Source organism: Cryobacterium sp. Y29 (assembly GCF_002929825.1).
GTDB lineage: Bacteria > Actinomycetota > Actinomycetes > Actinomycetales > Microbacteriaceae > Cryobacterium.
The window spans coordinates 1-57,316 of sequence record NZ_PJJN01000030.1; the positions used below are offsets into that span (position 1 = coordinate 1).

The window sequence follows — 57,316 nt, forward strand, 5'->3', positions numbered from 1 at the left end:
TCGGGCGGGTCGGGTGCTTCGGCATTCGACCCGCCCGTTTTTCGTTGTGGGCTGGGCCTAGCTGAGTCGAGCTACATGGCCACAATTATCGAACTGCTCGGCTTGTGGTGAGGCCGTCACCGCGTTGTCGATTGACTGAACTAATCTGCATCACTTGTTTTAGAGCGCATGCCCGAGCTGGCCCCGGAATGGAGGCGTCCTGTCACAACAGGATGAGGTCCAGGACCGTACGGCACTGTGCGTGCTCGTGCGGCGCCTGGACCTCGGCCTTGGTCGGACGCTTGCAGCTAGCGCAGAACTCCGCAGGCGGCTGGGTCGGTGGCCTCGGCGGGGAGGGTGGGGTCAAGCTCGCTTGCACCCTCGGGGTCGCTGAGGTTATACGTTCCGTTGCCGTCGTAGTCGATTCCGTGGATCACGACGACGCCTTCACCGTCGCGGATCGCCTCGGAGATCTGCGCGGCGGTGCCAAGTCCTTCGGCTCCCGGGTATCCGGTCCCCGCGACGTCCGTGAAGTTGATGTTGGTGCGAAGGTAGTTATAGGAGCCGTTTTTCGCGACGGGGAACCGGGTAACGTCGAGGAAACTGGCCGGCGTGGTGTCTCCGCTGGTGTTCAGGGACACCACAACGGGGCCGTAGGCCGGAACACCCTCCACGGTGTTCAGTCGTCCGTCGCCGTTGCTGTCCAACTTCAGCGTGGGGCACTCGTTCATGGCCTGTTCGCCGTAGTGGATGTGCTGGGCGTGGGGAGCGTCGGGCGTTAAACCCCTCGCGCGGATTCCGATCGCCTGGATTGTCTCGCCGCGAACGACGGCGATCGCCTTACCCGACGCTCCTGAGCCGTTCAGCTCCGTGAGGTGGGCGGTCAGTACCACGTTACCGCGCACCGATTTCGGGACCTCCGCTGACGCCGGCGCAGCGCTCAACGTCAGGGCGATGAGCGCAGCTGCACTCGCGCCGAGCACGAGTTTGATGTTCTTTTTCACGTTTCACTCCTATGTGATCTCGCCCGTCGGGACGATCCCGACGGGTAGATGCGACAGCATTAATTCGTAGCCCTGTGCCAAATGGATTGGCACTATTCGTATGCACGTACGAATGACTGCGGCGAGGGTGTCCGCGAAGCGAGCTCCCTGATAGTGGTGGTTGCCGACTTTGTCCGCTGCTCGCGCATGCCCTCTGCCGTTCATAGCCGCGCGCGGTCTTGCCCCACCCTGCCCCGTGTCGGCCGGGGTGTCTCATAACCCATGGCGAGCACCGGACAGATTCAAGTGGTGTGTGCAACACTGTCGGCGGACATGAGAAGCGGGGTGTTTTCTAGCCAACGTCGCAACACCTGAGTGTTAGGAGTAGCGATGACGGACAGTTCCCGAAGCCGCAAGAAGGTCACCGGCGCGCTGCCGATGGCCGAGACGCGCGTTGAATATGCTCGGCTGATGAGGCAAGGAATCAGCAACGCCGAGGCATGCCGAATGTTGAAGATCAACCGGCGAACGGGGATGCGCTGGCGTCACGGCCGCACGATAAAAAACGCCCACGGACGTGAGACGATTTACGCCCCGATTTCCAAGATCGCACCACCCGTCATTTCCCCGCGGTATCTGTCCGAGGACGAGCGTGTTCAGATCGCCGATGCACTCCAGTTCGGGACGTCTCTGCGGGGAATCGCCGTGGCGTTAGGTCGAAGTCCTTCCACGATCAGCCGCGAGGTGCGTCGCAATCGGTCCCCGCGATCAAAACGATACGCTCCTCGGGCTGCCCAAACCTTCGCTAACGCTGCCCGGAAACGTCCTCGCCCGGGCAAGATCGCCACGAGCACGCCTCTTCGTGAGGCGATCCAGAAGCTGCTGACGGAGCAGTGGAGCCCGCGTCAGATCAGCTACCAGCTGAGCAAAGATTTTCCGGGCCGGCCGGAGATGCAGGTCGTGCACGAGAGTATCTACCAGGCCCTGTATTCGCCGCAGAAACACGGTCTGACGCGGGAGATGACCCGGCACCTGCGCACGGGCCGACGCGGACGGCTCCCTCGGCGCAGTAGCACTGCGAGGCGCTCGAGGTTCTCCGGACCGCTTCTGGACCAGCGGCCCGCCGAGGTTGACAACCGGGTCGTCCCTGGTCATTGGGAAGGCGATTTGGTCTGCGGGGCGTTCAACCGATCGGCTATCGCCACACTCGTCGAACGCACCACCGGGTTTCTCCTGCTCGTGCACCTCGGCGGCAAGCACGATGCTGTCACCGTACGCGAACGCGTCGGTACGGCGCTGGCCGCTCTGCCGGCGCACCTCCGGAAATCGCTGACGTGGGACCAAGGATCGGAAATGGCCGAGTACCTTCAGTTCAAGGAAGACACGACGATCCCGGTCTACTTCTGCGACCCACATTCGCCATGGCAGCGAGGCTCGAACGAGAACACTAACGGGCTGATTCGCCAGTTCTTCCCCAAGGGCACCAACCTGAACCTCCACAGCCCGGAACAACTGGCTGAAGTCGCCGCCAAGATCAACGCTCGACCCCGCGAATCACGCAATTGGGAACCATCCCAAACGCACTTCGATAGGCGCAAGGAAATAGCCCACATTTGATCGAGTGTTGCTACGTTGGCGAGAAAACACCCCGTTCCTCATGGCCCTTGACACAGTAGCGCGAGACCGGCCCAGCGAACCTCAGGCAGGCGGCCTCCCGTGCGGAAGATCGATAGGGGTGTCGCGAGGACGCGACCTCCGGTGCGGATTGGCGTGTCTGACAGTGTATTCGTCATGCGCTGGCAGCCTCCGCGCTTGTCGATGCAAGGTCAGCGTGGTGGTGGTGGTGGCGAGGCGTGCCGCCCAGGCTGTGCTCGGCTTGGAAGATCGCGTCACGCACGAGCTGCGAGGCATGCTCGTTCTCGAGGCGGTAGAAAATGCGCGTGCCCTCTTGTCGTGTTGCCACGATCCGTGCCAGGCGCATCTTCGCCAGATGCTGCGACACCGACGCAGGGGTCTTGTCGACGATTTCGGCCAAATGGCTCACCGACAGCTCTCCCGCGTCTCGCAGCGCGACAATCAAACGCACCCGGGTAGCATCCGCCAGCATCGAGAAGATTTCTACGGCGAGTTCGACAAAGTCACCCTCAGGAAGACGACCACATATCCGCTTATCTGCATCCATACGCAAATAATAGCAGAGCATCCTCAGGCTCCCTCGTTCAGCGGGCTTCGATGATCCCCATCATGCCGGCGTCTTCATGGTCGAGGACATGGCAGTGATAGACGCTTCGCCCGCTGAAGTCATTGAACTTGACCCGAACGCGTGCAGTGCTGCGTGCCGGTATGTTCACGACGTCCTGCCAGATCACCGACTCGACTGGTCGGCCATCCTGTTCAATAATCTGCATCGGCCAGACGTGCAGGTGTACAGGGTGATCGAAAGTGCTGGTGTTGGTGAGGGTCCATTCTTCGACGCTTCCAAATTGCACGGTCGTGTTGACGTGGGTGGCATCAAAGGTGCGGTCGTTGATCGTGGCTGACATCATGCCGCCGCTCATGCCGCCCCCCATTCCCATGGCGAACACCAATTCGCGTCGGGCGGTGACGGTAGAAGAACGCAAGTCCGTTGGTGAGAGTTGGTCGGGCACAGCGGGGAAAGCGGCGGTGTCGGCGCCGGCGACTGTGAACGTGGCCAGTGCGACATCAGCGGAACTGAACGTGCCGCCGCCCATCATCCCGCCCGACTTACCACGGTCATAACGGAGCGCGCGCAGGGTGGATGTGCCAGCGCGTGCCGTCACGAGCAGGTCTGCGCGATTGCCCGGAGCCAGGACGACTTCGTCAACGTTGCGGGCGGATTCAAACCGGCCGGAGTCGATACCGAGGAGGGTGAGTTGCTGTCCGTCGAGTCGAAGCCGCAGATAGCGGGAGGTGCAGGCGTTGATGACTCGCCAGCGTTCCCGCTCGCCGGGGCTGGCACTCAGCAGCGGATCACGCTGCCCGTTCACCAGAACAAGCTCGCCCTCCCGGCCCGACATTTTATCCATCTCGGTGGCAGCTGCAATGGTGCCGGATGAATCGAAGGTGATGTCGGAGATGACAAGGACGCGCTCCCGGGTGGCGGGAATCTCCTCAGGGTCCTCCACGATGATGGCGCCATAGAGACCCCCGAACACTTGGTCGGCGACAAAGCCGTGGTGGTGCGGGTGATACCAGTACACGCCCGGCGCGTGATTGTCGGGCAGTTCATACTGGTAGTCGAAGGAGTCGCCGGCTTCGATCGTGACGAACATGTTGTCGCTGTTGTTCTGTGGAGAGACGTGGAGGCCGTGCACGTGCAGGTTGCTCGGATCGGTCAGACCATTACGTAGGTTGACATTGAGCATATCGCCGGCTCGAACGCGCAGGGTGGGGCCCGGAACGCCCCCGTTGTAACTGAGCGCGCGCACGTCTTTTCCGGCAATGCGCACGTTCTGAGACGACGGCTCCAAGGCCACCGACAGCACGCCGTTAGAGCTGCGCAATTCGGTGGGCTGAACGAAAGTGGCCCCGGAGGCAGCTTCTGAGGCCTGCGGCCTGACTGATTGTTGATTCACGAGCAAGCCAGTCCCTCCGATGGCCACCCCGCCAATTCCTACCCCGCCCAGGATGAGAGCGTTTCGGCGGCTCAGGTCAACCATCATCGGCCTTCGGCGAGCACCCGTATGTGCTCGCGGTACTGCTCTGGCGTTAGCTCCCCGCGAGCGAAACGCTCGTCGAGGATCTTCCGCGCGCTGGTGAGATCAGGCGACGCGGGGACAGTCGGCGACGGGGGGCCAGTCGGCCCGCTTTTGGTAGATAAGCGAATGACGAGATACACGAGAATGGCGACGCCAACCAAAGCCAGCAATCCGAACCCCCAGGACCACCCCATACTTCCATTGCCCCACATCATGATGTGATTCCTTTCGTGATTCGTCTTAAAAATCATACCTCTGGGGGTATCTTTTCTTGCTGGAAGTCAGCCGAACAGATTCAGATCGGATAGAGGGCCGGTGCCTGGGCCGGTGCAGTAGCGCACGTGGGACAACAAGCCAATCACGTCGCCTGGGCGTGCCACGCGACGTGGCAGTGAAGTATCCCGGTGTCGTTCGTCGCTGTGACTGCTAGCTGGACAGCGATACCAGTGTGGTCCAGGTGTTTCCGTAGTCACTGCTGGCGGTGATGCCGGCGGCGTCCGCGACGAGGATCCAGGGTGAGGATCCGCCGACGACGGTGAACGCTTCGGGGGTGCGGCCGGTCGTTCCGGTTTGCGTCCACGTCTCGGCTTCCTGGCGCCAGACTCCACCGTCGGGATCCAAACCGACCAATCCTCCGCCGGCAAAATCCAGAAGCAGCAGCCCCGGTGCTCCAGCCAACGCGGTGAACGTGCGCCCCGCATCGGTGCTCACTAGAACGCCCGCGGCGGTCGTTGCGTAGAGCCGATCGGCCTGGGCTGGATCCGCGCTCAGGTCGCGGAGTGCGAGCTGTGCTCCCGCTGACCACGTGAGGCCGGAGTCGTCACTGACGGAAATGGTCCCAGCTCCCGCGTCGTAACCGTAGACACGGAGGGTACCGTCGTCGAGGGGAACAGCATCCAAATCGTGAAAATCGGTCTCGCCGGCCAGCGACAGCGGCGTCCAGGAAGACGCGCCGTCTGTGCTGGAGATAAGTCCCAAATTGGGAAGCGCCAGATCGCTGGGTTCGGTCGGATCGGGGTGGCCCGATGCCATCAACTGGCCGGGCGCGGCCACGGTGAAGCCCATCGTGTCCTGCGCCAAGCCGGCGAGCTGCACCGGTTGGGTCAGGTCTGCTCGTGGCGCTCCGGCCAGATAGGTGTCCGGCAGCATTCCGGTCGGGATGAGCCACACCCCCTGGTGCGTGGCCGCGTAGGTGTCTCCCGTGAGAGGATCGGCGCCGATGCCATGCACGTGTTCGAAAGCGTTCGCCATGGCGGCAGTGCTGGGCGCTACCGCTGTCGAATCTAAATCGTTGGCCGAACACCCCGTCAGAACCATGAGGCCAACGAGCGGTACGGACAACGCACTGATCCGGCGTGTTGATCGGTTGATGTCAACCAAGAGTGACTCCTCGGGCGCTCATGAATGTTTCTGCATCGATGCCGTCACCGTCGACGCGCGTTTCAAAGTGCACGTGGCAGCCGCTGGACGCACCCGTTGATCCCACTACGGCAATAATTTCACCGGCTACAACCATCTGACCAGAATCAACGAGGAGCTGACTGTTGTGGGCATAACCCGTCTCGATGCCTTTGCCGTGGTCGATGAGAACCCAGTTACCATAGGAGCCCTGATAGCCCGCGGTGACAACTTTTCCTCCGGTCGCCGCGAAGACGGGCTGGCCGCAGGGAGCGGCAATGTCGGTGCCGTTGTGAAAATCGCCGACACCATCAACTGGTTTGTTCGGGCGAGAACCGAACGGGCTCGATATTCGGCCCAGAACAGGTAGAGCCCAGCTTTGATCACTGAGCTGGCCCGGACTCAGGCTGGCGTATTCTCCATTACTGGCAACTTTGGTGTACGAGGCCGGTTCAGGTGCTTCCGTGATGGTGTACCCGTCGCGGTGAATGGGAACGGATGTTGTACCCGCGGCGGTGACGCTTTGTAGATCGGCCGTCTTCGCGGCGCTCGCAGCTGCGGCCTGCTGCGGTTCTGTGTTCACCGCGAGTGCGGGGAGGGACGTGCCGATCGCAAAGAGCGCGATCATCGCCATGGCGCTGGCGGCTGCAGCACGCTGGCGCAGCGGGATGGGCCGAGAGGTGACTTTGACCGGTGGCGCAGTTTTCGATGAGCCGGATCGGCCCGCACGCACCATGTTCTCCATCGCGCGGATATCGCGGCGTGACATCGGTGGAATGACACCGAGGATGGGTGGCGCCGTGGCGACGTGACCGGTGTTATCCACGGAGCACCGTCCCGGGGCTACGCATCAGGTGAAAAAATTGACGGCGATACATGAATATGTCCTTGCAGGTGATTCAGAAAACGAAGGGTGGTGTCGTGGGGCCGGCCTTCCAGAGAAGAACTTGCCCCGAATGTGCCGCTCTAGAGCGAGGTGAGAAGCTCGGCCATGACGGCGATTTCAGCCGACTGCGTCTTGACGATATTGGCGGCCATCGCCTGGGCATCCGCATTCTCCCCATTATCAATTTCGAGCTGCGCCATCGCGACGGCACCCTCGTGGTGCGCAGTCATCTGTTTCAGGAACAAGGAACTGGCGTCTGCTCCCGAGGCGTGCTGTAACGCCATCATGTCGTCGTCGGACGTCATCCCGGCAGGACTGCCGCCCATGCTGGACATGTGAGACATGCTGTTCTCATCTTCGCCCCACGCCGTCAACCAGTCTTTCAACTGGGTGATCTCCGGTTTCTGCGCAGCCTTGATCTCGGTCGCGAGGTCGACCACGCTTTGATCGAGGCCGTCCTTGGCGAGTAGGTCGTCGCTCATTTGAACGGCCTGTTCATGATGGGGGATCATCATCTGGGCAAAGGTCACGTCGGCGGAGTCAAACGCCGCTGTGCTTTGGCTGGCAGAAGGGGGCGCTGATTCGGCGACGGGGCCACCTCCAGAGCATGAGCTGAGAGTGAGAGCTGCTGCCAAGGTCACGGCAGCATACAAGAAAGTTCGTGGGTTGAGCATCGTTCATCCATTCGTCTTTTAGCGGTAGAAACCGGTGGCCGCGGGCACGGCAAGGTTCCGATGCCACGTGCTGGCTCGGAACTGCATCTCGGTCTAAACGCGACAGATGGAGAGGAGGGTGAGACTGGGCCGCTGACGCGGTTGGGCGCTGATGCGCCATGAGCGCGACATCACGCAGGTATCGAGCAGGCTTCGATACCTGGCCGGTAGCCGGGTCAGAAATACCATGGCGACGAGAGTAAGTAGCAGAACGCACATCATCGCCAGCAGAGCGCACTCAAGCATTCCGTGGAGGCTTCCGGACGAGATCGCCGCGACGACGGGAGCTGCCATGACTGCAGCCATACCCGTCACCGACGTCTGGTGCTCGGCAAAAGTCGATGATGCAGCAGCAGCAGCAGCAGATGATGCGGGGACCAGCGCGGGCATGGTGTGCCCGGTGGTCTCGGAATGAACGGCCAGAACTGCACACAATAGCGCGGCGAGGGCGAGCAGGGAGACGAAAGGAGACACAGAGGCGGGCGCACGTAGTCGTCGCACCGCACGATCCAGCGTCATTTCACCTACTTCTCTGCCAGCAGCCCACGACCGAACTGCCCAATGTCTTCTCTTGAAGAATACCGCACGGCCAGCGGCGAATCCTGAATGCCGGTTTTACCCGAGCCAAAACCGCGATTTCGACAGCACATTCCGCCGCCATCGCGATCGATCAAGACCATCATCTCTCAGATGACGATCGTTGATTCAACCTGTGCCAGAGGTGTCGTCTGCGTCGTCCAGGCCCGAAACGCAATGATCCCAGAGAGCATCCCGATGCCGGCCAGTACGGTCGCAGTTGGCGCCAACCCGAGCCGGGCGCCGAGTATCCCGGCCAGTGGGTAGGTGACGATGAAACAGGCATGGGACAGAGAAAACTGGGCGGCGAAAACGGCCGGTCGGCTGGTCTCGTCGGAGGAGCGGCGCAACAGTCGCGCCGACGGGCAACACCGCACAGCCGAGCAGCATGACGTTTCGGTCGTGAAAGCGCTCGAGCACCCGGGGCAGCGCAAGAGCGACGGGCATGGAGCCGAATCCGTAGCAGGCGAGGGCGAGAGCAAAGTCGGACTGAGCGCGGCCGAAATGGCTTTGCACACGCACGACGGTGTTGACGATGACCGTACTGGTCGACGTTGCGACGACCATGTTCATGGCCAGCAGGGCGCGCAATTGCGGTGTGCGCGAGAAGACGCGAACGTCGCGGGTGAGGCGCTCCACGAATGGTGTTGTCACGGCCACCTGATGAGTCGGCAGGGTGGCGGTGAACACGAGCAGGGCGGAGCCAGCGAACCCGATAATCGTCCCCACAAAAAGGGAGTGGTAGCTGATAACGGTGAGGAGTCCGAGGGCCACAGTGAGCATTCCGGTGCCGATCAGCGCGACAATTTGCGCGCTGAACAATCGGCGATACGTTCGGTTGCGTAGGACTTCAAACATGAGCGCCCGCACAGTGTGTCAATGGCTCGCTCGAGCGGATGCCGGTGGTGCGCCGGTGTGCCCCCGACGGCATGCCCAGTCTGGAAAATAACATTCGCATCCAGCGTGCACATGTCCTTATCTGCATTTATACGCAGATTGTTGCACAACGACCCGCAGTTCGGCCGCAAGCCATTGTTTGGCAGGGGCTCTTAGGAGCCGGCCTCATGCTCGAGGGTGCGTTCACCGGTCAGCGCGGATGCCGGTGTGGCGCACGTGTCGCCTTTCCATGCTTCACTGCCCTCCCGGATTGCGAAACCCGCAATAACCAGCGCGGCGACCGCATCAGCCCAGGCCCAGCCGAGTAGGGCGTTCAGCGCGAGCCCGATGAGCACCGCGGCCGAGAGATACGCGCACAGTAGGGTCTGCTTCGAATCGGCGACCGCCGATACGGAACCCAGCTCGCGGCCGATGCGGCGTTCGAACCAGCTCAGAACCGGCATGATCACCAGGCTGATGGCCGTGAGCACAATACCGACCGGACTGTATAAGGGTGTACGTAACCCCATGATCGACAGCACAGCGTCGATGCTGACGTACGCGGCGAGAGCGAAGAAGGAAAACGCGATCACGCGCAACGCGAGCTTCTCCCGTTGCTCTGGTTCTGGCGCAGCGAACTGCCAGGCAATCGCGGCAGCGGAGATTACCTCCACGATTGAGTCAAGACCGGACCCGATCAGCGCAGCCGACGATGCGATGGATCCGGCCGCGAGGGCGATGACGGCCTCGATGAGGTTGTAGCAAATTGTGATCGCGACGATCCAGCGGATCCGGCGCTGGAGGAGGCGTTTGCGAATCGGGCCGAGCGCCGGAAGGTGAAGGGGCGAGGGCGCGCTCACGTTTCGGCTCCGCAACACAGGAGCACGTCACAGGTGTCATCTGCGCAGGCGTCACCGTCATCGACGGCGAGGACCACGTCGACCAGCGCGATCAGCGCACGCGTCAGATGCGGGTCGGCAATCTCGTATCGCGTCGACCGACCTTCCGGCGTGGCCACCACGATGCCGCAACCGCGCAGGCAACTCAGGTGGTTCGACACATTCGAGCGCGTCAGCCGCAGCCTCTCTGCGAGCTGCCCGGGATACCCAGGGGCGTCCAGCAGGTTCAGTAAAATCCGCGATCGGGTCGGATCCGCCAAGGCCCGCCCCAGCCGATTCAGTACAGCCAGACGTGAGGTACTAGTCAGCATGCACTGACATTACAGTGGTTGCTGACGTATTCGCAAGCACATGCGCTGTCATCTCTGGCTGTGGCGATCCCGCTTTCTGGCTCCGGATGGCTGCTCGTGGGGACCAGCCGCTCCATGGAAAAAAGCGCCCAGGACTAGACGCTGGGTTTGACCGCTTTCACGATACTCCCGTGCATTTCGGGGGCGACTTCGTGGGTATATTCCACAGTCGCGTCGACAAATCCTGCTGCGGCGAGCGCGTTTAGGTACTCCTGGTTCGAGAGAGCCCCGGCGATGCAACCGGTGTAACTGCCGCGCTCGATGCGGTCCTGTGCGCTCAGGTGGTTTTCGGCCACCACGTCGGAGATTCCGAGGCGCCCGCCGGGCTTCAAGACCCGGAACATCTCGGTTATTACCGCATTCTTGTCAGTGGACAGGTTGATCACGCAGTTGGAGATGATCACGTCGACGGTTGCACCGGGCAGGGGGATGGCTTCCATCTGACCCTTGATGAACTCCACGTTGGTGGCTTGGGCCTTCGCCGCATTAGTTCGGGCGAGCCTGAGCATCTCGTCGGTCATATCAAGCCCGTAGGCGAAGCCCGTTGGGCCCACACGGCGTGCGGAGAGCAGCACGTCGATGCCGCCGCCGGAGCCGAGGTCGAGCACCGTTTCTCCCGGGTGCAGGTCGGCGACAGCTGTCGGATTGCCACAGCCCAGACTGGCCAGAAACGCTTCCTCGGGTATCTCTAAATTTTCGTTGCCGGTGTAGAGCGCGGAGCCGAACACGTCGCCGTTGCCCAAATCGGTCGGCACGCAGCACGACGTGCTCGAGACGTCGCTCAATTGCACTGCGGCCGTCGCGTACCGTTCGCGAACACGTTCCGTGATCTCAGATTTCTCGGTCATGAATTGATCCTTTCCGATAGGTGCGGCACCAGCTTACTGCTACATTGATTCTTATCGATATAACGAGTGAAGGCTCAACTTTTGAGGGAGATCCACATGGCTGCCATCCGAATCTACGAACCGGCACTGTGCTGCGACACCGGAGTCTGTGGCGTCGATGTCGACCAGTCCCTGGTCGAGGTGACCGCGACCGTGCGCAGTCTGCAGGACCTTGGCGCTGACATCCAGCGCCATAACCTGGCCACCGACCCGCTCGCTTTCACCACGGATGAGACCGTGCGCGCCTTCATGCACGTCGTCGGTTCGACCGGGCTGCCGCTCACCATCGTCGATGGTGTCACCGTCGCGACCGGTGCCTATCCCTCGAAAACCCAACTGCTCGCCTTCGCCGGCCTCGCTCCCGTCACGAGCGAACCAGCCGAGCGAGTCCAGCTCGGCTTGACCGAGAAATCTGAAAGCGGATGCTGCGGCGGCGCCACCGGCTGCTGCTAGCACCATGAAGTTTTTGAAAGACCCGCCCCGCTTTCTGTTTTTCACCGGTAAGGGTGGCGTCGGCAAGACATCCGTTGCCTGCGCTTCGGCCATTGCGCTGGCTACCCGGGGCCGCCGAGTGTTGCTGGTGAGTACCGACCCGGCGTCCAACATCGGGCAGGTATTCGGCGTCACGATCGGCAACACGGTCACTCCGATTGGGGCCATTGCCGGTCTCAGTGCCCTCGAAATCGACCCGGAGCAGGCCGCGGATGCCTATCGCGAGCGCATCATCGCGCCGGTTCGGGGACTTTTGCCGGAGCGCGAGTTGGCCAGCATTGCTGAGGGCTTGTCCGGTTCATGTACTACCGAGGTTGCCTCGTTTGACGAGTTCACGAACCTGCTGACCGATGACAGCCTGCTCCAGACCTACGACCACATCGTGTTCGACACCGCGCCGACCGGACACACCATCCGCCTGCTGCAGTTGCCCGGCTCCTGGACGGAGTTTCTCAATGCGGGCAAGGGCGATCCGTCGTGCCTCGGCCCGCTATCCGGGCTGGAGAAGCATAAGACGGTGTATGCGGCTGCGGTCGCTGCCCTGGCCGACCCGCGGCGTACGCGGCTGGTGCTCGTGGCGCGCGCGCAGGCATCCGCTTTGAGCGAGATCGATCGCACCCACGCTGAGCTGGCGCAGATCGGAATTCTTGGCGGCTATGTCGTCATCAATGGTCTGCTGCCAGTTGGCGCGGGAACAGAGCCGATAGCCGCAGCGGTGCGCGAACGCGAGTCGGCCGCGCTGGACGGTATTCCGCCGACCATCGCTAGCCTGCCGCGTGATCTGCTCGAGCTTAAGACCGGCAACATGACGGGTATCAGAGCGCTGCGCGACCTGTTTCAAGCCGGCAACGATGGTGGAGTGTCGCCGCAGACCCCGGTCGAAGTGCCGAATGCCCCGCTCGGCCAGTTCGTCGACGAACTGGAACAGACCGGTCACGGCCTGATTCTATGTATGGGAAAAGGCGGCGTCGGCAAAACCACGATCGCTGCGGCAATCGCGGTTTCCCTCGCTCAGCGCGGCCATGCGGTGCACCTGACCACGACGGACCCGGCGGCCCACCTGGTGGACACCCTGCACGGAACCCTGCCGGGGCTGCGCGTCTCGCGCATCGACCCGGACGAGGCGATTCGGGAGTATCGAAATCACGTCATGGCTACCACGGGCAAGAATCTCGACGACGACGGCCGGGCCGCCCTGGCCGAAGACCTGCTCTCGCCGTGCACCGATGAGGTCGCGGTGTTTCGGCAATTCTCGAAGGCCGTACATGAATCGCGGCACGAATTCGTTGTCGTTGATACCGCTCCGACCGGCCATACCCTGCTGTTGCTCGATGCCACGGGGTCGTACCATCGTGAAATCGCGCGTCAGATGGGGGAGGGTATGGCGTTCGTGACCCCGTTGATGCGGCTGCAGGATTCCGCGCTGACCAAGGTGCTGGTCGTCACCCTGGCCGAGACGACGCCGGTGCTCGAGGCCGAGGAGCTTCAGCAGGATCTTCAGCGAGCCGGAATCCAGCCGTGGGGCTGGGTAGTCAACAATTCCATTGCCGCCGCGCGCCCCGAGTCGCCGTTTTTGCTGGCGCGAGCCGCCAACGAAGTCACCCAGATCGACAAGGTGTTCGACCACGCCGATCGGGTTGCGATCGTGCCGTTACTGGCCGATGAACCGATCGGCGTTGACAGGCTGACTGCGCTGACTGCGCCCGGTCGCGGCTAGCGGGCCATTTCGGGGTGCACCTTGACGACGGTAATGGTCTTCGTGGGATGCACGGTTTTCGCCGGCGCCCGGGAAAAACCTTTTGCTCCCTCGAGGCGGTTCTGCCCGCGAAACTCGGCCAGGGCGTCGTCAAAGATGGCGTTCAACTGGGCCCCGGTGAATTCTCCCACCGCCCCCTCTGTGAAGCTGATGCTGATGAGCGTGGTGTCGGGAAAGTGCCGGTTCATGCGGATGAAGCCATCGGCATCCTGCTGCAGGGTGATCATTGGTCTAGTCTGACCTATATGGCACGCCGCGGCAGCACGTGGGGTTCATTCACGTCATGACCCGTTCACCGACCGATTCCCCACGGCTTGTTCTGGTGGTTGCCGTGCTGGCCTCGTTCATCGCCTTTCTCGACGGCACCGTCATCAATGTGGCCCTCCCCGCGATCACCCGTGAACTGGGCGGAGGAATCTCGACCCAGCAATGGGTCGTCGACGCCTACCTCATCACCCTCGGCGGCATTATTCTGCTGGCCGGTTCGCTCTCCGACGCGTTCGGGCGCAAGCGGGTGCTGTTGTGGGGTCTGGTGGGGTTCGCCTCGGCATCCGTTCTCTGTGCGGTGGCTCCAAACGCTCCCTTTCTGATCGGCGCACGTGCCATCCAGGGCGTCGCTGGTGCACTGCTGGTGCCGAGCTCGCTCGCCCTCATCTTCAGCACCTTTAAGGGTGCCAGCCAGGCCCGCGCGATCGGAACCTGGACCGCCTGGACCAGCACCGCCTTCATCGCCGGCCCGCTCATCGGTGGTCTGCTGGTCGACCTGGCGTCGTGGCGGCTGGTGTTCGCCATCAACATCGTGCCGATCGCGCTCACCCTGGTTCTGTTGGCGCGGTTGCCGGGCGACCGGGCAGCGGATGCCGCGCCCCGCGTCGACGTCAGCGGAGCGGTTCTCGGTGTGCTCGGCGTGGCACTGCCCGTCTTCGCGCTGATCGAACAGGCCAACTTCGGCTGGGGAAGCCCGGTCATTCTGGTGCCGCTCATCGTCGGACTGCTGAGTTTTGCGGCGTTTATCTGGCACGAGAACCGTGCGAAAGCGCCGATGATGCCGCTCAGCCTGTTTCGGGTGCGCAACTTTTGGGTGGGAAACGTGGCGACGACTCTGATCTACGCCGCCCTGTCGCTCGGCACGTTCCTGCTCGCTGTCTTCTTGCAGCAGGTTGGCGGATACAGCGCGACGCGCGCCGGGTTGGCCCTGCTGCCAGTGAGCATTTTGAGCATCGCCCTGTCCACCGTCATCGGCCGTCTGGCTGGCCGATTTGGCCCGCGTCTGTTCATGTGCGTCGGGCCGATCATCGCCGGTATCGGGTTTTTCGTCATGCTCCGCATCGATTCGAGCGTCGCCTATTCCAGCCAGGTCCTGCCCGGGGTCATCATCTTCGGCCTGGGCCTGACGATCACGGTCGCGCCGCTGACCTCCGCCATCCTGGGCGCGATAGAACCCGGCCGGGCGGGCATTGCCTCCGCGGTCAATAACGCGCTCTCCCGGGTCGCCGGACTGGTGGCCATCGCCGCGGCGAGCATTATCGTGGGCCCGGTGCTCGACGTCGATGGGTTCCATCGCGCCGCAATCGTCACCGGAATTCTGCTGGTCGGAGGCGGAATCATCTCAGGCATCGGTATCCAGAACCCCGGGTCGGTGCCGGCCGATAAGCTCCAGGCATGACAGATTCGATTCGCTGGGGAATCCTGGCCACCGGCGGTATCGCCCACCTGTTCGCGAGCGACCTCGTACAGAACGGGCACACGGTGCAGGCCGTCGGGTCGCGCAGCCAGGCGTCAGGGGATGCCTTCGCCGCCGAATTCGGCATTCCCACGGCACATGCCAGCTACGAAGCGCTGGTCAACGATCCCGAGGTCGACGTCATCTACGTGTCGACACCGCACCCGTTTCATGCCGAACACGCTGCCCTCGCGTTGAATGCTGGCAAACACGTGCTGATCGAGAAGCCGATCGCGCTCAACGCCCGGGAAGCCCGACAGATCGTCGACCTGGCCGTGAGCAAGCATCTGCTCGTGCTCGAAGCCATGTGGACCCGGTTTCTGCCGCACATGGTTCGCATCCCGGAGATTCTGGCGGCCGGCACGCTCGGCGACGTGCGCAGCCTGCTCGCCGACCATACCCAGGACCTTCCCGACGACCCGGAACACAGGATCAATTCCCTGGCCCTCGGCGGCGGCGCCCTGCTCGATTTGGGGGTCTATCCGGTGAATTTCGCGCACGCTGTCTTCGGGGCGCCCGAAACGATACTGGCCAGTGCCTCGTTCAAGGCGACCGGAGCGGATGCTCAGGTCGCGACGATTTTTCGCTATGTGGGTGGACAGATCGCCACGACTTTCTCGGCAAGCGACACCCGCGGCCCCACCTCGGCGTCGATCATCGGCACTGAAGGGCGCATCGACATCGACGCCGTCTGGTACGCACCGACCGGTTTTCGGGTACTGGACACGGTCGGCACCGTGCTCGAAACGTTTGTATCGGCCGAGTTCATCGGCCGCGGGATGCACTTCGAAGCGGTCGAAGCCGAGGCCCTGATTCGGGCCGGAAAGCTCTCGAGCGACATCATGCCGGCCGAAGAATCGGTCGCCATCATGCACACCCTCGACGCGGTTCGGGCCAGGATCGGCCTGCGCTACCCGGGTGAATAGCCGGCCCGAAGGCGCGTCGGCTACCATACGGAGGTGGATGAACCCGTGCAGACACCCGTAGCCCAAGAGGCCAACCCTGCCCCGCGCAGCGGAATCGGTGCAGTCTTCGCCCGGTGCCGCCGGGCCTGGCTGATCGCCGCCGGTGCTCTCGTCTTCGTGCTGCTGGGTAGTGGAGCCGTCTTCGCCGGAACCCAGACCGGAGCCGCCGAGCCGGCAGCGGCATCCGGTACGCCGTCGCCTGCGGCCACGCCGAGCCCCACTCCCACCATCGATCCGGCTCGACCGGTGCCCGCCGAAGCGACAGCGGCCAGCCGGTTGCGTACCTGCTCGGTCGCCGCGCTCGCCGCCGACGCCCGCCTCGCCGATTTTCAGGCGCAGGTCGTCAATGCCAACACCGGTGAGGTATTGTTCGACCGCGGCGGCACGACGTCGTCGCGCACCGCGAGCGTCATGAAGGTGCTCACCTCGGCCGCTGCCCTCAACGTGCTCGGCAGCGACTACCGGGCTACGACCCGCGTAGTGAAGGGCGCGGAACCCGGTCAGGTCGTGCTCGTCGGCGGGGGAGACCTCACCCTGTCGCGGCTGCCCACCGGTCAGGAGCCGTTCTACACCGGCGCCGCCCACCTCGACGACCTCGCCACCCAGACCAGGGTCGCATGGGCCGCCGACCCGACCAATCCGCCGATCACTTCGCTCGTACTCGACACCTCGTATTTTTCCGGCCCTGACTGGGACGAGGGCTGGGCCCGCACCGAGCTCGGCCTCGGCGCCATGCCCGAGATCACCGCGCTGATGGTCGACGGTGACCGCGACGACCCGACCCGCAGCACATCGGCGCGCAGCGAAGACCCGATTGCCCGGGCCGGCCAGGCCTTCGCTGACGCGCTCGGCGGCGGCCTCAGCATCAGTCAAGCCACCGCCCCGCCCGGAACCGCCCAACTCGGTGCCGTACAGTCCGCACCGGTGTCTACGCTTATTCAGCAGTCCCTGATCGTGAGTGACAACACCATCGCCGAGATGCTCGCCCGCCTCGTGGCCATCGAAAACAATGCCGGCAACTCATTCTCCGCGCTGCAACAGGGCATCGTCGGTGGCCTCGCCGCCTACGGCATCGACACCACCGGCATGATCATCAAGGACGGCTCGGGCCTCAGCCCCCACAATGCTGTCTCGCCGGCGTACCTGACGGCCCTGTTCCTCAAAGTCAACGCCCGCGAGGGCAACCTCGGCGTGCTCTTCGACGGCCTACCGATCGCCGGCGGACCGCGCGGGTCCCTCTCGTACAGCGACCGTTTCTCCGGTGCGAATTCCGCCGCCGACGGCGCAGTGTTCGCCAAGACCGGCTGGATCGACACCGGCTACACGCTCGCCGGGGTCATTCGCGCCGCCGACGGCACCCCGCTCACCTTCGCCATCTACGCCATCGGCAACGTGAGCTCAAACGCTAAAATCGCCATCGACACTTTGACCACCGGCTTCTTTCACTGCGGTGACAATTTGACGAACAACTAACCCTTCGCAAGGAGACCTCGTGACCCGCGCACTGTTCATCATCGACGTTCAGAATGATTTCACCGAGGGCGGAGTGCTCGGCGTTGACGGTGGGGCGGCGGTCGCGGCGGGTGTGAGTGTGCTGCTGGCCGAGCATCCGCTTGCCTATAAATATGTCTTCGCCTCGCGTGACTGGCACGATATCGGCAACGACAACGGTGGCCACTTCGCGCGCGATACGGCACCCGACTTTGTCACGACCTGGCCGGTGCACTGCGTGGCCGGCACGACGGGCGCCGAGTACCACAAGGCCCTGACAACGGATGCCGTGACCTTCCACATTCGCAAGGGCCAGGGCCGGCCCGCATATTCCCTCTTCGAGGGCGCCACCGAGGCTGGGCAGACGGTGACGGAGTTGCTGAGCGAGCACGGCGTGACCGAGGTCGACATCGTCGGCCTTGCAACGGACCACTGCGTGCGAGCCTCCGTTCTCGACGCGCTCGAACACGGCCAGCGCGTGCGGGTGCTGACCGATCTCGTTGCCGGTGTCGCCGCGGAATCTACGTTGAACGCCCTCGCTGAGATGGCGCACGCGGGCGCGGTGTTTGCCGTGAGCGACGCCGTCGAGTGACCTTATTCGCAAAAAGGCTCGACGGCGTACGTATTGCCTTTGATGCCGCTCCCGGGGAGCGACCGGTTCTGCTCGTGCACGGTTTCGCGTCGACCGCGGCGGTCACCTGGATTGGCTCGGGGTGGGTGCGGGCGCTCGGAGAAGTCGGGCGGGGCGCGATCACGCCCGACCTGCGCGGGCACGGACGCAGTGACAGGCCGCATCACTGTGCCGACTACCTACCGAGGCAGCTCGCCGCTGACCTCGTGGCGGTGCTCGACACACTGGAACTTGAGCGGGTCGACGTAATCGGTTATTCCTTGGGGTCGCGGGTCGTGGCCGCTCTGGCCAGGCTTGCGCCCGAACGCGTGCGCAGCCTCGTGATCGGCGGGGCAGGGCCGCTCGAACTATTCGATACCTGGGATCAGGGCGACGTCAACCGGTTCCTGCTGTCTGGCGATCTTGCTTCCGACCCGACCATTGCCGCCGTACTCGGGCCGGCGATCATCGCCGGTGCCGACCGGGAGGCACTATGGGCGTGCGTGCAGGGGATGGCGGGATGCACCCTGGACGTGCCAGCGGGTATCCCGCAATTGTTTGTGGCGGGCGGCGCCGACCAGATTCCGGCGGGGGTAGCCGTGCTCGCGGCCGAACGCGGTGCCGGGTACGTCGAACTGCCCGGCCGCACCCACCTCAGCGCGCTGACCGCCCGCGAGTTCAAGCAAGCCGCCCTGGAGTTCTTGAACTGAGCCGCTGGCTCGTAGCCCGAGCGCAGGGAGCATAAAGTAACCGTGCCGCCGGAGTGTTGTTCCGAGCGGCACGGTTGTGATCTACGAGAGTTACTCGTGCGTGCTGATGCCCAGCGGAACCCCGCGGGTCTCTTTCACAAGGGTCACCGCGACGAAGGATATCGCGGCGAGCACCATAAGGTAAATGCCGATCGAGATGGACTGTCCGGTCTGATCGAGCAACAGTTGCGCGATGAGCGGGGCGAACGCGCCACCGAGAATCGCGCCGAGCGCGTAGCCGATCGAAACGCCGGAGTAGCGCACCTGGGCCGGGAACATTTCGGCGTAGAGCGCGGCTTGCGGGCCATAGGAGAAGCCGAGTCCGCTCGCCAGGATGATGAGCGAGAGCGCGAACCAGACGATGTCGCCGGTGTCGATGAGCAGGAACATCGGGATCGCCCAGATGAAGAGGAACGCGTAGCCGAGCTGGAAGGTGCGCACCCGGCCGATTTTGTCGGAGAGGATTCCACCGAGCATGGTCGACGCGAGCCAGAACACGGCGGCGACGGTGCTGGCGACGAGCACCGGAGTGCGCTCCATGCCGAGTCCGCCAGCTTCAGCGGGCTTGGTGGCGTACGAGCCGAAGAAAGCGATGAGCATATAACCGGCCGCGTTGTTGGCGATGAAGATCAGTGCGGTGAGGATGACCTGACGCGAGTGGTTCTGGAAGAGCTGCTTGAGCGGGGCGGCAGATTCCCTCTTGCGGGTCTGCATCTCTTTGAAGACCGGGCTTTCGGCGACCGCGCGGCGAATGACCCAACCGACGACGATGAGCAGCACAGAGATGAGGAACGGAATGCGCCAACCCCAGCTGAGGAACGCTTCGTCGCTCATCGAGGTGGTCACGATGATCATGACACCGGTGGCGAGAATGAGGCCGACCGGAACTCCGATCTGCGGATAGGCACCGAAGAATCCGCGCTTGTTGATCGGTGCGTGCTCGACGCTCATGAGCGCCGCGCCGCCCCATTCGCCGCCGGCCGAGAAGCCTTGCAGGATGCGAAGCACGATCAGCAGGATCGGTGCCGAGACGCCGATCTGGTCGAAGGTCGGCAACAGGCCGATGAGGGCAGTGGCCGCGCCCATCATGACGAGTGTGAACACCAGCATCGCCTTGCGACCGATGCGGTCGCCGAGGTGGCCAGCGACGATGGCGCCGAGCGGGCGGAAGAGGAAGCTGATGCCGAGTGACGCCCAGGCGATCAGCTGGGCGAGCGGCTCGTTTTCGCCGGCGAGCGGGGCGAAGAACAGGCCGGCCAGCACGAGGCCGGCGGCCTGGGCGTAGATGAAAAAGTCGTACCACTCGATTGTGGTGCCCACCATCGTGCCGGCGAGGACCCGCCGTTCTTCATGACGTTTGGCGCTGGAGCCTGTGCGCTCGGTCGTTAAGGCCATGGAATACTCCCTTGTATCTCATTGCGTGCTGGGTCGGGTACTGCTGCAAAGTGTGGGGATCGTGCGGAGAAAACCGGCACGGGGGCAGTATGGCAGCAAAACCAAAGATTACCTACCTATTGGTCAGTATTGTGCGGGATCGTTACTTGTGCGGGATGTGAAGCATAATCACACCGTGCACGCACGATTGACGCGCAGTGGCGCGGGTCAACTGAGCTCGGCGACGATCGTGCGCGCAGCCTTGGTGAGGGCTGCGCCGATGTCGGTGGGGGAGTGCAGGCTCGAGATATAGACGACGGCGATGGCGGCAGGAGGATCCCCGGGCACGAGCAGCGGCACGGCGATCGACGACAGGCCGGGAATGACCTCGTCGTGGCTGGAGGCATAGCCGACAGTAGCGGCCTCACCGGCCTCGCTCCGGCGAGTTTCGGCAAGACCGAGCGCGGCCCACTGAGCAGCGTTCAGCGCGGACTGGATGGCGATCCCTGGTGCCCCCACGTGCAGCGGATGCCGTGTGCCGGGCCGCTGCACCACCGTCGCGTGGGGTTGGCGCGATTCGATGCTCACGAGCGTGACCACCTCGCCCTGGTCAAGCACGGCGACGAACGCGGTCATGCCGAGCTCGTGGGCAATTCCGGTGAGCACGGGCAGTGCCGCGGCCTGCAGGTCGCGGGACACCCCGCGGGCCAGGGCGGCCAGGCGGGGGCCGAGCCGCACCAGTCCGGCCGGGTCCCGCACGACGAGGCCGTGATCTTCCAGGGTGCGGAGAATGCGATAGGCGATCGAACGGTGCACGTCGAGGGCGGTGGCGATGTGGAGAATACTCATCGGTTCGTCGGATTCAGCGAGAATCTCCAGCACGCGAATGCCGCGCGACAGGGTTTGCGAGTGCGCGGCGGGCGCCGAGGCGGGGCTGCCGGAGGTCTCGGCAAATTCGGGGATCGACACCCTCTCATTCTCGCATTCGGCCTGGGCGCTCAGTAACTCGGCCGCGGGACGGCATTGCCGGCAGGGCCCGTGGCGCCGGGCCTGATGAACGCCGCTGCGAGCTTCTCCGAGGCTCGGGCGAGAACGGCCACGTCGGCACCGACGAGCACGAAGCGGGCGCCCGCCGCCAGGTAACGCTCGGCGGTCGCTGGTGCGAAGGCATTGACGCCGACGGGTTTGCCGAGCGCCGTGACGGTGCGAATACAGTGTTCGACGGAGGAGACGACGTCGGGGTGGTCCTGCTGGCCGAGCAGGCCCATCGACGCGGCGAGGTCGGAGGGGCCGATGAACAAGCCGTCGATGCCGCCGACGGCGGCGATCTGGGCAATGTTGGCCACGGCATCCGTCGTCTCGATCTGCACAAAAAGTGAGATCGTGTCGTCGGCTCGCGTGAGGTAATCGTCGATACGGTTCCACCGGGACGCCCGGGCGAGGGCGCTGCCGACGCCGCGAACGCCGAGCGGCGGATAACGCACCGCGGCCACCATGTCACGAGCTTGCTCGGCAGTGTCAACCATCGGAATGAGCAGGTTCTGCGCGCCGAGGTCGAGCAGCTGCTTCACGATAATCTGATCTCCGATCGGAGCGCGCACCAGCGGCACGATCGGGTAGCCGTGTACGGCCTGCAGCTGGCTCAAAGTGGACTCGAGGCCGTTCGGGCTGTGTTCAGTGTCAATCAAAAGCCAGTCGAGACCGCTGCCGGCACAGATTTCCGCGACCAGCGCGCTGCCGGAGCACACCCACATTCCTATCTGGGCACGTGAGACGCCCGCGAGAACGTCTCGGAAGGTCGGCTCTGCTGCTACTCGAATCGGCATGTGATTGCTCCCAACGGTCCGTAGTCGGCGTGCACGGTGTCGCCCTGTTCCACCCACATCGGACGGGTGAACGAGCCGGCCAAAATGATCTCGCCGGCCTCGAGCCTGGTTTCGTGCTGGGCGAGCTTGTTCGCCAGCCAGTAGACGCCGGCAGCGGGGTGGCCCAGCACGGCCGCGGCCACACCGGATTCCTCGATGGTCTGGTTGCGGTAGAGCAGCGCCGACACCCAGCGCAGGTCGATGTCGCCGACCTTCACCGGCGTACCGCCGAGCACCATTCCGCCCATCGCCGCGTTGTCGGAGATGGTGTCGACGATGGTACGGCCGGCCATCTCGATGCGTGAGCTGAGGATTTCCAGCGCCGGAACGACGTAGTCCGTGGCATCGAGAACGTCGAACAGGGTGCAGTTCGGACCGGTCAGTGACGTGCCGAGCACGAACGCAAGCTCGACTTCGATTCGCACGTTCGAGAAGCTGTCGAAACGGATGCTCGCGCCATTCTCGTAGACCTCGTCAGCGAAGATCACACCGTAATCGGGTTCGGTGATGCCGGTGGCGATCTGCATGACCTTGGAGGTCAGGCCGATCTTGCGGCCGACGAGACGGCGGCCGGCCGCGATGCCGCGCTCCCTCCACAGGCTCTGCACGGCGTAGGCATCGTCGACGGTCATGCCGGGGTAGCGGGCGGTGAGGAGGGGAACCGTCGACCGGGTTTGGCCGGCCGCGACGAGTTCGTCGGCGATCTCTGCGATGACTGACTGGTCAAGCATGCGCACGCTTCTTTCTACAGGGTGGTGCCGAGTTTGAAGCCGGCCAGCTCGTCGTCCCTGCGGGTGTACGAGAAACCGTCAGCACCGACGGTCACGGCCATTTCGCTCGACTCGGTGCGCTCGACTACCGGCTGGGGGTTACCGTCGAGGTCGAGCACGAGGGAGGCATCCGTGTACCAGCTGGGTACAACGGGGTTGCCCCACCAGTCGCGGCGCTGGTTGTCGTGTACATTCCAAGTGACAACAGGGTTGTCGGGGTCGCCGGTGTAGTAATCCTGCGTGTAGATCTCGACGCGGTGGCCGTCGGGGTCACGCAGATACAGGTAGAACGCGTTCGAGACGCCGTGGCGGCCCGGCCCGCGCTCGATCAGATCGCTCTTGCGCAACGCGCCGAGCTTGTCGCAGATGTAGATGATGTTGTGCTTCTCGTGCGTCGAGAAGGCGAGGTGGTGCATACGCGGCCCGGTACCGCCGGTGAGGGCTGTGTCGTGCACGGTGTCCTTGCGGCGCATCCACGCCGCGTAGGTGACGCCGTCTTCGTCTTGGATGTCTTCGGTGACGCGAAAGCCCAGGTCTTCAAGGTATTTACGGCCGCGGCCGACGTCGGGCGTGACCTGGTTGAAGTGGTCGAGGCGCACGAGCGCGCCCGGACCCTGCAGGTCGTAGCGCCAGGCGAGTCGTTCTACGTGGGTGGTTGCATAGAAGAACTCATACGGAAAGCCAAGCGGGTCTTCGACGCGTACGCTGTCACCGATGCCCTTCACGAAGCCCTCGGTGCGGCGTTCGGTGCGGCAGCCGAGCTCCTGATAATAGGCCTCGGCGAGGTCGACGTCTTCGGGGCTGCGCACTCGAAAGGCCATCGCGGCGACGGCGGCGATGGGCCCCTGGCGCAAAACCAGGTTGTGGTGGATGAATTCCTCGAAGCTGCGCAGGTAGATCTCGGTGTCGCTCTCCTCGGTGACGACGAGGCCGAGAATATCGACGTAGAACTCGCGCGACTTGGCGAGGTCGGTCACGACGATGTCCATGTAGGCGCAGCGGAGGATGTCGGGTGGCGTGGCAGTGGGGGTGGGGATCGGGCTGAGTGTCATGGGGTTCTCCTCGTTGAGATTACGGATGCGTGGGGCGGAGTATCGAGACAGCCAGCGTTGGTCGAATGGCTGGTGCCGATCCCTCCCGGCGGAGCGGGGCTAGTTGCCGCCGAAGCGGGGCGTGTGCACCGGGGCGAGCGTGATGTGCACGGCCTGCGAGTCGGTGTAGAAGTCGATCGATCGGTAGCCGCCCTCGTGGCCGAGGCCGGAGGCCTTGACTCCGCCGAACGGGGTGCGGAGATCCCGCACGTTGTGCGAGTTCAACCAGACCATCCCGGCATCAACGGACTGGGCGAAGTTGTGCGCGCGACTGAGATCGGTGGTCCAGATGTAGGCCGCCAACCCGTACTTCACACCATTAGCCAGGGCGAGGGCTTCGGCATCCGTATCGAAGGGGGTGATGGCCACGACCGGACCGAAGATCTCCTCCTGAAAGATGCGGGCAGTCGGGGCGACGTCGGCAAACACCGTGGGGGAGACGTAGTTGCCCTGTGCCAACCATTCGGGAAGCCCGGCCGGGCGACCGCCGCCGGCGAGCAGACGTCCCTCGGTCTTGCCGATCTCGACGTAGCTCAGGACCTTGGCGTAGTGCTCGGGGTGCACGAGCGCGCCGACTTCGGTCTTGGGGTCGTGCGGGTCGCCGACGACGATGTTCGCTGCGCGGGCCGCGTAGCGGGTGCAGAAGTCATCGTAGATGGAGCGCTCCACCAGGATGCGACTCGACGCGGTGCACCGCTCGCCATTCAGCGAGAACACGCCGAACAGGGTCGAGTCGATCGCGGCGTCGAGGTCGGCGTCGGCGAAGACGACCGCGGGTGACTTACCGCCGAGCTCCATGGACATGCCCTTGAGGTTCGCGGCGCAGTTGCGGTAAATGGTCTGGCCCGTGGTGGTTTCGCCGGTGAAGGAGATGAGCGGCACGTCGGGATGCTTGACCAGCGCGTCGCCGGCCTCCTCGCCGATGCCGTTGACCAGGTTGAACACGCCGTCGGGAACGCCCGCCGTGCGAAAGATCTCGGCCCAGAGGCTTGCTGACAGCGGCGTGAATTCGGCCGGTTTCAGCACGACGGTGCAGCCGGAGGCGAGCGCGGGCGCAAGTTTCCAGCTTTCGAGCATGAACGGGGTGTTCCACGGGGTGATCAGCCCGGCGACACCGACCGGCTTGCGGTTGACGTAGTTGATCTGCTTGCCGGGTACCTTGTAGGTGTCGTCGGCCTGCGCCACGATCAGGTCGGCGAAGAAGCGAAAGTTCTCGGCCGCCCGTTGCGCCTGGCCGAGCGCCTGTGTGATCGGCAGCCCGGTGTCGAAGGTTTCCAACTCGGCGAGCCGGGCATCCTGCGCCTCGACGGCGTCGGCGACGCGGTGCAGCACCCGGGCGCGGGCGCGGGGCAGCATGCGTGGCCACGGTCCGTTGTCGAAGGCGTCCTTCGCGGCCGCGACGGCCAGATCGATGTCTGCCTGCTGGCCGGCGGCCGCGGTGGCATAGGTCTGGTTGGACACCGGGTCGAGCACGTCAAACGTTTCGCCGCCGACGCTGTCGACGAATTCGCCACCGATGAAATGACGGATGCTGGTGGGCAGGTCGGCCGGTACGTAGTGTGCGCTCTGGACAGACGTCTGTGTCATCGCTCAGGCTTTCTTTCTCGGGGACGGGTCGGATACCGGCTGGGGGTGGTGCGACTTCTGGTACGCGAGGAAGGCATCCAGTGTGCCGGTGCGGTGGGCACGGGCGGTCAGCTCGAGCGTGAGCGCGTCGGCGCCCGACTCGATCAGCTGCAGCAGGTTGTCGTGCTCCGCTACGGAGTCGCGGGCGCGGCCGGGCACGAAGCTGAAGGTGGAGTCGCGCAGTACCTTCATGCGGTTCCAGCCGCGGTGCACCAGGTCAAGGATGTGCGGGTTTGGGCAGTTCTCGAACAGGATCGAGTGAAATTCGAGGTTGAGTGCGGTGAACCGGTGCGGGTTGAGGTCTTCGAGGGAGGCGGTCATGGCCTGGTTGACCGTGCGGGCGCGTTCGATGTCGGCGGTGGTGATGAACGGCGCCGACAGTGCCGTCGCGACGCCCTCGACGACGCTCAGCGTTTGCATCGTATAGAGATATTCGGTCTCTTCGAGCATGGCGACCTGCGCCCCGACGTTGCGTTCGAAGGTGATTAGCCCCTCCGCTTCGAGGCGACGGATCGCCTCGCGCACCGGTACGACGCTCACGCCCAGATCCTTACCGATCGCGCCCAGTACTAAACGGTAGCCCGGCGTGAAGGTTCCGTCGGAGATGCGCGACTTGATCCATTGGTAGGCGAGTTGGGACTTGCTCACGCCGATGGGCGGGAGTGTCACTGGGGCAACCATTTTTGGTACCGCCCTTTCCACGTGGCGTTCATCGGGTACAGCCCGTCGACGCCCTCGCCTGCGGCAACCATCTCGGCGATGAAGGTCTCCTCACGCTCCTGCTCGATCGCGTCGGTGACGACCTCCTCGATCACGTGCGGCGGAATCACGAGGACGCCGTCGGCGTCTCCCACGATCACATCGCCGGGTTGCACGGCCGCACCACCGCAGGCGATGGTGAGGTCCGTATCCCACGGCACGTGACGACGGCCGAGAACGGCCGGATGCGCGTTGGCGAAGTAGGTGGGCATCTCGAGGGCGGCCACAGCGGTCACGTCGCGCACCCCGCCATCCGTCACCAGACCAGCTGCGCCGTTGACCTGGGCGCGAAGGGCGAGGATGTCCCCGACCGTGCCGGTGCCGGTCTCTCCGCGGGCCTCGATCACGAGCACTTCATCGGGGCGGAGCGAATCGAAGGCGCGCTTTTGTGCGTTGTAGCCGCCGCCGTGAGCGATGAAGAGGTCCTCCCGGTTGGGAATGAATCTTAGGGTTCGGGCGAGCCCCACCAGGCGTTTGGTGGGGCGAGTGGACTGGAGTCCGTCGATCGAGACGTTGTTCAGGCCGCGTTTGCGCAGTTGAGAGCTGAGCGTGGCCGTTCCGACCGAGTTGATCTTCGCTTTGAGTTCGTCGGTCAGAACGCTGGCTGAGCTGGCCGAAGCTGGCAGCCCGGCCGCTTGGGATGAACCCCACGCCGCGGCCCGCTGCAGATCGTCGATCTTCGGGCTGGCGCCGTATTCGGCCATCGCGACCGTGCCGGCGACGACCGGGGTGACCAGCCGCCCGCTGCTCGGCGCGCCCGGCGCAGTCGGGGCATCCACTTCGACCTCGACCACGTCGCCGGGCTGCACCACGGAGGACCCAGCGGGGGTTCCGGTGAGAATCACGTCGCCCGGCTCGAGCGTCATCAGCTGGGAGAGATCGGCGACCAGGCGGCCGAACGGGAAAACCAGGTGCGCAGTGGTGTCTTCCTGCACCAACTCGCCGTTGACCCAGGTGCGCACCCGCAGGGCATCGGGTTCAACACCTCCGGCGTTGATCACGTTCGGACCGAGAGGGGTGAAGCCGTCTCCGCCCTTGGACTTTAGATTCGACCCCTTGTCGGCGTAGCGCAGATCGTAGACGCCGAAGTCGTTTGCGGCGGTGATGCCCGAGACGGCCGCCCAGCCCTGTTCCGGGCTCACTCGACGGACCCTGTGGCCAATGATCAGGGCGATCTCGCCCTCGAAGGCGAGCAATTCGGTGCCGGCCGGGCGTTCAATCGGGGTGCCGGACGCGCTCACCGAGGTGCCGGGCTTCAGAAAGTAGGAGGGCTGCTCCGGTACGCGGCCGCGCTGGGCAATGCGCGAGGGATAGTTGAGGTGCAGGGCGATCACCTTGCCGGGGGTGCCGGTGAATGAGGTGGGCTTCTGCATCGGACGTCCTCTCGCAGCGCTGCGTGTGTATTTGAAATAATATACGATCACGCGAAAGACGCAACCCCTCAGAAACACGAGCGCCCGCCGACGCTGACGGTGGGCGCCGTTAGGCTACTACCGTCAGATCGACGGGCAGACACAAGCAATGGGAGACGCAATGACAGTTGTTACCGACGCGCCAACGAACGAATCGGAGCTGCTCGCTCGAGTGCCGGGCCAGCTCTACATTAACGGGCAGTGGGTCGCTGCGACCGGCGGGCGCACCCTCGATGTCACCGACCCGGCCACCGGTCGTGTCATCAAGACCATCGCTGACGCGAGCGTGGCCGATGGTGCCGCCGCCCTCGACGCCGCCGACGCCGCCCAGGCCGGCTGGGCCGCGACTCCCGCCCGAGTGAGGGGCGAAATTCTGCGCCGCGCCTTCGACCTACTGCAGGAACGCAAACACGAGTTCGCGCTGCTCATGACCATCGAAATGGGCAAGCCGCTGCCCGAGGCGCTCGGCGAGGTCGCCTACGGCGGCGAGTTTTTGCGCTGGTTCAGCGAAGAAGCCGGGCGCATCAGTGGCCGTTACGGCGCCAACCCCGAGGGCACCGGTCGCATGATCGTCACCCAGCACCCGGTCGGTCCCTGCTTCTTGATCACCCCATGGAACTTTCCGCTGGCCATGGCGACGCGCAAGATCGCCCCGGCACTTGCCGCCGGCTGCACCGTTGTCGTCAAGCCGGCCGCGCTCACTCCGCTGACCACCCTGCACTTCGTGGCCCTGCTCGAAGAGGTCGGCCTGCCCGCCGGGGTTGTCAACGTCATCACGACATCAGAGTCCGGCGCGGTCTCCGAGCCGATCATCACCGATCCGCGCCTCCGCAAACTCAGTTTCACCGGGTCGACCGCGGTCGGCAAATCCCTTATCAAACTGTCCGCCGAGAATGTGCTGCGCACGTCGATGGAACTCGGTGGCAACGCCCCCTTCATCGTCTTCGCCGATGCCGACCTCGATCAGGCTGTTGATGGGGCCATCATCGCAAAGTTCCGCAACATCGGCCAGGCCTGCACTGCAGCTAACCGCTTCATCGTGCACGAGTCCGTCGCCGCCGAATTCACCCGCCGGATCACCGAAAAAGTCGAGGCGTTCCAGATCGGGCGTGGTACCGAGACCGGCATCACCATCGGCCCGCTCATCGACGGCACAGCCGTCGCCAAGGCCGATTCCCTCGTGAAGGACGCCCTCACCCGCGGTGCAACCCTGATAACCGGCGGCGCTGCAATTGAGCGCGAGGGCTCCTTCTACGCGCCCACCGTACTCAGCGATATCCAGCCGGGCAGCGACATTCTGCGCGATGAAATCTTCGGTCCGGTGCTCGCGATCAGCACCTTCACCGACGAAGCGGATGCTGTGCGCCTCGCCAACGACACCGAGTTCGGTCTGATCAGCTACGTGTACACGACCGACCTCGCCCGCGGCCAGCGCATGATCGACACGTTGCAGACCGGCATGATGGGCCTGAACACCGGCGTCGTCTCGAACGCGGCCGCACCGTTCGGCGGCGTGAAACAGTCCGGTCTGGGCCGCGAGGGAGGGCTCGAGGGTATCCAGGAATACCTATCGACAAAGTACACGCTCACGCCTGTTCCGTAACAAGGTGTTTTTAAGTGGCCGGTCAATCTGCGGCAGGGTGCATCCGTTTTGCTGTCCATAAGAGAAGTTAGGGAGTAACTAGTTCCCACCCCGGGAGGGTCACAGTACGCGGCGTCGGGCATGCTGCTGTGGCCCTCTTTTTGTGGCTGCGAAGTCCCGCCTGAGTTGAAGAAAACTCACTAAGCTGATGCGCGCGGGGGTTGATGCCCGAAGGGTTCGCCTCTCGCGCCCCTGCCCAGTTCGTGTTTTGACCCCAAGGACCCACCCCGACGTGAGTGCACCCACCGACGATGACGAGGCCGTGGCCCGTGCGTTTTGCGACGGCGACGAGCGCGCGTTGGCCGCAGCATACGCACGCTGGTCACCGCTGGTGTTCACGATCGCCGTACGTTCGCTCGCCAATGCGACCGATGCCGAAGACGTCACCCAGAAGGTGTTCATCGCGGCCTGGCGCGGGCGCGTGGGGTTCGACCCGGCCCGCTCCCGGCTGCCGGCCTGGCTGATCGGCATCGCCCGGCACATGATCGCGGACGCCCACGAGGTGCGCAGGCGACAGCGGCGGCTCGAGGAATCCCTTGCCGCAACCATCCCGCTGCAGCATTCCGATGACAGTGTTAGCGTCGTCAACCGGGTGCTGGTCGGCGACGAAATCAACCGCCTGGAGCCTGTGCCCCGCCAGGTGATGCGGCTGGCCTTTTTTCACGATCTCACCCAGGTGCAGATCGCCCGCATCCTCGGGCTGCCGCTCGGCACGGTCAAGAGCCACATGCGCCGCAGCCTGACGCGCTTACGCACCCGGTTGGAGGTGTCTGATGACTCTTATTGATGCCAGGCACATTACTGCGGACGACCTGCGCCTCCTGGCTCTCGCCGAACTCGATACGCGCGTGGCGGACCGCGCGCACCTCGCGGTGAGTTGCACGTGCGCGAGGGTCGGAAAACTTTCGGACTGCATCCAAAACCCGGTGGGGCAGAGAAGGTGTTAGCAGGGAGGCGAAGCCGCCTGCCGTAACGACCCAATGGAGGTAGCAATGCGCAAGTCCATCGCCGTCGGAATATCCGCCGGCCTCCTCGTCGCCCTCGCCGGGTTCGCGCCGGCACAGGCGGCCGTGCCCGCGGCGTCCGCGGCACCGGGCACCGCCTCGGTGTCGGTACTACACGCCATTCCCGGGCTGATCCTCGACATTTCGGTGGACGGCCGTGTCGTCGTCGACGACTTCACGCCGGGAACACTGCTCGGCCCGTTGAAACTTGCAGCCGGCACGCACACCGTCAAGATTTCTGCCATGGACCCCCTCGTGCTCGGTGGCAGCGCCAACGGTAAGCCGACGGTCGACATCGCACTCAGCGGCTCGACCACCGTGACCCTGACGGCTGGCCGCAGCTTCACGGCCGTCGCCCACCTGGGCGACACCGGTATTCCCACCGCCACCCTGTTCAACGATGACACCACGCCGCTGGCTGCCGGGCAGGGCCGTCTCACGGTGCGCCACGTTGCGGCTGCTCCCGCCGTCGACGTGCTCGCGAACGGTGCGGTGGCCGTCGCCAGCTTGACCAACCCGTCGGAGGCCATGCTCGACCTGCCGGTCGGCACGATCAGTGCCGTGGTCGCCGCCGCCGGAACCACGGCGCCGCTGCTCGGCCCGGCCGATGTCACGATCGCCCCGCGTACCAACACCATCGTGTACGCTTGGGGTAGCCTCGCCAAGGGAAACCTCGCCCTGTTCGTACAGACGGTACGCACTCGGGCCGCCGCGCCGGCATCCGTTTCGGTGCTGCACGCGATCCCCGGCGTCGTGGTTGACGTGTATGTCGACAATAAGCTGGTCATCGACGACTTCGAACCGGGCACCCTCACGAAGACGTTCCGTATTGCAGCCGGCAGCTACACCCTCGCCATCACCGCAGCGGATGCCGCCGACGCGAGTGCTCCTGTGATTGGACCGGTCGACCTCACGGTCGCATCCGGCCTGAACTACACGGCCGTAGCCCACCTCAGCGAGACCGGGGCTCCGACCGCCGCCTTGTTCACGAACGACACTTCCGCGCCCGGCGACGGCCAGGGCCGCCTGACCGTGCGCCACGTTGCTGCCGCCCCCGCCGTCGACGTGCTCGCCAACGGAACCCCGGCCATTTCTGGCCTGACCAACCCGAACGAGTCCGTGCTCGTGCTACCGGTCGGCACCATTTCAGCAGCGGTTGCCGCTGCCGGAACCACCGCGGCCCTCATCGGTCCCGCTGACGTCGACATCGCCTCGAGCACGAACACCATCGTGTACGCCTGGGGCAGCTTGGTCGACGGCACGCTCGCCCTGGCCGTGCAGTCGGTGCGCACGAAGTAGCTCCGTCTCCGCTGCGCCAGCTCGAGCCACCGTGGCGCATAACTCCTGCAATCCGCGGCGGGTGGCCGTTCGACCCCCGAAAATTCCGGGGGTCGAACGGCCTCGGCTGGCAAATTGCAGGAGTTATGCGCAGAATGGCGCGGGCCGATAGGGGCACGCGCCCGGGCGCGGGCCGGAGCCCGCTCGGGCCGCTCGGGCCGCTCGTTAGACTTTGCGGATGCCCCTGATCGCTATCGATGACCTGAGCGACCCACGACTGGTCGACTACGCCCACCTCACCGACGTGGCCTTGAAGAAAGCCCGCGGCACCGAACACGGGCTGTACATCGCCGAGTCAGCCCTCGTGCTCGAGCGGGCCCTGCGCGCGGGGCATGCTCCGCGATCGGTGCTCGCCCTCGGCAACACGGCCGACGAAGCACTCGCGGTGCTTGGCGACTACGCAGCCGAAATCCCGGTGTTCGTCGGTCCGGGCGAGCTGCTCGCCGATCTCACCGGTTATATTCTGCACCGCGGTGTAATTGCAGCGATGAACCGGCCAGAGCTGCCGCACGCCGATGCCTTGCTAGCCAGTGCGCGCCGCATCGTCATCCTCGAAAATGTGTCGGACCCGACCAACGTCGGCGCCATCTTTCGCTCGGCCGGCGCCATCGGGGCGGATGCGATTCTGGTCACGCCCCGCTGCTCCGACCCGTTCTACCGCCGGGCCATTCGCGTGTCGATGGGTACCGTGCTGCAGGTGCCGTGGACCCGGGTCGGCGACTGGACGGAGACCCGCGCGCTGCTCACCCGGCACGGGTTTCACGTGGCCGCCCTCGCCCTCACCCCCGACGCGGTCAGCCTGCGCGATTTCGATGGGACCGGGCAGGAGCACCTGGCCCTGCTGCTCGGCGCCGAGGGAGAGGGGCTCACGCCCGAGGCGCTCGCCGCATCGGACAGCGTCGTGCAGATTCCGATGAAGCACGGCATCGACTCGCTCAACGTGGCCGCGGCGAGTGCCGTCGCGATGTGGGCGCTGTCCCAGTAGCCGAACATCGCCTGCCCGCTGTTGTCGCCCCGGCGGGCCTAGGCTGGGGTCATGAGCAATGAAGCTGTCATCGTGGACGTTCTGCGCACCCCGTCGGGCCGGGGCAAACCCGGGGGAGCTCTCGATGGCATTCATCCGGCCGACCTTTTGGCCACCGTGCTGCGCGAACTAGTCAGCCGAAACAACCTCGATCCGGCGCTTGTTGACGACGTGATCGGCGGCTGCGTCAGCCAGGTCGGCGAGCAGAGCAACAACATCACCCGCACCGCTCTACTGAGCGCCGGGTTTCCCGACACCGTTCCCGGCACCACGATCGACCGTCAGTGCGGATCCAGCCAGCAAGCTACCGCCTTCGCCGCCCAGGCCGTCATGAGCGGCAGCGCTGACGTCGTCATCGCGTGCGGTGTCGAGTCGATGAGTCGCGTTCCGCTCGGGTCATCGGCCAGCTCCCAAGACCCATTTGGCACGCTCATGCATGAGCGCTTTCCCGACGGCCTGGTCAACCAGGGCGTCTCCGCCGAGCTCATCAACCAAAAATGGAACCTCGGCCGCGACGCCCTCGACAACTACGCGGCCCGCTCGCACCGCCGCGCAGCGGCGACGGCCGAACGGGGAGATTTCTCCGGCGAAATCGTGACCATCACCCGGCCGGACGGCAGCGTGGTCAGCGAGGACGAGACCATTCGCGCGGGCACGTCGCATGCCTCGCTGGTGGGCCTGCTGCCCGCCTTTCGCACCGATGCCCTCGCCGCCCGGTTTCCGAAGCTTGGCTGGCATGTCACGGCCGGCAACTCCTCGCCGCTGACCGACGGAGCCTCGGCGACCCTGATCATGAGCGCCAAGCGGGCCGACCAGCTCGGCCTCAACGCCCGCGCCCGCTTTCACAGTTTCACCGTGGTGGGAAGTGACCCGCTGCTCATGCTGACCGGCGTGATTCCGGCGACCCAGCGCATCCTCTCGCGGGCCGGCCTGAGTATCGACGACATTGACGCGTATGAGATCAACGAGGCCTTCGCGAGCGTGCCGCTGGCGTGGCTGCACGAGCTCCACGCCGACCCCGATTGCCTCAACCCGCGTGGCGGCGCCATCGCCCTGGGCCACGCGCTCGGTTCCTCGGGCACCCGCCTGCTGGGGACCCTGCTCAACCACCTCGAAATGACCGGTGGTCGGTGGGGCCTGCAGGCCATGTGCGAGGGCGGCGGCATGGCCAACGCCACCCTGATCGAGAGGCTCTGATGCGCGCCGTCAATGTGCTCAGTAGCGGATGCTCCGCCCTCATCACCGGAGGCGCCTCCGGCCTCGGCCTGGCCTGCGTTCGCACCCTGCACGAAGCCGGGGCATCCGTGGTGTTGCTGGATCTGCCCGGCGCTCCCGGCGAGGAGATCGCCGCCTCCCTTGGCGACCGGGCCCGGTTCGTCGCCGGCGATGTGACGAGCGCCGGCGATGTGCAGACCGCCGTCGACGCCGCGGTGGCCCAGGGGCCACTGCGCATCGTGGTCAATTGCGCCGGCATCGCGCCCGGCGCTCGCACGGTCGGCCGCGATGGGCCGCTGCCGCTCGAAGACTTTGAACGCGCCATTCGCATCAACCTCGTGGGTACGTTCAACGTCGTGCGACTGGCCGCCGCGGCGATGCAGCGCACCGAACCCGTCGGTGACCCGGACTGCCAGGGCGGCGCCGAACGCGGCGTCATCGTCAACACGGCATCGGTCGCCGCGTTCGACGGGCAGATCGGGCAGGCGGCCTACGCTGCCTCCAAGGGGGGCGTCGCCGCGATGACCCTTCCGCTGGCCCGCGAGTTCGCGCAAAGCCTGATTCGGGTCATGTCGATTGCGCCCGGAATCTTCGACACTCCCATGCTGCAGGGGCTGCCGCAGCCGGTGCGGGACTCCCTGGGCGCCCAGGTGCCGCATCCGTCCCGACTCGGGGACCCCGACGAATTTGCATTCCTAGTGCGGCATATCATCGAAAATCCCATGCTCAACGGAGAAACCATCCGTCTCGACGGGGCGATTCGGATGCAGCCGAAGTAGTCATTGGCTGCCTGGCCGCCCTCGGTCGCCCGCAGCCAGATAGTCGCGACCGGGACTACTGAGCGTTGAGAGTCGTAGTATCGACACACTGGGGGGGTACCAATCGGTCTGGTCGAAGCCGCGAGGATATCCGGGTCGAACCGGGGCTCGCAAACCGTCGTGGAACCTACGGTTCGCCAAAAATTGCCGATGGTGGGCTGGAGAATGCTCTACATCGGCCTGCTGGTTTTCGGCGTCCAGCTCGTGCACAACGAGTTGGGTGATTCGGCTTATCTGATTGTCGGGATCGTTCCCGTTCTGCCGCTCATCTTCGCCCTGTGGCGCAACGGGCGTCGGCCGTCTGACGCCTGATCAGGCCGGCAGCGGCGCAGACGGCTGCTGCTGGGTGATGCAATGGATGCCACCGCCGCGCGCGAACAACGTCCGCGCGTCGACCGACACCACTCGCCGCCCCGGGTAGGCCGCTGCGAGCACATCGCGGGCGGCGGCATCGGCTCGCTCCTCGCCGAAACTGCAGGCAAGGACGCCGCCGTTGATCGCGAGATGGTTCACATAGTTGTAGTCCACGAACCCGTCATCGTCGCGCAGAACGGCGGGTGCCGGCAGATCGATGATCGTGAAGGGCCGCCCGGCCGCGTCGTGCTCGTCAGCCAGCAGCGTGCGGAATTCGCGGGTAAGCGCGTAGTCCGGATGCCCCGGATCATTCTGCGCGTGCAGCAGAATCGTTCCTGGCGACGGGATCGTTGCGACCATGTCGATGTGCCCGCGGGTGCCGAACCGCGCCTGGTCGCGGGTAAGACCACGCGGCAGCCAAACCACGTGCTCGGCACCGATCGTGCGCCGCAATTCCGCCTCGACCGAGGCGCGTGTGGCGCCCGGGTTGCGTGCGGGGTCGAGCTGCACGCTCTTCGTCGCCAGCACGGTCCCCGCGCCGTCGGTGTGGATTCCGCCGCCCTCGTTCACGAGGGGGGACGAGACGACCGTCGCCCCGGCGGCATCCGCTACGAAACGGCCGATCGAGGCATCTTTGTTCCAGCTGGCCCAGTCCTGGGCGCCCCAGCCGTTGAAGACCCAGTCGATGGCGCCGAGGTGTCCTGCGTCATCGTGCACGAAGCTCGGGCCGATATCGCGCATCCAGCTGTCGTTCAGGTCGGCTTCGACAACGTCGATGCCGCTACCCAGATAGCGGGCGGCGTCGGCGCGGGTCGTTGGGTCGACGACCATCGTCACCGGCTCAAAGTCAGCCACGGCATGCGCGACGGCGGCCCAGGCGCTTCGCGCCTCGTGGGCCGATTTTGCGCTGTCGCCGAGGGTGTAGCCGGCCGCCGGAAACGCCATCCAGACCCGGTCCTGCTGCGCGGTTTCGGCCGGCATCCGCCAGGTCATACGACCGGCCCGCCAAACGGATGCGCTGGGTCGACGGCCGCCGTCAGCCGCGCATAACTGTCGGGGCGGCGGGTGGCCAGAAACGGGAACAGGGAGAGCCACTCCGCGCGCTGTGCCAGGTCGAGATCTGCCACGAGTGCCACGGACTCGCCGCGCGGCGCCTCGACGAGCACCCGTCCGAACGGGTCGGAGATGAACGACGAACCGTAGAAGGTGAGGTCGCCCTCGGTGCCGTGCCGGTTCGGCACGACCATGAAAAGTCCGCTCGTGATGCCGTTCGCCACGATGACCTGCTGCCAGATCGGCTGGGTGTCGAAGTTCGGAAAGAGGGGTTCGGATCCGATCGCGGTGGGATAGGCCAGAATCTCGGCTCCGCCGAGCCCGTACAGGCGGGAGACCTCGGGAAACCACTCGTCCCAGCAGGTCGGCAGGCCGAGGCGTGCGCCCGCCACGGAGTAGACCGGGTAGGCGTCCTCGGCGGGCCCCGGCCGAAAGTAGGTGTCTTCGTAGTACCCGGCGGTGACCGGAATGTGGGTTTTACGGGTTCGGCCGAGCAGTTCGCCGGTCGGCGACACCAGGATGGCCGTGTTGTAGCTGCGCGGATCGTCGGGGGCATCGGTGGAAGACGGCTGTTCACAGAGTGACGCGTGCACGATGACGTTGTGCAGCCGGGCCTGGTCGGCCGCGAAGGCGAAGGTCGGGCCGTCCCGGAGCGGCTCGGCATCTGCTTTGGGAATTCCGGTGGCACGCACGTTTCCGGGGTACTTGCTGAGGGTGAGTTCGGGCAGAAAGACGATGCGGGCACCGGCCTCGGCGGCCAGGCGGATGCCGGTGGCCAGCTCCGTCTGCAGCGTCGCCTCGTCGGCGTGCCAGCGATGCTGCACGAGGCCGACGCGCAGAGGGAGGCGGTCGGGCGCCTGCACCCGCGTGGGCGAGGATGGGTTCGACGGGGCCGCAATCAGACGCATGCTGTTCTCCAGAGATTCTGAGCGATCAACTACCGGCCTCATACTATAGAGTGCCGCTACTTTGCCGCGTGTGCCTCGAGGAACGCATACACCTCGGAGTCGTCAACGCCCGGAAAAGTTCCAGACGGCAACGGCGACAACACGTGCGCGTGCAGCCGGGCGCTCGGCCAGGCCCGCCCAGCCCAGCGGGCGGCGGCATCCGAATCAGGCCGACGGCAGCACGACTCGTCCGGGCAACGCGATACCGTACGCTGCGTGGTCTCCCGCCCACGAAACCACTTGGCCTGCGCAAACGGAACGCCGACGCTGATGGAGAACTCACCGGCATCCGTTGACCCGGTCTGCGTCGCCGACCAGTACGTACCGGCCGGGGTGTCGGTGTATTGATAGAACTCGGTGGTGCGGTTGGTGTGCGTGAAGGCGCTGCGGGCGCTCCACTGCTTGCAGACGTACTGGCCCTCGATCGACCCGGTGACGTCCACCGGAAACGGCAGGTCGTCGTTCTCGTACCCCTTTTGCAGGGCGCCGTCGCCGTTGACCCGCAGAAAATGCAGCGTCATGTCGAGGTGCGACGTGGCGAGGTTGGTCAACCGCAACGCCGCTGCCTCATGGGTCACGCCGAAGGCGTCGCGAAAGTCTTCCACGGCCAACTCCCGCTCCTGCTTGGCATGTGCAAGAAAGGCAACGGACGCCTCGCGCGGCATCAAACACGCCGCCGCGAAGTAGTTGATCTCGAGTCGCTGCCAGAGGAACTCGGCGTAGCTGACGGGTCGTTCGTGCCCGAGCAGCCGATGGCCCATCGCCTGCAACGCCATCGAACGCAGGCCGTGCCCGCCGGGAATCGAGGCCGGCGGCAGGTAGATGCGACCATTGGCGAGGTCGGTGACCGACCGGGTGGAGCCCGGCAGGTCATTCACATAGATCAGGCTGAAGCCGAGCTGATCGGCCATGACGCTGACCTCGCGGTGGGTGAGGGCACCCGAGATATGCCCGCTGGCGCGCACCCGCTCCTCCACGAGTTTTTCGATCTCGGGCATGTAATTGCCCTGCTCGCGCATCCGTTCGCGCAATTCGGTATTGGCACGCCGCGCTTCCTCCGGTGTCGCGATCGCTTCGCTGGCCCGGCGCGACAGCTCGCGGTGCAGGCCGAGAAGCGACTCGATAGCCGGTAACGGCATCCCCTTCGTGACTTTGACCATTGGCAGTCCCAGCGCCTTGTAGAGCGGATTTTTCTGGGCCCGATCCAGTTCGATCTCCAGCGCCGCACGGTTATTGGGCGCTTCCCGGCGCAGCAGCTCGGCCAGGTCGACCGACAACGCGGTCGCGAGGTCCTGCAGGGTCGACAGTTTCGGTTCGCGGCGGCCATTCTCGATCAGGGACAGCTGGCTGCCAGCGAGGCGCACCCGCTCACCGAGTTGGTCGAGGGTCAGACCGCGCTCGCCGCGAAAATGGCGGATGCGATGGCCGAGGGTGATCAGATCGGAAGCTTGAGGCGACATTCCTTAACGATATCTAAAGAATGATGATTCTTAACTTGCAATATCGCGGTTTCTCATCTGGAAAGGGTCCATTCTAAAGTTATAGCCAAAAAATTCTGGCCGTACGCAACGTCAGGCACGCAACGCAGCCCGGCGTTCCACAACTTTGCACCTACCCGAGCAGTACAGAAAGGCCAGACGATGACCCTCACCAACTCTTCCCGCCAGAGCACCGGGGACGCCGACCCGAGTCGCACGGGTAGCACCGACCCCAACCTGCAGGCCTGGGTCGACGAGATTGCGCGCCTGACCGAACCCGACGCGATCGTCTGGTGCGACGGCTCCAAGCGCGAGGCCAATGACCTGTCCAAACTGCTCGTCGCCTCCGGCCAGCTCATCCGGCTGAACCCGGAATGGCGCCCCAACAGCTTTCTTGCTCGCACCAATCCGAAGGACGTCGCCCGCGTCGAGAACCGCACCTTCATCTGCTCCAACGATGAAGCGGATGCTGGCCCCACCAACAACTGGGCCGAACCGTCCGCCATGCGCGCCGAACTGCGCGGAGTCTTCGCCGGCTGCATGCGCGGTCGCACCATGTACATTGTGCCGTTCTCGATGGGCCCGCTTGGCGGTCCTATTTCGCAGCTCGGCGTCGAGATCACCGACTCTCCCTACGTCGTCCTCAACATGGGCATCATGACGCGCATGGGTGAGACCGTGCTGACCATGATCGAAGCCGGCGAACCGTGGGTGCACACCGTGCACAGCGTCGGCTACCCGCTCGTCGACCAGTCGGGCATCACTCGCCCCGAGGTGGAGTGGCCCTGCAACGACGACAAGTACATCGTGCAGTTTCCCGACACCCGCGAGGTCTGGTCTTACGGTTCCGGCTACGGTGGAAACGCTTTGCTGTCGAAGAAGTCCTTCGCTCTGCGCATCGCATCGGTCATGGGCCGTGACGAGGGCTGGCTCGCCGAGCACATGCTGCTCATCAAGCTGATCTCACCCGAGGGTGGCGTGTTCCACATGGCGGCCGCTTTCCCGTCGGCCTGCGGCAAGACGAACCTGTCGATGCTGCGTCCGACCATCCCCGGTTGGACGGTCGAGACCATCGGCGACGACATCGCCTGGCTGCGCCAGGGCGAAGATGGTCGCTTGTGGGCGATCAATCCAGAGGCCGGTTTCTTCGGTGTCGCCCCCGGCACCGGTGAAACCACCAATCCGACCGCCGTCTCCACCATGTGGGGCAACACCATCTTCACCAACGTCGCACTGCGCGACGATGGCGACGTCTGGTGGGAAGGCCTCACCGATAAAGCTCCCGACCACCTGATCGACTGGCAGGGCAAGGACTGGACCCCCGACTCCGGCCGCACCGCCGCCCACCCGAACTCGCGCTTCACCGTTGCGGCCGCCCAGTGCCCATCGATCGCTGACGACTGGGAAGCCGCCGGTGGTGTACCGATCGACGCCATCGTGTTCGGCGGCCGCCGGGCGACCAACGTTCCGCTGGTCGCGCAGGCTCGCAGCTGGAAACACGGCGTCTTCATGGGAGCCACCATTTCGTCCGAGAAGACCGCAGCTGCTGACGGCATCGTTGGCGAGCTGCGCCGCGACCCGTTCGCGATGCTCCCGTTCTGTGGCTACAACATGGCCGACTACTGGGGCCACTGGCTCAAGGTCGGCAAGGAACTCGGCACTAACGCCCCGGCGATCTTTCAGGTCAACTGGTTCCGCAAGGGCCCGGACGGCGCTTTCATCTGGCCCGGTTTCGGCGAGAACTCGCGGGTTCTCGAATGGATGATTCGCCGCATCCAGGGCACCGCCGACGCCGTTGATACCCCGATCGGTCTGCTTCCGGCCGAGGACGGCCTGAATCTCGACGGTCTCGACCTGTCGAAGGAAGCCGTCGACCAGTTGTTCGCGATCGACCAGAACAGCTGGCTCGCCGAGTGTGACCTCACCGAGGAATACTTCGATAAGTTCGGTGACAAGGTCCCGCCGGCGCTCCGGGCCGAGCTCGCGAGCGTGCGGTACCACCTGAAGGACTAGTTTCTGCAGCAGCAATGGCCCTGTCGCCTCACGCGGCGGGGCCATTCGCGTGCTTTCAGTCCGACTCCGGTGGCTGAGACGAGCCGATGTCGGTTTGAGGCACCCGGCCGGCGAGGAGGGGCTGGCTAGACCAGAAGCTGGTGCTTGGCGAGATCCCGGTACAGGGGTGTTGAGACGACGAGTTCGGAGTGGGTGCCGACGCCGACGACCTGGCCATGGTCGAGCACCACGATCTGGTCGCTGTCGACGACGGTCGACAAACGGTGCGCGATGACGATGAGCGTGCGGTCGGCCGCAACGGCATCGATGGCTTCGCGCATCATCTGCTCATTTTTGCCGTCGAGGCTCGACGTCGACTCGTCGAGCAGCAGAATCGGTGGCGCCGCCAGCAATGCCCGCGCAATCGCGAGTCGCTGGCGTTCGCCACCGGAGAGCTTGACTCCCGATTCCCCGACCGCAGCGCCGAGCCCTGCAGGATCGCGCTCGAGCACCTCGCCGAGATTGACGGCATGAAGCACGGCGATGCACTCGTCATCGGTGGCGTCGGGAGTCGCCAAAGTGAGGTTGTCCCGCAGCGATCCGGCCAGTACCGGGGCGTCCTGTTCTACATAGCCGATCTGGGCGCGCAGCGCGGTGCGGTCCAGTGAGCGGATGTCCAGCCCGCCGAGTCGCACGGTGCCATCCGTGACGTCGTAGAACCGCTCGATCAGGGCGAGAATCGTGCTCTTGCCGGCGCCGCTGGGCCCGACGAGCGCCGTGCGCAGGCCGCGCGGTGCGTTGAACGAGACTCCCTTGAGCACGGGACGGGGTTTTGTGGAGGCGGAAGTATCGGTCGGGGACGCCGGGACTGCATCATCGGGGGCAGCGGCAGGGCCACCCAGACCGGCGGCATCCGTGGCCTCGGTGCTGCCCGGGTTGGACTCGACCGGGGCGACCGAGTAGCCGAAGTGCACATTCTCGAAGCTGATTGCAGCGGCATCGGGACGAACCTTTTCGTTCGCGGCACCAACGGTCATGGCGAGCGGGGCGATGTCGCGATCGAACTGGTCCTCAGCGGGCAGATCGATGATTTCCTGGATGCGGCCCAGAGCGCCGAGCGCGGAATTGACCGAGGTGATCGCGCCGAAGAACTGCCCGAGCGGCATGATCATCATGAAAAGAAAGAGAATGAACGCGACCAGATCAGCAATGGTGATGGCGTCGCTCGCGACGCGAAAACCGCCGACGCCGAGCACGACGAGGAACGACACCTGCAGGGCAATCCCGGCGATCGGTACGACGAGGGCGCTGATCTTGGCGACTTTGATACCCATCCGCCAGGCACCGCGGGCGTCCTCGTCGATCACGGCGACTTCACGTTCGGTGGCATTGGCGGCACGAACGGTGCGGATGGCGCTGATCGCCCGTTCGACGCTGGCCGCAAGGTCGCCGACCTTGACCTGGGCTGCCGTGCTCGCAGTGCGGATGCGACGCGACAGCAGGATGACGGTGACCACCGACACCGCGATGACGAGCACGGTCAGTCCGAGCAGCACCGGGTCGATGATGAGCATGGCCACGAGAGCGCCGATGAAAGTGAGTGATCCGCCGATAGCTTCGACCAGGCCCTGGGTGAGCACCGCGCGCAGCAGGGTGGTGTCGCTGCCGACGCGGGAGACGAGGTCTCCGGTGCGACGCGCGTCGAACTCGCTGATCGGCAGGCGCAGCAGACGCCCGACCAGTTTGCGGCGGCTCGAGAGCACAACCCCCTCACCGGTGCGCTGCAACAGGTAGTGCTGGTAGCCGCTGATCAGGCCCGAAATGACTACGAGGGCGATCAGTACGCCGACGAGGGATCCGAGCGGATCGTTAGCCTGCACGATCGTGATGACCTGGCTGACGAGCAGAGGCTGGGCCAGGCTTGCGGCAGCGCCGAGCACGCTCAGTACGATGACGACGCTGAGCACCTTTTTGTGCTCGAACAGGTAGGGCAGCAACTGGCTGAACGTCGCCCTCGGCCCGGTGGGGGCGGGACGGCCGCGACGGCCGCGCGACGGCTTGGCTGCGTTTGGTAAAGGGGGGTCAGCGGAGGTTTCGGGCGCACGGCTAGCGGTAGTCACTCGTAAATCTTAACCGTCCCAGATGCGAACCATCCCCACTGGAGTGGGGGCGGTCTAGGTTAGAACTGTGCCAGCGCCTGTCATTGCTACCCAGAATCTCGTCAAGAGTTATCCGGTCAAAAACTCCAAGGATTTCGTCGCCGTCGACGGCATCAGTTTTGAGGTCGCGCCGGGGGAGTCCTTCGGGCTGCTCGGCCCCAATGGCGCGGGCAAGTCCACGACGATGCGCATGATCGGTGCGGTCTCCACCCGCACGAGCGGTGACCTTGACGTGCTCGGCCTCGACCCGAACCGGTATGGTCCCGAGATTCGCTCGCAGCTCGGCGTCGTGCCGCAGGAGAACAACCTCGACCTGGAACTGAAGGTGCGCGAGAACCTGCTGGTCTACGGCCGCTACTTCGGGCTGCCACGCGCCCGTGTCGCCCGCCGCGCCGATGAACTGCTCGAATTCGCCCAGCTCGCCGACAAGGCCGGTGCCAAGGTCGATGATCTCTCTGGCGGCATGAAACGCCGCCTCACCATCGCCAGGGCCCTCATCAACGACCCGCGCATCCTGCTGCTCGACGAACCGACGACCGGCCTCGACCCGCAGGCGCGTCACATTCTGTGGGACCGTCTATTTCGCCTCAAGGAGCAGGGCACGACGCTGCTTCTCACCACCCATTACATGGACGAGGCTGAACAACTCTGCGACCGCCTCGTCGTGGTCGATAAGGGTCGCATCATGGCCGAGGGTTCCCCGGCTGATCTCATTCGACGCTATTCCTCCCGTGAAGTACTCGAAGTGCGCTTCGGTTCCACCCAGAATGCTGAGGTCGCCGACCGCATCCAAAGCTTTGGCGGCAGTGGTTTCGGCGAGCGTGTCGATGTGCTGCCCGACCGCATTCTGGTCTACAGCGAGAGCGGCGAAAACGAATTAGAGCGGATGACCGCTGCCGGCCTCCACCCGATCACCAGCCTTGTGCGTCGCTCCAGCCTGGAAGACGTGTTCCTGCGGCTCACCGGCCGAAACCTGATCGAGTGAGCGGCCCCACGAACGACATCAGCGACGACATGCGCTCTCAGACGCTGGCGGCGGCCGTCGCAGCCGCAGCGCGCACCCGGCGTTACGGCTCCTGGTACGTGGCCGAGCACCGGTTTCGGGTCATGCGGTCGTACGCCCAGACCGTGCTCTTCACCGCGGTCGGCAGCCCGCTCGTCTACCTCTACGCGATGGGCGTGGGCCTGGCCAGCCTCGTGGACAACAATCTTGGGGATGACGCCGTCACCGGGGTGAGTTACCTCGCTTTTTTGGCGCCGGCGCTGCTTGCGAGCAGCGCGATTGCCGTAGCCTCTGAGGAGTTCACCTACCCGATCATGCTCGGCTTCAAGTGGAACCCTACCTTTTTCGGTATGAATGCGAGCTCCATCCAGCCCGGCCAGATCATCAACGGCATCATCATCTCGGTCGCGGTACGCATGCTCGTCACCTGCACTATTTTCTACGTCTTCATGCTAGTCTTCGGGGCGGTGCCCGGCCGGCTTGGGTTTGTCGCCGTGCCGGTGGCGCTTGTGACCGGGCTGGCCTTCGGGGCGCTGGTGATGGCCTACACGGCCACCCTGAAGGACGACACCGGGCAGCTGGCCATGGTGCAACGCTTCGTGATTTTGCCGATGACCCTGTTTTCGGGCACGTTCTTTCCGCTGGACGTGCTGCCGCCGTATCTGCAGTGGATTGGCTGGATCTCCCCGCTCTGGCACGGCACGGAGCTTTCTCGCGTCTTTGCGTACGGCCTGTCGGAGCCGATCTGGCTCAGCCTGGTGCACGTGCTCTACCTGGCCGCCCTGCTGGCCATCGGCTGGGTCTGGGCCCGCCGCCTCGCGACCAGACGGCTGAACACATGACCGGGCCGCAGCTGTCTCCATCGACCGTAGCGGTATCCGCTGCCCCGCCGCGCCGGCTTGGCAGTCTGTATGCCGGCAACGCGCGCAGTGTGATGGCGCGCGGCTGGCGGGCCACGCGCAGCACCAACTCGCTCGTGGTGCTCAGCGGGTTCGTCGAGCCCATCTTCTACCTGCTATCGATGGGCCTCGGCCTCGGAGCCCTGGTCGGCCAGGTGCAGACCGCTGACGGCACTCAGATGCCCTACGCGGCGTTCATCGCCCCGGCCCTGCTCGCCGTCGCCGCGATGAACGGCGCGATCTACGACTCGACCTGGAACGTGTTCTTCAAGATGCAGTTCGCCAAACTCTACGAGGGCATGCTGTCCACGTCGCTCGGCCCGCTCGACGTTGCCCTTGGTGAGATCTCGCTCGCCCTGCTCCGCGGGATGCTCTACGCCACCGGATTCTTGCTCGTCATGCAGGCGCTGGGGCTCAATCTGTCGTGGTGGGCACTGCTCGCGTTGCCCGCGGTGCTCCTGATCGCGTTCGGTTTCGCGAGCGTGGGCATGGCGGTCACGAGCTACATGAAGACGTTCCAGCAGATGGACTGGATCAACCTGGTGTTGCTGCCGATGTTTCTGTTCTCGGCCACGTTCTACCCCCTCAGCGTCTATCCGCAGGGCATCCAATACGTGATCCAGGCACTTCCGCTCTGGCACGGTGTCGAGCTCGTACGTGGCCTGACTACCGGGCAGATCGACCCCGGAATGCTCTGGCATGTGCTGTACTACGCCGTGATGATCGTGATCGGCCTGGTCGTCACCACTCGCCGCCTCAAGGCCCTCTTCTTGAACTGAAGCCCCCCCCCCCTCGCAATCGCGAGAGGGGGGATGCTGTGCGGCGACAACCTAGCGGTGCAGGTCGAGATCCTTCGTTTCGCGGCTGAGGACCAGCGCGATCAGGGTGATGACAGCCATGACCGAGAGATAGATGCCGACCCAGAACGGGCTTCCCGCACCGAGGGTCCACAGCCAGATAGCGATGAATGGGGCGACGGCTGCGCCGAGAATTGAACTCATGTTGTAGGCGAAGGCTGAGCCGGTATAGCGCACGCTGGTCGGGAACAGCTCGGGCAGGAGCGCGCCCATCGGGCCGAAGGTCATGCCCATCAGCGAGAAGCCGACGATGAGGAACAGCATCACGCCGGGAAAGCCCGCGCCGAGCAGTGGTACGAACAATAGGCCGAACACGATGATGAACAACGTCACGATGATGAGCGTCTTACGTCGTCCGTGCTTGTCCGCCCAGGGTCCAGAGGCCAGCGTGAAGATTCCGAAGAACACCACACCGAGAATCATCATGAGAATGAAGTTGTTATAGCTGAAGCCAAGGCCGGGAACCGGGGCATCCGTTGCGGCCCGGCCGTAGCCGAGCGTGAACGTAGTCATGAGGTAGAACAGCACGTAGGTCGCGAGCATGATGAACGTTCCGAGGATCAGTTCGCGCCAGTTGGACTTGAATACCGCCGCGAGCGGCAGCTTCTCGACCCGGTCTGCCTTGACGACCTTGGTGAAGACTTCACTCTCCACCAGTCGCAGACGCACCCAGAGTCCGATGATGACCATAACGGCCGAGAATAGGAACGGGATGCGCCAGGCCCACTCGAGGAACGCCTCGGACGGACGGGTCGGGTCGGTCGACGGCAGGGCGAGGGCAAGGCCGAGGAACAGGCCGTTGGCGATGATGAAGCCGAGCGGCGCGCCGACCTGCGGGAAGGTACCGTACCAGGCGCGCTTGCCTGCGGGTGCGTTCTCGGTCGCGACGAGTGCTGCGCCGCTCCACTCGCCGCCGAGAGCGAAGCCCTGGGCGAGGCGCAGGAGGACGAGCATGAACGGCGCCCACCAGCCGATCATGTCGTAGGTCGGCAGCAGGCCGATCAGAAAGGTCGCGATGCCCATCGTGAGCAACGCGCCGACCAGGGTAGCCTTGCGTCCTTTACGGTCACCGAAGTGACCGAAGAACAGCGCCCCAATCGGGCGGGCGACCATGGCGGCGCCGAACACGGCGAAAGAGGCGAGCAGGGCGGTGGTCTCGTTGCCCGTCGGAAAGAACAGGTGCGGAAAAACGAGCACGGCCGCGGTCGCGTAGACGTAGAAATCGTAGAACTCGATGGTCGTGCCGATGAGGCTCGCCATGATGACGCGGCTCTTCGGGTTGAGAGGCGTGGTCGGCGTCGAAACTGACGCTGTGGATGTTGACATGGGGGTGGAACGCTCCGGAAGGTGGCTGGGCGCCGACGAAACCCGCAAGTCGATCTGACTTCCCGCGGAAGCGTTTACGCACGAATAGTGGTGTGGCCTCGTGTAGGGGTCACACCGCAGTTTACCCGGGGGCAATCGGCTCGGAGACCGGTTACTTCCAGAGCACCGCGATCACGACGTTGGCGAAGGTTAGGGCGCCGATGGCCCACAGTACGAGGGACGACACGGTCGGCTTCGTGCGATTCACGATCACGAGCACGGTGATAACGATGAGCACCAGCAGCTTGATGCCGATTTTGGTGTTGTCGATGTGGCCGAGCGAGCCCATCTCGATGACGCCGACGAGCAGCAAACCGGTGACCAGTTGAGTCAATGCGCCGTGGAACATCGCGGTGACAATCGTGCCCTTGCCGGCAATGATCGGCTTGATCTGCACGAGGAAGCCACCAAGCAGCGAGGCCAAACCGACGAAGTGCAGAATGAGCAGAATGTTGCGTAGAAGGTCCATGCGTTCAGCCTAGGCACTCACACGCGGCCCCAATTACCCGATGTGCCCGCGTAGCTCCCGCAGCACCAGCGCGGTGGCCAGAGCGGCGGATGCCGCCTCCGCGCCCTTGTCTTCCTTCGAACCGGGTAGTCCGGCCCGGTCGAGGCCCTGTTGCTCATCGTCCAGGGTCAGCACCCCAAAGCCAACCGGTTTGCCGGCGTCGAGCGCGACGCGGGTGAGGCCATCCGTTGCCGCATTCGACACGAAGTCGAAGTGGGGAGTGCCGCCGCGAATAATCACACCGAGGGCGATGACAGCATCGGCACCGCTGTCCAGGGCGACCTTGCAGGTGACGGGCAGTTCGAAGCTGCCCGGTACCCGCACGAGCGAGAACTCGGCGTTGCTCGCTTCGAGTACCCGGATCGCACCGGCGATGAGACCGTCGGTGATCGCGTCGTGCCAAAGACCTGCCACGATGACCACTCGCAGGCCTGCGGCGTCAACCGAGATTGTGGGTCCTGTTCCAGCCATTAGGCGATTCCATTCATGATTTCGATGTTGGAGATATGGTGCCCCATGCGGTCACGTTTGGTAGCAACATACTTTTCATTGAACTCCCCGATGCCGACGATAAGCGGTACGCGCTCAGTTACGGTGATGCCGTGCAGCTCGAGCTGGCGCACTTTTTCGGGATTGTTGGTCAGCAGCCGTACCTCGCGCAGTCCCAGATCGTGCAGAATGCCCGTGGCCGCGCCATAGTCGCGGCTGTCACCGGGCAGACCCAGCGCCAGGTTGGCATCAAGGGTGTCCAGGCCGTCTTCCTGCAGCGCATAGGCCCGCAGCTTGTTGATAAGGCCGATTCCGCGCCCTTCCTGGCCGCGCAGGTAGACGACCACGCCGCCCTCCGCCTGGATGATGTCGAGCGAAGCGCTCAGCTGCGGTCCGCACTCACACTTGAGCGAGCCGAACGCTTCGCCGGTGAGGCACTCGGAGTGCACCCGCACGATGGCGCCGTCGACCGGCGTGCCCGCCACGAGAGCGACGTGGTCGGCACCGGTCGAGCGGTCCCGGTAGGCGCGTATCCGGAAAGTGCCGTGCCGGGTGGGCACCGTGGTCTCCACCTCGAAGTCGACCCGTGGCGCCTCGGTGAGCGGGGCGATTGTCGGTAGTGGTTCATTCGGATGGAACTCATTGAGGTAGCTGATCAGGTCTTTGATTGTGATGACGAGCAGGCCTTCGCGCTCGCCGAGTTCGAGCAGGCCGGGGAGGCGCATCATCTCACCGTCTTCGCCGACGATCTCGGCGATGGCTGCGACTGGAACCAGACCGGCCAGTTTCATCAGATCGACACCGGCTTCGGTATGGCCGCCACGCTCCCTCACACCGCCGTCTCTGGCGCGCAGGGGCAGGATGTGGCCGGGGCGGTGCAGGCTCGCCGGTGCCGACGCGGGGTCGGCGAGCACACGCAGGGTGTGGGCTCGGTCGGCAGCGCTGATCCCGGTCGACAGTCGGTCGGCGGCGTCGACGCTTACCGTGTAATTGGTGCCGAGCGGATCTTCGTTGTTCACGACCATCACCGGCAGATCGAGCTGGTCGGCGAGCTCATTGGTCATCGGAGCACAGATGAACCCGGAGGAGTAACGCACGGTCCAGGCGATCCATTCCTGGGTGGCGAGCTGGGCCGAGATGATGACGTCGCCCTCGTTTTCGCGGCCCTCGTCGTCGGCGACGATGACCGGTCGGCCGAGGCGTAGGGCGTCCAGTGCGGCAGGAATATCGGCGAGGTTCATGATGCGCTCCTTGGTGCGGTTGCGTGCTGGGGTTCCGGGGTTTTTGCGGCGGCGCTGAGGGCCAACATTCGCTCAACGTGGCGGGCCAGAATGTCGGTCTCGATGTTGACGAGGTCGCCGACCCGGCGCTCGCCGAGCGTTGTGGCGGCGAGGGTCTCGGGGATGAGGGACACCTCGAACCACTGGGTCGCGTCGGTGGCCGGGCTGATGTTGCTCACCGTCAGTGAGACGCCGTCGATTGCGATCGAGCCCTTATCGACGACGAGCTTGGCAAGCTGGGGGTAGAGGCTGAATCGCAGCACCCGCCAGGCTTCGCCCGGCGTGACGGCGAGCACGGTGCTTGTGCCGTCGATGTGGCCCTGCACGATGTGACCGCCGAGGCGCCCGCCGACGAGCGCTGCGCGTTCGAGGTTGACCGGGAAACCGACGCGGGCCTCGGACAGTGTCGACATGTGCAGGGTCTGTGCCATCACGTCGGCGGTGAAAGTCGAGGCGGTGCGCTCGACCACGGTAAGACAGACTCCCGAGACGGCGATCGAGTCGCCGTGACCGGCGCCTTCGATCACGAGCGGGCCGCGGATGGTGAAGCGAGCAGCATCCACTGTGGTCTCGATGCGCTCGATCTGGCCGAGTTCCTCGATTATTCCGGTGAACATGGGGTTCCTTAGGTAGTGAGGGGTCTAGCGACGATAAGAACATCGTCGCCAATCCGGTTGAGGGAATGGATGGAGAGGCGGCGCTGCTCGCCGATGGTGGTCACGCCGAAGTCGTCGAGCGCCAGCCGGGGGCCACCGAGGAGCGTTGGTGCGAGGTAGACGAGGTACTCGTCGACCAGTCCGGCGGCAACGAAGGCGCTCGCCACGGTGGGCCCGCCCTCGATGAACACGGTGCGCACCGCCCGCTTGTATAGGTCGGTCAGCAGGCCAGGCAGGTCGAGGCCGTCGAAAAATAGTGGCGGGTGCGGGTGTGCGTAGACCGCAGCGGATGCCGGCAGCGCTCGTCGGCCGACGACCACGGGAATGGGCTGCCGGGCGAGGAGGTCGCCAGCGAGGTCGCGGGCGGTCAGCGCCGGGTCATCGGCGAGCACGGTGCCGGTGCCGACCAGGATCGTGTCGCTGGCGGCGCGACGCTGGTGCACGTCGAGCCGCGCTGCCGCTCCCGTGATCCAACGGCTGGAGCCGTCGGCAGCGGCCGCGCGACCGTCGAGGCTGGAGGCCCACTTGAGCGTGATGAACGGCCGGCCGAGGCGGGCGGCGACAAGCCAGTCGCCGAGAAGGGCCTCCCCGTCAGTGGCGAGCAGGCCGCCCTCCACCTCGATGCCGGCCATGCGCAGCCGCGTGGCACCGCCGCAGGAGTGCTCGCCCGGGTCGGTTACGGAATAGACGACGCGGTCGACGCCGGCGTCGATCAGAGCAACCGCGCACGGACCGGTTCGGCCGACATGATTGCACGGTTCGAGTGTGACGACGACGGTGCTGCCGCGGGACAGGCCGGGGGCGAGATGGGAGAGCGCGTCGACCTCGGCGTGTTGGCTGCCGGCACCGCGATGCCACCCCTCGGCGAGGGTCTCGCCGTTGGCGTTCAGGATGACGCAGCCGACCCGTGGGTTCACGCCGGTGGCCGGACCGCGGGCGGCGAGTTCGAGGGCGCGGCGCAGTGCGCTGGCCAGGGCAGCGCTGTCCAGGCCGACTGCCGCGTTGTTGGTCATCCCGCCCTCATCCGTATCGGACGAGCTCCGGGGGGTATGGGGTGTGCAGCATGCACAAACCCGTCGGTCGACCATAGGGGCCGACCAACTCGTGCGCCTCCCGTCCGGACTTTGACCGTCGGTGCTGGAGTTTCACCAGCTCAACCGCTGGTCCCTCGATGGTGCTGGGGGACTAACGGGTCGCGGACTTTAACCGCCGGTTCGGAATTACACCGACCCCGGAGCACGTGTACTGCAAGTTCTTCTTCTAGTTATAGTGCAACAGCCTGCGTGACGTGTTATTCCCGGCGACAAGCGCTGTCATGCTCATGACGTCACGGGGCCTCGACCAGCGCGCGGGCGGTGCTCTCATCGACGAACAGGTCGGTGATGAGCGACGCGGCGAGGGCCCCGCGCAGACTGGCGAGCTTGGAGCGGCCCGCCACGACGCAGATGCGGCGTGGCGTGCGGCGCAGCACGGTGAAGTCCGGGCCGGTGGACCGCTCGTTCAGGGCGATACCGTCGGCCGAGCCGTCGGCGCGGTAGAACACTGTCGCCACGTCGCCGACCACGCCGGCTGCGCCGAGCGCATCGAATTCGGCCTGTTCGAGGTAGCCGCCCGCGTAGACGCGGCTGACCACTCCAGAGAAGGGAGAACCGAGGCCGAATAATGCGATGTCCATGATGGCCTGCATCTCGAGCAGGCGACTGACGCTGCGCTCCCGCCACAATGCGTGCTTGGTCGCCGGGTCGTCGAAGAAGGCGGGCACCGGAAACTGCTGTACATGCGCGCCGAACGCCGTGCCGAAACGGCCGAGAATTTCGCTCGCGTACCCCAAGCCGGTGGTGCGCATGTTTCCGGCACCGTTCAACTGCACGATCTGGGAGTTGTGGGTCTGCTTCGGAGTGATGTGCCGGCTGATCACGTTCATGGTGGAACCCCAGGCGATGCCCATAGTCATGTTCGAGTCGAAGTATTGACCGAGAATCCGTGCAACCGAGAGGGCGACACGCTCGAGCCGATCGACGTCACTCGCACTGTCCGGCACCGGAACGACGTGCGCGGTGATCTGGAATCGAGCCTCGATCTGCTGCTCGAGGTGACTCGGGGCATCCAGGGGAGACTTGATCTGAATATCGACCAGGCCGGTCTCGCGCGCGTGGCTGAGCAGGCGCGAGACCGAGGAACGGGAGGTGTGCAGCTCTTGAGCGATGGCATCCATGGTGAGGTCCTGGATGTAGTACAGGTGCGCGGCGGTGAGGGCGTCGCGGCTGCGATCAGACTGTGCGGAATCGGTATCGAAGATCACGGGGCTCCTTGCACGTATGTTCAATCCAGTTGAGAAATTGTGTCGGACTGTCAGACTACATCTATTCATAGGATTTCCCCGAGCAAACTATCGGGCGATCCCCGAGACAAAGGTGACAACAATGTCGTTCCTCAACTCACAGACCTCGACCGCAATCGCCGATCGCCCGAGCGCCCAGGTGCTCATCATCGGTGCCGGTATCAACGGCATCGCCACCTTTCGTGATCTAGCCCTGCAGGGCGTCGACGTGGTCATCGTTGAGAAGAACGATTACGTCTCCGGAGCCTCGTCGGCCAGCTCGCACATGATTCACGGAGGCGTGCGCTATCTCGAAAATGGCGAATTTCGCCTGGTCAAGGAGTCGGTCGAGGAACGCAACGGCCTGCTCAAGATCGCGCCGCACTATGTCAAGCCATTGCAGACGACCATCCCCATTTTCTCGACCTTTTCGGGAGTGATGGCCGCGCCGCTGCGTTTCCTCACCCACAAGCAGGGCGCCAAGCACGTCGAGCGCGGCGCGATGCTCATCAAAATCGGCATGATGATCTACGACGCATTCTCCCGTGACGGCGGAACGGTACCCCGCCATGAATTCAGGGGCCGCACCAAGGCACTCGCCGCCCTGCCGCTGCTGAACCCGGGCCTGAAATACACGGCCACCTACTACGACGCCGCCATGCACGACCCCGAACGCCTCGCCCTCGATGTGCTGCGCGACGGCCTCGACGCCGGCCCGCACGCTCGCGCCGCCAACTATGTCGAAGCGGCTGGCATAACGGAAAACGGCGTGCTGCTTCGCAACAGCATCACCGGCGCAGAATTCTCCTTTCGAGCAGATATCATCGTCAACACGAGCGGGCCGTGGACCGACCTGACCAATGACGCTCTCGGCCAGCCGAGCACTTTCATGGGCGGCACCAAGGGGTCCCACGTCGTACTCGACAATCCGGAACTGCTCGCGGCAACGGGAGGCCGAGAGATCTTCTTCGAACACGAAGACGGCCGCATCGTGTTGATCTACCCGCTCAAGGGCCGCGTTCTGGTCGGCACCACCGACCTCGAGCACGACATCACCCAGCCCATTCGCTGCACCGAAGACGAAATCGATTACTTCTTCGATCTGGTCGCGCACGTTTTTCCAACGGTACCGGTTGATCGTTCGCACATCGTGTTCCGCTTCGCTGGCGTGCGTCCGCTACCGCGACACGACGATGAAACACCGGGTTTCGTCTCCCGTGACTACCGTATCGAGTCCCGTCCGCTGCCCCGCACCGACGCCGCTGACGGCACCCTGCTCAGCCTGGTCGGCGGCAAGTGGACCACCTTCCGCGCCCTCGCTGAGAACCTGAGCACGGACATCCTGAAACTGCTCGGCCTGCCGCGCACTGTGTCTACCGAGGGGCTCGCTATCGGTGGCGGCCGCGACTGGCCGGCCTCGGACGCCGCCCGCCTGGTTTGGGTCACAGCCCACGGCGACGAGGTGGGCACCGATCGCGCCGCAGCCCTGCTCGCCCGCTACGGTACCAGGGCGAGCGAGGTCATCGACTTTCTCATCGATCCGGCTGGTCCAGCGGATGCTCCCCTCGCGCACAACACCGATTACACTCGGCGTGAAATCGAGTTCATGGCCGGCTTCGAGGGCGTCGTGCGGCTGAGTGACGTGCTGTTGCGCCGCACCAGCATGGCCTTCGTCGGCGCCGTGACCACTCCTCTGATCGAGGAGATCGCCCGCGTTGTCGCTCCTGTTCTCGGCTGGGATGCCGCACGCCGCGCTGAAGAGATCGTCTTGGCCCGCGCCACCCTGATGGACGTGCACGGGGTCGACCTTGCCCCGGTCGCCGAAGCCGGTGTTCTGATCGACTAACCCGCTCGGACTGACGATTATTGACAATCTGCACGAACGTGCACGAGAAACCTGCTCACTCCGGCCCGGTCGCCGCTACGTTTTAGACAACACGCACGACAACCGGACTCAACAACACTGTTGGGTGCGGTGAACAGCACTCCATCTGAAAGGTCAATGTGGACAATCTCGGTGTCGTCTTTATGTCAGAGGTCGTGGGAACGGCCATCCTCGTATTACTCGGCTGTGGCGTGGTGGCCAACGTCGCGCTCGCCAAGAACAAGGGCTTCGGCGGTGGCTTTCTCATGGTCACGATCGGCTGGGGCCTCGCGGTCTATGCCGGTGTGATCGCCGCCTACAACTCCGGTGCCCACCTGAACCCGGCCGTCACTCTCGGTCTCATCGCGAGTGGGACCGACACATTCGGCTCGGGTGTTCCGGTCAACGTCGTATCGACGTTGACTTACATAGGAGCGCAGATGCTCGGCGCTATTCTCGGTGCCGTCGTGGTCTGGCTCGCCTACAAGCCGCACTTCGACCAGGAGCCGGACGCGGCAAACAAGCTCGGCGTCTTCTCGACCGGGCCGGCCATCCGCTCTTACGGGTGGAACCTCGTCACCGAGATCATCGGCACCTTCGTGCTCGTCTTCGTCGTCATCGGATTCGGCCGCAACGGCGATGCTGGCGGGCTCGCCGCGCTCGGCGCGCTGCCGGTGGCGCTGCTCGTGATCGCCATCGGTGCCTCGCTCGGTGGGCCGACCGGGTACGCCATCAACCCCGCACGTGACCTCGGTCCCCGCATCGCGCACTTCCTGCTGCCGATCAAGGGCAAGGGCGGCAGCGACTGGTCGTACTCCTGGGTTCCGGTTCTCGGTCCTATCATCGGCGGTGTGCTCGCCGGAGCATCATCGGGTGTGCTGCTGCCGGTTTTGGGCTAATCCTTACAACGCAGTCTGCGGCATCCGCTTTCGTTATCGTTTCAACACCGTATTTCTTACCTGGAACAACAAAGGAGTTACACATGGCCAAGTACGTTCTCGCCATCGACCAGGGGACCACGAGCTCCCGCGCGATCATCTTCGACAAGGCCGGGTCGATTATTTCGATCGGTCAGCTTGAGCACGAACAGATCCTGCCGCAGGCCGGCTGGGTTGAGCATGACCCGAAGGAAATCTGGGACAACACCCGTGAGGCCATCGGGCAGGCGCTGTCGAAGGCGAATATCACCCGCCACGATATCGAAGCCGTCGGCATCACCAACCAGCGCGAAACCGCCGTCGTCTGGGACAAGACCACCGGCGTGCCCGTCTATAACGCCATCGTCTGGCAGGACACCCGTACCCAGCCGATCGTCGACCGGTTGGCAGCGGATGGCGGCGTCGATCGGTTTAAGTCGACCGTCGGCCTGCCGCTGGCCACCTACTTCTCCGGGACCAAGATCGTCTGGATCCTGGAAAACGTCGAGGGAGCACGCGCTAAAGCGGATGCCGGCGACCTCTTGTTCGGCACCACCGATTCCTGGGTGCTGTGGAACCTGACCGGCGGTACCGAGGGCGGCGTGCACGCGACCGACGTCACCAACGCGAGCCGCACCATGTTCATGGACCTCAAAACTCTGCAGTGGGATGACGAGATTCTCGGCATTTTCGATGTGCCGAAGTCGATGTTGCCCGAGATCAAATCGTCCTCAGAGGTGTACGGCACTGCAAGTGGACACAGCCTGCTGCGCGAGGTGCCGATATCCGGCATCCTCGGCGACCAGCAGGCCGCGACCTTCGGCCAGGCTGCCTTCGACCAGGGCGAAGCGAAGAACACCTACGGCACCGGAAACTTTTTGATCTTCAACACCGGCACCGAGATCATCCACTCGAAGAACGGCCTGCTCACCACCGTGGGCTACAAGCTCGGCGATGCCCCGGTGCACTACGCGCTCGAGGGTTCGATCGCGGTGACCGGCTCGCTCGTGCAGTGGATGCGCGACCAGCTCGGGATCATCAAGGATGCCTCCGAGATCGAAGACCTCGCCAAGACGGTCAGCGACAATGGCGGAGCCTACTTCGTGCCGGCCTTCTCCGGCCTGTTCGCGCCGTACTGGCGGTCGGATGCGCGCGGCGCGCTCGTGGGACTCACCCGCTACGTGAACAAGGGTCACATCGCCCGGGCGGCGCTCGAGGCCATCGCGTACCAGACGCGAGAGGTGCTCGACGCGGTCAACGCGGACTCCGGGGTGCCGCTGACCGAGCTCAAGGTCGACGGTGGTGCCACGGTCAACGACCTGCTCATGCAGTTCCAGGCCGACATCATCGGCGTGCCCGTCGTGCGCCCGGTCGTCGCCGAGACCACGGCGCTCGGCGCCGCCTATGCGGCCGGCCTCGCTGTGGGCTTCTGGAGCGGCCTCGACGACCTACGCTCCAACTGGCAGGAAGACGCCCGCTGGGAGCCATCCATGGACCCAGAGGAAGCTGCTCGTCTCCTGCGCAACTGGAAGAAGGCCGTCACGAAGACCCTCGATTGGGTCGATGAGGACGTGAAGTAGTTCACACCTCTCTCCCCGCCCGGCCGCTTCCCCTCTCCTGGGGCGCATAACTCCTGCAATTTGCCGTGTGAAGTTTTCGGAGGTCCGTGTTTTCGCGGTCCGCAGACACAGCATGTGCAAACTGCAGGAGTTATGCCTCGGTGATTGCGGGTGATTGCCGGTGACTGCCGGTGATCTGTGATCTGTTACTCGGCTGGATCGCCCGTCTGGGGGATCGTTGTCATTCCGGGCGGCCCAATCGCGTAACTCCTGCAATTTGGTCTCTCGGTCCGGCCGACCCGAGTGCTTCCGGGTGAGATTGCGGACGAGTGCGGAGACTGCAGGAGTTATGCGCTTCGGCGAGAGGCGTGTTTCGAAAGAGTAAGCACGGAAGAGTTATGCACAGGCGGCTGGAAGCGCTGTCCCCAGATTGGTTGCGGGGAGGTCCTGGTAACTGGAAAATGACGACGATCGTCTGCATGAATCCATTTTTGACCTCCCCTGCTGGCCAGCGTCGCATCGTCAGCCGACAAGACTTAGTGAACAGCGGCATGCGAGCCAAACACATCACGGCGGCAGTGCGCAGCAATACGCTCATCCGAGTCCGCCGCGATCACTACGCTCTG

Annotated in this window: 55 protein-coding genes and 1 riboswitch (1 of these 56 cut by a window edge); of the genes, 23 read left to right on the plus strand and 32 right to left on the minus strand. The window is 64.7% G+C overall.

Features of this window, described 5'->3' with window-relative positions; all coding sequences use genetic code 11:
* Positions 1–287: 287 nt before the first annotated feature.
* Positions 288–983, minus strand: a complete 696-nt coding sequence (locus CXY74_RS05955) for a hypothetical protein (RefSeq protein ID WP_199183159.1) — start codon at positions 981–983, stop codon at positions 288–290.
* Between the two features lie 369 nt (positions 984–1,352).
* Between CXY74_RS05955 and CXY74_RS05960 the strand changes: the two genes are divergently transcribed.
* The gene (locus tag CXY74_RS05960; RefSeq protein ID WP_146070064.1) at positions 1,353–2,579 is read left to right on the plus strand and encodes an IS30 family transposase; all 1,227 of its coding nucleotides are present in this window, start codon (positions 1,353–1,355) and stop codon (positions 2,577–2,579) included.
* Between the two features lie 172 nt (positions 2,580–2,751).
* On the opposite strand, the gene CXY74_RS05965 is transcribed toward CXY74_RS05960, so the two are convergent.
* The 11 genes from CXY74_RS05965 to arsM all read right to left on the minus strand — a co-directional run bounded on the left by CXY74_RS05965 (position 2,752) and on the right by arsM (position 11,227).
* A complete protein-coding gene (locus tag CXY74_RS05965; RefSeq protein WP_104199587.1) occupies positions 2,752–3,144 on the minus strand; it encodes a metalloregulator ArsR/SmtB family transcription factor in 393 nt (130 codons plus the stop codon).
* Between the two features lie 37 nt (positions 3,145–3,181).
* Positions 3,182–4,642: a multicopper oxidase family protein gene (locus CXY74_RS05970; protein ID WP_104199588.1), complete on the minus strand. Its 1,461-nt coding sequence runs from the start codon at positions 4,640–4,642 to the stop codon at positions 3,182–3,184.
* 465 nt (positions 4,643–5,107) lie between these two features.
* Positions 5,108–5,932 (minus strand): F510_1955 family glycosylhydrolase, encoded by an 825-nt coding sequence (locus CXY74_RS05980; protein WP_146070065.1) that lies wholly within the window; start codon positions 5,930–5,932, stop codon positions 5,108–5,110.
* Positions 5,933–6,053: 121 nt separating this feature from the next.
* The gene (locus CXY74_RS05985; protein WP_104199590.1) at positions 6,054–6,905 is read right to left on the minus strand and encodes a M23 family metallopeptidase; all 852 of its coding nucleotides are present in this window, start codon (positions 6,903–6,905) and stop codon (positions 6,054–6,056) included.
* 140 nt (positions 6,906–7,045) lie between these two features.
* A complete protein-coding gene (locus tag CXY74_RS05990; RefSeq protein ID WP_370446131.1) occupies positions 7,046–7,495 on the minus strand; it encodes a DUF305 domain-containing protein in 450 nt (149 codons plus the stop codon).
* A gap of 237 nt (positions 7,496–7,732) precedes the next feature.
* Complete coding sequence (locus tag CXY74_RS05995; protein WP_146070066.1) at positions 7,733–8,197, minus strand: hypothetical protein; 465 nt, start codon at positions 8,195–8,197, stop codon at positions 7,733–7,735.
* A gap of 5 nt (positions 8,198–8,202) precedes the next feature.
* Positions 8,203–8,361 (minus strand): hypothetical protein, encoded by a 159-nt coding sequence (locus CXY74_RS17515; protein WP_158252305.1) that lies wholly within the window; start codon positions 8,359–8,361, stop codon positions 8,203–8,205.
* A 22-nt stretch (positions 8,362–8,383) separates the two neighbouring features.
* Positions 8,384–9,112 carry a hypothetical protein gene (locus tag CXY74_RS06000; RefSeq protein ID WP_199183160.1) on the minus strand — a complete coding sequence of 243 codons (729 nt, stop codon included), beginning with the start codon at positions 9,110–9,112 and terminating at the stop codon, positions 8,384–8,386.
* Positions 9,113–9,303: 191 nt separating this feature from the next.
* On the minus strand, positions 9,304–9,990 hold the full coding sequence (locus CXY74_RS06005) for a cation transporter (protein WP_104199593.1): 687 nt from the start codon (positions 9,988–9,990) through the stop codon (positions 9,304–9,306).
* Positions 9,987–10,340: a helix-turn-helix transcriptional regulator gene (locus tag CXY74_RS06010; protein WP_104199594.1), complete on the minus strand. Its 354-nt coding sequence runs from the start codon at positions 10,338–10,340 to the stop codon at positions 9,987–9,989. Before CXY74_RS06010 ends, CXY74_RS06005 begins: the two co-directional genes overlap by 4 nt.
* Positions 10,341–10,474: 134 nt before the next feature.
* The gene (gene arsM / locus CXY74_RS06015; RefSeq protein WP_104199595.1) at positions 10,475–11,227 is read right to left on the minus strand and encodes an arsenite methyltransferase; all 753 of its coding nucleotides are present in this window, start codon (positions 11,225–11,227) and stop codon (positions 10,475–10,477) included.
* Between the two features lie 96 nt (positions 11,228–11,323).
* Here arsM and arsD point away from each other — a divergent pair, with 96 nt between their 5' ends.
* Positions 11,324–11,719, plus strand: a complete 396-nt coding sequence (gene arsD, locus CXY74_RS06020; RefSeq protein ID WP_104199596.1) for an arsenite efflux transporter metallochaperone ArsD — start codon at positions 11,324–11,326, stop codon at positions 11,717–11,719.
* 4 nt (positions 11,720–11,723) lie between these two features.
* The gene (arsA, locus tag CXY74_RS06025; RefSeq protein WP_104199597.1) at positions 11,724–13,475 is read left to right on the plus strand and encodes an arsenical pump-driving ATPase; all 1,752 of its coding nucleotides are present in this window, start codon (positions 11,724–11,726) and stop codon (positions 13,473–13,475) included.
* Here arsA and CXY74_RS06030 read toward each other — a convergent pair.
* On the minus strand, positions 13,472–13,741 hold the full coding sequence (locus CXY74_RS06030; RefSeq protein WP_104199598.1) for a hypothetical protein: 270 nt from the start codon (positions 13,739–13,741) through the stop codon (positions 13,472–13,474). The genes arsA and CXY74_RS06030 overlap by 4 nt on opposite strands.
* Positions 13,742–13,797: 56 nt before the next feature.
* Here CXY74_RS06030 and CXY74_RS06035 point away from each other — a divergent pair, with 56 nt between their 5' ends.
* Genes CXY74_RS06035 through CXY74_RS06055 form a run of 5 tightly spaced genes read left to right on the plus strand, consistent with a single transcriptional unit; the run spans position 13,798 to position 19,013 of the window.
* Positions 13,798–15,180, plus strand: coding sequence for a DHA2 family efflux MFS transporter permease subunit (locus tag CXY74_RS06035; RefSeq protein ID WP_104199758.1), 1,383 nt, complete (start codon positions 13,798–13,800; stop codon positions 15,178–15,180).
* Positions 15,177–16,163, plus strand: a complete 987-nt coding sequence (locus CXY74_RS06040; protein ID WP_104199599.1) for a Gfo/Idh/MocA family protein — start codon at positions 15,177–15,179, stop codon at positions 16,161–16,163. The genes CXY74_RS06035 and CXY74_RS06040 overlap by 4 nt, the downstream gene beginning before the upstream one ends.
* Before the next feature lie 33 nt (positions 16,164–16,196).
* Entirely contained in the window at positions 16,197–17,675 is a 1,479-nt protein-coding gene (gene dacB / locus CXY74_RS06045) for a D-alanyl-D-alanine carboxypeptidase/D-alanyl-D-alanine-endopeptidase (RefSeq protein ID WP_104199600.1), read from the plus strand.
* A gap of 19 nt (positions 17,676–17,694) precedes the next feature.
* Complete coding sequence (locus CXY74_RS06050; protein WP_104199601.1) at positions 17,695–18,285, plus strand: isochorismatase family protein; 591 nt, start codon at positions 17,695–17,697, stop codon at positions 18,283–18,285.
* Complete coding sequence (locus CXY74_RS06055; RefSeq protein WP_104199602.1) at positions 18,282–19,013, plus strand: alpha/beta fold hydrolase; 732 nt, start codon at positions 18,282–18,284, stop codon at positions 19,011–19,013. Before CXY74_RS06050 ends, CXY74_RS06055 begins: the two co-directional genes overlap by 4 nt.
* Before the next feature lie 90 nt (positions 19,014–19,103).
* Here CXY74_RS06055 and CXY74_RS06060 read toward each other — a convergent pair whose 3' ends face one another.
* The 8 genes from CXY74_RS06060 to CXY74_RS06095 form a co-directional block, all read right to left on the minus strand.
* The gene (locus tag CXY74_RS06060) at positions 19,104–20,447 is read right to left on the minus strand and encodes an MFS transporter (protein WP_104199603.1); all 1,344 of its coding nucleotides are present in this window, start codon (positions 20,445–20,447) and stop codon (positions 19,104–19,106) included.
* A 207-nt stretch (positions 20,448–20,654) separates the two neighbouring features.
* Positions 20,655–21,395 (minus strand): IclR family transcriptional regulator, encoded by a 741-nt coding sequence (locus CXY74_RS06065; protein WP_233193239.1) that lies wholly within the window; start codon positions 21,393–21,395, stop codon positions 20,655–20,657.
* A gap of 29 nt (positions 21,396–21,424) precedes the next feature.
* Entirely contained in the window at positions 21,425–22,252 is an 828-nt protein-coding gene (locus CXY74_RS06070; protein ID WP_104199604.1) for an HpcH/HpaI aldolase/citrate lyase family protein, read from the minus strand.
* Entirely contained in the window at positions 22,237–23,022 is a 786-nt protein-coding gene (gene hpaH, locus CXY74_RS06075; RefSeq protein WP_104199605.1) for a 2-oxo-hept-4-ene-1,7-dioate hydratase, read from the minus strand. The genes CXY74_RS06070 and hpaH overlap by 16 nt, the downstream gene beginning before the upstream one ends.
* 14 nt (positions 23,023–23,036) lie before the next feature.
* Positions 23,037–24,113 (minus strand): 3,4-dihydroxyphenylacetate 2,3-dioxygenase, encoded by a 1,077-nt coding sequence (gene hpaD, locus CXY74_RS06080; RefSeq protein WP_104199606.1) that lies wholly within the window; start codon positions 24,111–24,113, stop codon positions 23,037–23,039.
* A gap of 99 nt (positions 24,114–24,212) precedes the next feature.
* A complete protein-coding gene (gene hpaE / locus CXY74_RS06085) occupies positions 24,213–25,739 on the minus strand; it encodes a 5-carboxymethyl-2-hydroxymuconate semialdehyde dehydrogenase (RefSeq protein WP_104199607.1) in 1,527 nt (508 codons plus the stop codon).
* 3 nt (positions 25,740–25,742) lie between these two features.
* The gene (locus CXY74_RS06090; protein ID WP_370446132.1) at positions 25,743–26,447 is read right to left on the minus strand and encodes a GntR family transcriptional regulator; all 705 of its coding nucleotides are present in this window, start codon (positions 26,445–26,447) and stop codon (positions 25,743–25,745) included.
* Positions 26,444–27,910 (minus strand): fumarylacetoacetate hydrolase family protein, encoded by a 1,467-nt coding sequence (locus tag CXY74_RS06095; RefSeq protein ID WP_104199609.1) that lies wholly within the window; start codon positions 27,908–27,910, stop codon positions 26,444–26,446. The genes CXY74_RS06090 and CXY74_RS06095 overlap by 4 nt, the downstream gene beginning before the upstream one ends.
* A 160-nt stretch (positions 27,911–28,070) precedes the next feature.
* Here CXY74_RS06095 and CXY74_RS06100 point away from each other — a divergent pair, with 160 nt between their 5' ends.
* The 7 genes from CXY74_RS06100 to CXY74_RS17520 all read left to right on the plus strand — a co-directional run bounded on the left by CXY74_RS06100 (position 28,071) and on the right by CXY74_RS17520 (position 35,302).
* Complete coding sequence (locus tag CXY74_RS06100; RefSeq protein WP_104199760.1) at positions 28,071–29,552, plus strand: NAD-dependent succinate-semialdehyde dehydrogenase; 1,482 nt, start codon at positions 28,071–28,073, stop codon at positions 29,550–29,552.
* Positions 29,553–29,823: 271 nt separating this feature from the next.
* Complete coding sequence (locus tag CXY74_RS06105; RefSeq protein WP_233193240.1) at positions 29,824–30,378, plus strand: RNA polymerase sigma factor; 555 nt, start codon at positions 29,824–29,826, stop codon at positions 30,376–30,378.
* A 205-nt stretch (positions 30,379–30,583) separates the two neighbouring features.
* A complete protein-coding gene (locus CXY74_RS17905) occupies positions 30,584–31,894 on the plus strand; it encodes a DUF4397 domain-containing protein (RefSeq protein WP_233193241.1) in 1,311 nt (436 codons plus the stop codon).
* A gap of 217 nt (positions 31,895–32,111) precedes the next feature.
* Positions 32,112–32,918: an RNA methyltransferase gene (locus tag CXY74_RS06115; RefSeq protein WP_104199611.1), complete on the plus strand. Its 807-nt coding sequence runs from the start codon at positions 32,112–32,114 to the stop codon at positions 32,916–32,918.
* A gap of 51 nt (positions 32,919–32,969) precedes the next feature.
* The gene (locus CXY74_RS06120; RefSeq protein WP_104199612.1) at positions 32,970–34,154 is read left to right on the plus strand and encodes a thiolase family protein; all 1,185 of its coding nucleotides are present in this window, start codon (positions 32,970–32,972) and stop codon (positions 34,152–34,154) included.
* Complete coding sequence (locus CXY74_RS06125; protein WP_104199613.1) at positions 34,154–34,951, plus strand: 3-hydroxyacyl-CoA dehydrogenase; 798 nt, start codon at positions 34,154–34,156, stop codon at positions 34,949–34,951. Before CXY74_RS06120 ends, CXY74_RS06125 begins: the two co-directional genes overlap by 1 nt.
* A 189-nt stretch (positions 34,952–35,140) precedes the next feature.
* Positions 35,141–35,302 carry a hypothetical protein gene (locus CXY74_RS17520; protein WP_158252306.1) on the plus strand — a complete coding sequence of 54 codons (162 nt, stop codon included), beginning with the start codon at positions 35,141–35,143 and terminating at the stop codon, positions 35,300–35,302.
* Here CXY74_RS17520 and CXY74_RS06130 read toward each other — a convergent pair whose 3' ends face one another.
* The 3 genes from CXY74_RS06130 to CXY74_RS06140 are packed head-to-tail and all read right to left on the minus strand — an operon-like array spanning position 35,303 to position 38,804.
* Complete coding sequence (locus tag CXY74_RS06130) at positions 35,303–36,337, minus strand: agmatine/peptidylarginine deiminase (protein WP_104199614.1); 1,035 nt, start codon at positions 36,335–36,337, stop codon at positions 35,303–35,305.
* Positions 36,334–37,305 carry a nitrilase-related carbon-nitrogen hydrolase gene (locus CXY74_RS06135; RefSeq protein ID WP_104199615.1) on the minus strand — a complete coding sequence of 324 codons (972 nt, stop codon included), beginning with the start codon at positions 37,303–37,305 and terminating at the stop codon, positions 36,334–36,336. Before CXY74_RS06135 ends, CXY74_RS06130 begins: the two co-directional genes overlap by 4 nt.
* A gap of 56 nt (positions 37,306–37,361) precedes the next feature.
* Positions 37,362–38,804, minus strand: coding sequence for a helix-turn-helix domain-containing protein (locus tag CXY74_RS06140; RefSeq protein ID WP_104199616.1), 1,443 nt, complete (start codon positions 38,802–38,804; stop codon positions 37,362–37,364).
* A gap of 180 nt (positions 38,805–38,984) precedes the next feature.
* On the opposite strand from CXY74_RS06140, the gene CXY74_RS06145 reads away from it, so the two are divergent.
* Positions 38,985–40,835: a phosphoenolpyruvate carboxykinase (GTP) gene (locus CXY74_RS06145; protein ID WP_104199617.1), complete on the plus strand. Its 1,851-nt coding sequence runs from the start codon at positions 38,985–38,987 to the stop codon at positions 40,833–40,835.
* A 125-nt stretch (positions 40,836–40,960) separates the two neighbouring features.
* Here the strand turns inward: CXY74_RS06145 and CXY74_RS06150 are convergent, their stop codons facing one another.
* Complete coding sequence (locus CXY74_RS06150) at positions 40,961–42,811, minus strand: ABC transporter ATP-binding protein (protein ID WP_233193252.1); 1,851 nt, start codon at positions 42,809–42,811, stop codon at positions 40,961–40,963.
* Positions 42,812–43,001: 190 nt separating this feature from the next.
* On the opposite strand from CXY74_RS06150, the gene CXY74_RS06155 reads away from it, so the two are divergent.
* Genes CXY74_RS06155 through CXY74_RS06165 form a run of 3 tightly spaced genes read left to right on the plus strand, consistent with a single transcriptional unit; the run spans position 43,002 to position 45,654 of the window.
* Positions 43,002–43,958, plus strand: a complete 957-nt coding sequence (locus CXY74_RS06155) for an ABC transporter ATP-binding protein (protein ID WP_104199619.1) — start codon at positions 43,002–43,004, stop codon at positions 43,956–43,958.
* Positions 43,955–44,818 (plus strand): ABC transporter permease, encoded by an 864-nt coding sequence (locus tag CXY74_RS06160; protein ID WP_233193242.1) that lies wholly within the window; start codon positions 43,955–43,957, stop codon positions 44,816–44,818. Before CXY74_RS06155 ends, CXY74_RS06160 begins: the two co-directional genes overlap by 4 nt.
* A complete protein-coding gene (locus CXY74_RS06165) occupies positions 44,815–45,654 on the plus strand; it encodes an ABC transporter permease (RefSeq protein WP_104199620.1) in 840 nt (279 codons plus the stop codon). The genes CXY74_RS06160 and CXY74_RS06165 overlap by 4 nt, the downstream gene beginning before the upstream one ends.
* Positions 45,655–45,705: 51 nt before the next feature.
* Here CXY74_RS06165 and CXY74_RS06170 read toward each other — a convergent pair whose 3' ends face one another.
* From CXY74_RS06170 to CXY74_RS06200, 7 genes are all read right to left on the minus strand, one after another.
* On the minus strand, positions 45,706–47,058 hold the full coding sequence (locus CXY74_RS06170) for an MFS transporter (RefSeq protein WP_104199621.1): 1,353 nt from the start codon (positions 47,056–47,058) through the stop codon (positions 45,706–45,708).
* A gap of 151 nt (positions 47,059–47,209) precedes the next feature.
* A complete protein-coding gene (locus CXY74_RS06175) occupies positions 47,210–47,566 on the minus strand; it encodes a hypothetical protein (RefSeq protein WP_104199622.1) in 357 nt (118 codons plus the stop codon).
* Positions 47,567–47,599: 33 nt separating this feature from the next.
* The gene (ribH, locus tag CXY74_RS06180) at positions 47,600–48,076 is read right to left on the minus strand and encodes a 6,7-dimethyl-8-ribityllumazine synthase (protein ID WP_104199623.1); all 477 of its coding nucleotides are present in this window, start codon (positions 48,074–48,076) and stop codon (positions 47,600–47,602) included.
* Positions 48,076–49,335, minus strand: a complete 1,260-nt coding sequence (gene ribA / locus CXY74_RS06185) for a GTP cyclohydrolase II (protein WP_104199624.1) — start codon at positions 49,333–49,335, stop codon at positions 48,076–48,078. Before ribA ends, ribH begins: the two co-directional genes overlap by 1 nt.
* Positions 49,332–49,991: a riboflavin synthase gene (locus CXY74_RS06190; RefSeq protein ID WP_104199625.1), complete on the minus strand. Its 660-nt coding sequence runs from the start codon at positions 49,989–49,991 to the stop codon at positions 49,332–49,334. Before CXY74_RS06190 ends, ribA begins: the two co-directional genes overlap by 4 nt.
* A gap of 8 nt (positions 49,992–49,999) precedes the next feature.
* Positions 50,000–51,043 (minus strand): bifunctional diaminohydroxyphosphoribosylaminopyrimidine deaminase/5-amino-6-(5-phosphoribosylamino)uracil reductase RibD, encoded by a 1,044-nt coding sequence (gene ribD, locus CXY74_RS06195; protein WP_104199626.1) that lies wholly within the window; start codon positions 51,041–51,043, stop codon positions 50,000–50,002.
* 88 nt (positions 51,044–51,131) lie between these two features.
* Positions 51,132–51,273, minus strand: a riboswitch (FMN riboswitch).
* 84 nt (positions 51,274–51,357) lie between these two features.
* Positions 51,358–52,245, minus strand: coding sequence for a sugar-binding transcriptional regulator (locus CXY74_RS06200; RefSeq protein WP_233193253.1), 888 nt, complete (start codon positions 52,243–52,245; stop codon positions 51,358–51,360).
* A gap of 208 nt (positions 52,246–52,453) precedes the next feature.
* On the opposite strand from CXY74_RS06200, the gene CXY74_RS06205 reads away from it, so the two are divergent.
* The 4 genes from CXY74_RS06205 to CXY74_RS06220 form a co-directional block, all read left to right on the plus strand.
* Positions 52,454–54,196, plus strand: a complete 1,743-nt coding sequence (locus CXY74_RS06205; protein ID WP_104199628.1) for a glycerol-3-phosphate dehydrogenase/oxidase — start codon at positions 52,454–52,456, stop codon at positions 54,194–54,196.
* A gap of 182 nt (positions 54,197–54,378) precedes the next feature.
* Entirely contained in the window at positions 54,379–55,113 is a 735-nt protein-coding gene (locus tag CXY74_RS06210) for an MIP/aquaporin family protein (protein WP_104199762.1), read from the plus strand.
* Positions 55,114–55,196: 83 nt separating this feature from the next.
* Positions 55,197–56,711, plus strand: coding sequence for a glycerol kinase GlpK (gene glpK, locus CXY74_RS06215; protein ID WP_104199629.1), 1,515 nt, complete (start codon positions 55,197–55,199; stop codon positions 56,709–56,711).
* A 458-nt stretch (positions 56,712–57,169) separates the two neighbouring features.
* On the plus strand, positions 57,170–57,316 hold the start of the coding sequence (locus CXY74_RS06220; RefSeq protein WP_158252307.1) for an endonuclease domain-containing protein. Its footprint extends 777 nt past the window's final position; 147 of the gene's 924 nt are visible here — the first part of the coding sequence; the start codon lies at positions 57,170–57,172; its stop codon lies beyond the right edge, outside the window.

Coding starts and splice junctions, on each gene's coding strand:
- CXY74_RS05960 (WP_146070064.1), top strand. CDS start 1,353: ATGACGGACAGTTCCCGAAGCCGCAAGAAGGTCACCGGCGCGCTGCCG.
- CXY74_RS05965 (WP_104199587.1), bottom strand. CDS start 3,144: ATGGATGCAGATAAGCGGATATGTGGTCGTCTTCCTGAGGGTGACTTT.
- CXY74_RS05970 (WP_104199588.1), bottom strand. CDS start 4,642: ATGGTTGACCTGAGCCGCCGAAACGCTCTCATCCTGGGCGGGGTAGGA.
- CXY74_RS05980 (WP_146070065.1), bottom strand. CDS start 5,932: ATGGCGAACGCTTTCGAACACGTGCATGGCATCGGCGCCGATCCTCTC.
- CXY74_RS05995 (WP_146070066.1), bottom strand. CDS start 8,197: ATGACGCTGGATCGTGCGGTGCGACGACTACGTGCGCCCGCCTCTGTG.
- CXY74_RS17515 (WP_158252305.1), bottom strand. CDS start 8,361: ATGATGGTCTTGATCGATCGCGATGGCGGCGGAATGTGCTGTCGAAAT.
- CXY74_RS06000 (WP_199183160.1), bottom strand. CDS start 9,112: ATGTTTGAAGTCCTACGCAACCGAACGTATCGCCGATTGTTCAGCGCG.
- CXY74_RS06010 (WP_104199594.1), bottom strand. CDS start 10,340: ATGCTGACTAGTACCTCACGTCTGGCTGTACTGAATCGGCTGGGGCGG.
- arsM (WP_104199595.1), bottom strand. CDS start 11,227: ATGACCGAGAAATCTGAGATCACGGAACGTGTTCGCGAACGGTACGCG.
- arsD (WP_104199596.1), top strand. CDS start 11,324: ATGGCTGCCATCCGAATCTACGAACCGGCACTGTGCTGCGACACCGGA.
- arsA (WP_104199597.1), top strand. CDS start 11,724: ATGAAGTTTTTGAAAGACCCGCCCCGCTTTCTGTTTTTCACCGGTAAG.
- CXY74_RS06030 (WP_104199598.1), bottom strand. CDS start 13,741: ATGATCACCCTGCAGCAGGATGCCGATGGCTTCATCCGCATGAACCGG.
- CXY74_RS06035 (WP_104199758.1), top strand. CDS start 13,798: ATGACCCGTTCACCGACCGATTCCCCACGGCTTGTTCTGGTGGTTGCC.
- CXY74_RS06040 (WP_104199599.1), top strand. CDS start 15,177: ATGACAGATTCGATTCGCTGGGGAATCCTGGCCACCGGCGGTATCGCC.
- CXY74_RS06060 (WP_104199603.1), bottom strand. CDS start 20,447: ATGGCCTTAACGACCGAGCGCACAGGCTCCAGCGCCAAACGTCATGAA.
- CXY74_RS06070 (WP_104199604.1), bottom strand. CDS start 22,252: ATGCCGATTCGAGTAGCAGCAGAGCCGACCTTCCGAGACGTTCTCGCG.
- hpaH (WP_104199605.1), bottom strand. CDS start 23,022: ATGCTTGACCAGTCAGTCATCGCAGAGATCGCCGACGAACTCGTCGCG.
- hpaD (WP_104199606.1), bottom strand. CDS start 24,113: ATGACACTCAGCCCGATCCCCACCCCCACTGCCACGCCACCCGACATC.
- hpaE (WP_104199607.1), bottom strand. CDS start 25,739: ATGACACAGACGTCTGTCCAGAGCGCACACTACGTACCGGCCGACCTG.
- CXY74_RS06095 (WP_104199609.1), bottom strand. CDS start 27,910: ATGCAGAAGCCCACCTCATTCACCGGCACCCCCGGCAAGGTGATCGCC.
- CXY74_RS06100 (WP_104199760.1), top strand. CDS start 28,071: ATGACAGTTGTTACCGACGCGCCAACGAACGAATCGGAGCTGCTCGCT.
- CXY74_RS17905 (WP_233193241.1), top strand. CDS start 30,584: ATGCGCAAGTCCATCGCCGTCGGAATATCCGCCGGCCTCCTCGTCGCC.
- CXY74_RS06115 (WP_104199611.1), top strand. CDS start 32,112: ATGCCCCTGATCGCTATCGATGACCTGAGCGACCCACGACTGGTCGAC.
- CXY74_RS06120 (WP_104199612.1), top strand. CDS start 32,970: ATGAGCAATGAAGCTGTCATCGTGGACGTTCTGCGCACCCCGTCGGGC.
- CXY74_RS06125 (WP_104199613.1), top strand. CDS start 34,154: ATGCGCGCCGTCAATGTGCTCAGTAGCGGATGCTCCGCCCTCATCACC.
- CXY74_RS17520 (WP_158252306.1), top strand. CDS start 35,141: ATGGTGGGCTGGAGAATGCTCTACATCGGCCTGCTGGTTTTCGGCGTC.
- CXY74_RS06130 (WP_104199614.1), bottom strand. CDS start 36,337: ATGACCTGGCGGATGCCGGCCGAAACCGCGCAGCAGGACCGGGTCTGG.
- CXY74_RS06135 (WP_104199615.1), bottom strand. CDS start 37,305: ATGCGTCTGATTGCGGCCCCGTCGAACCCATCCTCGCCCACGCGGGTG.
- CXY74_RS06140 (WP_104199616.1), bottom strand. CDS start 38,804: ATGTCGCCTCAAGCTTCCGATCTGATCACCCTCGGCCATCGCATCCGC.
- CXY74_RS06145 (WP_104199617.1), top strand. CDS start 38,985: ATGACCCTCACCAACTCTTCCCGCCAGAGCACCGGGGACGCCGACCCG.
- CXY74_RS06165 (WP_104199620.1), top strand. CDS start 44,815: ATGACCGGGCCGCAGCTGTCTCCATCGACCGTAGCGGTATCCGCTGCC.
- CXY74_RS06170 (WP_104199621.1), bottom strand. CDS start 47,058: ATGTCAACATCCACAGCGTCAGTTTCGACGCCGACCACGCCTCTCAAC.
- CXY74_RS06175 (WP_104199622.1), bottom strand. CDS start 47,566: ATGGACCTTCTACGCAACATTCTGCTCATTCTGCACTTCGTCGGTTTG.
- ribH (WP_104199623.1), bottom strand. CDS start 48,076: ATGGCTGGAACAGGACCCACAATCTCGGTTGACGCCGCAGGCCTGCGA.
- ribA (WP_104199624.1), bottom strand. CDS start 49,335: ATGAACCTCGCCGATATTCCTGCCGCACTGGACGCCCTACGCCTCGGC.
- CXY74_RS06190 (WP_104199625.1), bottom strand. CDS start 49,991: ATGTTCACCGGAATAATCGAGGAACTCGGCCAGATCGAGCGCATCGAG.
- ribD (WP_104199626.1), bottom strand. CDS start 51,043: ATGACCAACAACGCGGCAGTCGGCCTGGACAGCGCTGCCCTGGCCAGC.
- CXY74_RS06200 (WP_233193253.1), bottom strand. CDS start 52,245: ATGGATGCCATCGCTCAAGAGCTGCACACCTCCCGTTCCTCGGTCTCG.
- CXY74_RS06205 (WP_104199628.1), top strand. CDS start 52,454: ATGTCGTTCCTCAACTCACAGACCTCGACCGCAATCGCCGATCGCCCG.
- CXY74_RS06210 (WP_104199762.1), top strand. CDS start 54,379: ATGTCAGAGGTCGTGGGAACGGCCATCCTCGTATTACTCGGCTGTGGC.
- glpK (WP_104199629.1), top strand. CDS start 55,197: ATGGCCAAGTACGTTCTCGCCATCGACCAGGGGACCACGAGCTCCCGC.